Annotated in this window: 47 protein-coding genes and 1 pseudogene (1 of these 48 cut by a window edge); 20 read left to right on the top strand and 28 right to left on the bottom strand. The window is 44.4% G+C overall.

Going from position 1 to position 57,671, the window contains the following annotated elements; genetic code table 11:
• From HMPREF1535_RS17965 to HMPREF1535_RS17935, 6 genes are all read right to left on the bottom strand, one after another.
• On the bottom strand, window positions 1-120 hold the 5' end (the start) of the coding sequence (locus tag HMPREF1535_RS17965; protein WP_046147051.1) for a DUF4925 domain-containing protein. 906 nt of this gene lie to the left of the window's left edge; the window shows 120 of its 1,026 coding nt (coding positions 1-120); the start codon lies at window positions 118-120; the stop codon falls past the left edge of the window.
• A 274-nt stretch (window positions 121-394) separates the two neighbouring features.
• Window positions 395-1,510, bottom strand: coding sequence for a DUF4925 domain-containing protein (locus tag HMPREF1535_RS17960; protein ID WP_046147050.1), 1,116 nt, complete (start codon window positions 1,508-1,510; stop codon window positions 395-397).
• 634 nt (window positions 1,511-2,144) lie between these two features.
• Entirely contained in the window at window positions 2,145-2,669 is a 525-nt protein-coding gene (locus HMPREF1535_RS17950) for an acyl-CoA carboxylase biotin carboxyl carrier protein subunit (protein WP_007656521.1), read from the bottom strand.
• An 18-nt stretch (window positions 2,670-2,687) separates the two neighbouring features.
• A complete protein-coding gene (gene accC, locus HMPREF1535_RS17945) occupies window positions 2,688-4,199 on the bottom strand; it encodes an acetyl-CoA carboxylase biotin carboxylase subunit (protein ID WP_046147048.1) in 1,512 nt (503 codons plus the stop codon).
• A gap of 13 nt (window positions 4,200-4,212) precedes the next feature.
• The gene (locus HMPREF1535_RS17940) at window positions 4,213-5,757 is read right to left on the bottom strand and encodes an acyl-CoA carboxylase subunit beta (RefSeq protein WP_007656513.1); all 1,545 of its coding nucleotides are present in this window, start codon (window positions 5,755-5,757) and stop codon (window positions 4,213-4,215) included.
• Window positions 5,758-6,056: 299 nt separating this feature from the next.
• A complete protein-coding gene (locus HMPREF1535_RS17935) occupies window positions 6,057-7,349 on the bottom strand; it encodes an L-cysteine desulfidase family protein (RefSeq protein ID WP_007656511.1) in 1,293 nt (430 codons plus the stop codon).
• Between the two features lie 88 nt (window positions 7,350-7,437).
• Here HMPREF1535_RS17935 and HMPREF1535_RS17930 point away from each other — a divergent pair, with 88 nt between their 5' ends.
• Both HMPREF1535_RS17930 and HMPREF1535_RS17925 read left to right on the top strand, forming a co-directional pair.
• Window positions 7,438-8,283: a hypothetical protein gene (locus HMPREF1535_RS17930; protein WP_046147047.1), complete on the top strand. Its 846-nt coding sequence runs from the start codon at window positions 7,438-7,440 to the stop codon at window positions 8,281-8,283.
• Window positions 8,284-8,327: 44 nt separating this feature from the next.
• Window positions 8,328-9,686 carry an MATE family efflux transporter gene (locus HMPREF1535_RS17925; protein WP_046147046.1) on the top strand — a complete coding sequence of 453 codons (1,359 nt, stop codon included), beginning with the start codon at window positions 8,328-8,330 and terminating at the stop codon, window positions 9,684-9,686.
• 6 nt (window positions 9,687-9,692) lie between these two features.
• Here HMPREF1535_RS17925 and HMPREF1535_RS17920 read toward each other — a convergent pair whose 3' ends face one another.
• The gene (locus HMPREF1535_RS17920) at window positions 9,693-10,349 is read right to left on the bottom strand and encodes a hypothetical protein (RefSeq protein WP_046147613.1); all 657 of its coding nucleotides are present in this window, start codon (window positions 10,347-10,349) and stop codon (window positions 9,693-9,695) included.
• Window positions 10,350-10,450: 101 nt separating this feature from the next.
• On the opposite strand from HMPREF1535_RS17920, the gene HMPREF1535_RS17915 reads away from it, so the two are divergent.
• From HMPREF1535_RS17915 to HMPREF1535_RS17870, 11 genes and pseudogenes are all read left to right on the top strand, one after another.
• Window positions 10,451-12,394 carry an AAA domain-containing protein gene (locus HMPREF1535_RS17915; RefSeq protein WP_046147045.1) on the top strand — a complete coding sequence of 648 codons (1,944 nt, stop codon included), beginning with the start codon at window positions 10,451-10,453 and terminating at the stop codon, window positions 12,392-12,394.
• 7 nt (window positions 12,395-12,401) lie between these two features.
• On the top strand, window positions 12,402-13,244 hold the full coding sequence (locus tag HMPREF1535_RS17910) for a Cof-type HAD-IIB family hydrolase (RefSeq protein WP_046147044.1): 843 nt from the start codon (window positions 12,402-12,404) through the stop codon (window positions 13,242-13,244).
• A 96-nt stretch (window positions 13,245-13,340) separates the two neighbouring features.
• A complete protein-coding gene (locus tag HMPREF1535_RS17905; RefSeq protein WP_046147043.1) occupies window positions 13,341-14,573 on the top strand; it encodes a Cof-type HAD-IIB family hydrolase in 1,233 nt (410 codons plus the stop codon).
• Entirely contained in the window at window positions 14,570-15,634 is a 1,065-nt protein-coding gene (locus HMPREF1535_RS17900; RefSeq protein ID WP_007656347.1) for an isochorismate synthase, read from the top strand. The genes HMPREF1535_RS17905 and HMPREF1535_RS17900 overlap by 4 nt, the downstream gene beginning before the upstream one ends.
• Window positions 15,635-15,699: 65 nt before the next feature.
• Window positions 15,700-17,367: a 2-succinyl-5-enolpyruvyl-6-hydroxy-3-cyclohexene-1-carboxylic-acid synthase gene (menD, locus tag HMPREF1535_RS17895; protein ID WP_007656345.1), complete on the top strand. Its 1,668-nt coding sequence runs from the start codon at window positions 15,700-15,702 to the stop codon at window positions 17,365-17,367.
• Between the two features lie 26 nt (window positions 17,368-17,393).
• Entirely contained in the window at window positions 17,394-18,218 is an 825-nt protein-coding gene (gene menB / locus HMPREF1535_RS17890) for a 1,4-dihydroxy-2-naphthoyl-CoA synthase (RefSeq protein ID WP_007656343.1), read from the top strand.
• Between the two features lie 8 nt (window positions 18,219-18,226).
• Window positions 18,227-19,249, top strand: a pseudogene (locus HMPREF1535_RS26295) (o-succinylbenzoate synthase); the annotation flags it as partial.
• Between the two features lie 45 nt (window positions 19,250-19,294).
• Window positions 19,295-20,443, top strand: coding sequence for an AMP-binding protein (locus HMPREF1535_RS26290; RefSeq protein ID WP_235438394.1), 1,149 nt, complete (start codon window positions 19,295-19,297; stop codon window positions 20,441-20,443).
• 23 nt (window positions 20,444-20,466) lie between these two features.
• Entirely contained in the window at window positions 20,467-22,431 is a 1,965-nt protein-coding gene (locus tag HMPREF1535_RS17880) for a DUF3857 domain-containing protein (RefSeq protein ID WP_046147041.1), read from the top strand.
• Window positions 22,432-22,437: 6 nt separating this feature from the next.
• A complete protein-coding gene (locus tag HMPREF1535_RS17875) occupies window positions 22,438-24,195 on the top strand; it encodes a DUF3857 domain-containing protein (RefSeq protein ID WP_046147040.1) in 1,758 nt (585 codons plus the stop codon).
• A gap of 121 nt (window positions 24,196-24,316) precedes the next feature.
• Window positions 24,317-26,833, top strand: a complete 2,517-nt coding sequence (locus HMPREF1535_RS17870; protein WP_046147039.1) for a beta-N-acetylglucosaminidase domain-containing protein — start codon at window positions 24,317-24,319, stop codon at window positions 26,831-26,833.
• A 366-nt stretch (window positions 26,834-27,199) separates the two neighbouring features.
• On the opposite strand, the gene HMPREF1535_RS17865 is transcribed toward HMPREF1535_RS17870, so the two are convergent.
• The 11 genes from HMPREF1535_RS17865 to HMPREF1535_RS17815 form a co-directional block, all read right to left on the bottom strand.
• On the bottom strand, window positions 27,200-28,447 hold the full coding sequence (locus HMPREF1535_RS17865; RefSeq protein WP_052716744.1) for a 6-bladed beta-propeller: 1,248 nt from the start codon (window positions 28,445-28,447) through the stop codon (window positions 27,200-27,202).
• A 1-nt stretch (window position 28,448) separates the two neighbouring features.
• Entirely contained in the window at window positions 28,449-30,119 is a 1,671-nt protein-coding gene (locus HMPREF1535_RS17860; protein ID WP_046147038.1) for a M56 family metallopeptidase, read from the bottom strand.
• A gap of 5 nt (window positions 30,120-30,124) precedes the next feature.
• A complete protein-coding gene (locus tag HMPREF1535_RS17855) occupies window positions 30,125-30,490 on the bottom strand; it encodes a BlaI/MecI/CopY family transcriptional regulator (RefSeq protein ID WP_044246236.1) in 366 nt (121 codons plus the stop codon).
• A 252-nt stretch (window positions 30,491-30,742) separates the two neighbouring features.
• Window positions 30,743-33,184, bottom strand: a complete 2,442-nt coding sequence (locus HMPREF1535_RS17850; RefSeq protein WP_010803232.1) for a S9 family peptidase — start codon at window positions 33,182-33,184, stop codon at window positions 30,743-30,745.
• A 140-nt stretch (window positions 33,185-33,324) separates the two neighbouring features.
• Window positions 33,325-33,777: a hypothetical protein gene (locus tag HMPREF1535_RS17845; RefSeq protein ID WP_005644070.1), complete on the bottom strand. Its 453-nt coding sequence runs from the start codon at window positions 33,775-33,777 to the stop codon at window positions 33,325-33,327.
• A 54-nt stretch (window positions 33,778-33,831) separates the two neighbouring features.
• Window positions 33,832-35,652: a V-type ATP synthase subunit I gene (locus tag HMPREF1535_RS17840; protein WP_046147037.1), complete on the bottom strand. Its 1,821-nt coding sequence runs from the start codon at window positions 35,650-35,652 to the stop codon at window positions 33,832-33,834.
• A complete protein-coding gene (locus HMPREF1535_RS17835) occupies window positions 35,649-36,275 on the bottom strand; it encodes a V-type ATP synthase subunit D (protein WP_007656319.1) in 627 nt (208 codons plus the stop codon). Before HMPREF1535_RS17835 ends, HMPREF1535_RS17840 begins: the two co-directional genes overlap by 4 nt.
• Before the next feature lie 92 nt (window positions 36,276-36,367).
• Window positions 36,368-37,687: a V-type ATP synthase subunit B gene (locus HMPREF1535_RS17830; RefSeq protein ID WP_007656318.1), complete on the bottom strand. Its 1,320-nt coding sequence runs from the start codon at window positions 37,685-37,687 to the stop codon at window positions 36,368-36,370.
• A gap of 8 nt (window positions 37,688-37,695) precedes the next feature.
• Window positions 37,696-39,453, bottom strand: coding sequence for a V-type ATP synthase subunit A (locus HMPREF1535_RS17825; RefSeq protein WP_046147036.1), 1,758 nt, complete (start codon window positions 39,451-39,453; stop codon window positions 37,696-37,698).
• A 2-nt stretch (window positions 39,454-39,455) separates the two neighbouring features.
• Window positions 39,456-40,325 carry a DUF2764 domain-containing protein gene (locus HMPREF1535_RS17820; RefSeq protein ID WP_046147035.1) on the bottom strand — a complete coding sequence of 290 codons (870 nt, stop codon included), beginning with the start codon at window positions 40,323-40,325 and terminating at the stop codon, window positions 39,456-39,458.
• Between the two features lies 1 nt (window position 40,326).
• Window positions 40,327-40,917 (bottom strand): ATP synthase subunit E, encoded by a 591-nt coding sequence (locus HMPREF1535_RS17815; protein ID WP_046147034.1) that lies wholly within the window; start codon window positions 40,915-40,917, stop codon window positions 40,327-40,329.
• Between the two features lie 157 nt (window positions 40,918-41,074).
• Here HMPREF1535_RS17815 and HMPREF1535_RS17810 point away from each other — a divergent pair, with 157 nt between their 5' ends.
• The 3 genes from HMPREF1535_RS17810 to HMPREF1535_RS17800 all read left to right on the top strand — a co-directional run bounded on the left by HMPREF1535_RS17810 (window position 41,075) and on the right by HMPREF1535_RS17800 (window position 42,402).
• Window positions 41,075-41,578 carry a GNAT family N-acetyltransferase gene (locus tag HMPREF1535_RS17810; protein WP_046147033.1) on the top strand — a complete coding sequence of 168 codons (504 nt, stop codon included), beginning with the start codon at window positions 41,075-41,077 and terminating at the stop codon, window positions 41,576-41,578.
• Between the two features lie 105 nt (window positions 41,579-41,683).
• Window positions 41,684-41,902 carry a hypothetical protein gene (locus tag HMPREF1535_RS17805; RefSeq protein ID WP_129698162.1) on the top strand — a complete coding sequence of 73 codons (219 nt, stop codon included), beginning with the start codon at window positions 41,684-41,686 and terminating at the stop codon, window positions 41,900-41,902.
• On the top strand, window positions 41,899-42,402 hold the full coding sequence (locus HMPREF1535_RS17800) for a DUF6169 family protein (protein ID WP_046147031.1): 504 nt from the start codon (window positions 41,899-41,901) through the stop codon (window positions 42,400-42,402). Before HMPREF1535_RS17805 ends, HMPREF1535_RS17800 begins: the two co-directional genes overlap by 4 nt.
• A gap of 169 nt (window positions 42,403-42,571) precedes the next feature.
• Here the strand turns inward: HMPREF1535_RS17800 and HMPREF1535_RS17795 are convergent, their stop codons facing one another.
• Window positions 42,572-43,516: a hypothetical protein gene (locus HMPREF1535_RS17795; protein WP_235438413.1), complete on the bottom strand. Its 945-nt coding sequence runs from the start codon at window positions 43,514-43,516 to the stop codon at window positions 42,572-42,574.
• A gap of 350 nt (window positions 43,517-43,866) precedes the next feature.
• Between HMPREF1535_RS17795 and HMPREF1535_RS17790 the strand changes: the two genes are divergently transcribed.
• Entirely contained in the window at window positions 43,867-44,976 is a 1,110-nt protein-coding gene (locus HMPREF1535_RS17790) for a family 20 glycosylhydrolase (protein ID WP_046147030.1), read from the top strand.
• 77 nt (window positions 44,977-45,053) lie between these two features.
• Here HMPREF1535_RS17790 and HMPREF1535_RS17785 read toward each other — a convergent pair whose 3' ends face one another.
• Window positions 45,054-46,379, bottom strand: a complete 1,326-nt coding sequence (locus tag HMPREF1535_RS17785) for a PhoH family protein (protein ID WP_007656311.1) — start codon at window positions 46,377-46,379, stop codon at window positions 45,054-45,056.
• A gap of 566 nt (window positions 46,380-46,945) precedes the next feature.
• Between HMPREF1535_RS17785 and HMPREF1535_RS17780 the strand changes: the two genes are divergently transcribed.
• Window positions 46,946-48,586: a beta-N-acetylhexosaminidase gene (locus HMPREF1535_RS17780; protein WP_046147029.1), complete on the top strand. Its 1,641-nt coding sequence runs from the start codon at window positions 46,946-46,948 to the stop codon at window positions 48,584-48,586.
• Between the two features lie 65 nt (window positions 48,587-48,651).
• On the opposite strand, the gene HMPREF1535_RS17775 is transcribed toward HMPREF1535_RS17780, so the two are convergent.
• From HMPREF1535_RS17775 to HMPREF1535_RS17755, 4 genes are all read right to left on the bottom strand, one after another.
• Window positions 48,652-49,668, bottom strand: coding sequence for a M28 family peptidase (locus HMPREF1535_RS17775; protein WP_052716743.1), 1,017 nt, complete (start codon window positions 49,666-49,668; stop codon window positions 48,652-48,654).
• 60 nt (window positions 49,669-49,728) lie between these two features.
• Window positions 49,729-50,355 carry a LysO family transporter gene (locus HMPREF1535_RS17770; RefSeq protein WP_046147028.1) on the bottom strand — a complete coding sequence of 209 codons (627 nt, stop codon included), beginning with the start codon at window positions 50,353-50,355 and terminating at the stop codon, window positions 49,729-49,731.
• A complete protein-coding gene (locus tag HMPREF1535_RS17765) occupies window positions 50,345-50,629 on the bottom strand; it encodes a LysO family transporter (RefSeq protein WP_046147027.1) in 285 nt (94 codons plus the stop codon). Before HMPREF1535_RS17765 ends, HMPREF1535_RS17770 begins: the two co-directional genes overlap by 11 nt.
• Window positions 50,630-51,009: 380 nt before the next feature.
• Window positions 51,010-53,382, bottom strand: a complete 2,373-nt coding sequence (locus HMPREF1535_RS17755; RefSeq protein WP_046147025.1) for a TonB-dependent receptor domain-containing protein — start codon at window positions 53,380-53,382, stop codon at window positions 51,010-51,012.
• Window positions 53,383-53,636: 254 nt separating this feature from the next.
• Here HMPREF1535_RS17755 and HMPREF1535_RS17750 point away from each other — a divergent pair, with 254 nt between their 5' ends.
• Window positions 53,637-54,773: a GyrI-like domain-containing protein gene (locus HMPREF1535_RS17750; protein ID WP_046147609.1), complete on the top strand. Its 1,137-nt coding sequence runs from the start codon at window positions 53,637-53,639 to the stop codon at window positions 54,771-54,773.
• The gene (locus tag HMPREF1535_RS17745) at window positions 54,761-55,459 is read left to right on the top strand and encodes an epoxyqueuosine reductase (RefSeq protein WP_046147024.1); all 699 of its coding nucleotides are present in this window, start codon (window positions 54,761-54,763) and stop codon (window positions 55,457-55,459) included. The genes HMPREF1535_RS17750 and HMPREF1535_RS17745 overlap by 13 nt, the downstream gene beginning before the upstream one ends.
• A 57-nt stretch (window positions 55,460-55,516) precedes the next feature.
• On the opposite strand, the gene HMPREF1535_RS17740 is transcribed toward HMPREF1535_RS17745, so the two are convergent.
• From HMPREF1535_RS17740 to HMPREF1535_RS17725, 4 genes are all read right to left on the bottom strand, one after another.
• The gene (locus tag HMPREF1535_RS17740) at window positions 55,517-56,077 is read right to left on the bottom strand and encodes a flavin reductase family protein (RefSeq protein ID WP_028729150.1); all 561 of its coding nucleotides are present in this window, start codon (window positions 56,075-56,077) and stop codon (window positions 55,517-55,519) included.
• A 6-nt stretch (window positions 56,078-56,083) separates the two neighbouring features.
• Window positions 56,084-56,620 carry a flavodoxin gene (locus HMPREF1535_RS17735; protein WP_046147608.1) on the bottom strand — a complete coding sequence of 179 codons (537 nt, stop codon included), beginning with the start codon at window positions 56,618-56,620 and terminating at the stop codon, window positions 56,084-56,086.
• Window positions 56,621-56,778: 158 nt separating this feature from the next.
• Entirely contained in the window at window positions 56,779-57,264 is a 486-nt protein-coding gene (locus HMPREF1535_RS17730; protein WP_046147023.1) for a hypothetical protein, read from the bottom strand.
• A gap of 102 nt (window positions 57,265-57,366) precedes the next feature.
• Window positions 57,367-57,648 (bottom strand): HU family DNA-binding protein, encoded by a 282-nt coding sequence (locus tag HMPREF1535_RS17725; RefSeq protein ID WP_046147022.1) that lies wholly within the window; start codon window positions 57,646-57,648, stop codon window positions 57,367-57,369.
• Window positions 57,649-57,671: the final 23 nt, after the last annotated feature.

The raw sequence follows: 57,671 nt of genomic DNA, 5'->3' as shown, positions 1-57,671 counted from the left end.
AGAATATGTAGCAGAAACAGCTTTCCAACTGTCATCTGTTTTTTCATCATCATCACTACAAGCCGTAAACAGGCTCACAGAGCAGATCAGAGCAAACAAGTACAATAAATTTTTCTTCATTATTTTTTAAGTTTAATATTAATCGGGGGCAAAGATAGTTATTATTCCTTTTCAAAGTTAAGGTCTGTAATAATAATTATGCCGTTCATACTTAGGAAATCACTATTGATTTTTAACACTATGTCCCTGCGTAGGCAAGAAAGTGAAAGTCAAACTGACCAACAAACCTGCCATATATCTTGAAGAAGGTGGCTGCGATCGATCGGAGATTGAGTAAGAAAAGGCAGCTGGAATAAACCAACTGCCTTTTTTCATTCAAAAAATCGTAATGCTATCATTGCTTTTGCAGGATCAAGGTTACATTTACATCATCCGTCTTTTCGAGGATACCCGGAATTTGTGCCATAACAGCCTTGAAATTATCAGGTAATTTTCCCAAAATCAAACCGGACAAATCTTCATCGGTCAGCAAAGCAAACAGTTTTCCCAATACGTCATATCCGAGAGTGACTTGCGCCGTTCCGTTCGAAACGCTGTAACTCAAAGGAACACCGTCTGAAAGGTAAGGAGCGATCAACTTAATCGCCTCCAGGAATTTCAGGATTTCACTGCTACCTATATCCGCTTTAGACTTGTTAGCCTCCACTGTTGCCAGGATCTGGGCAATATTTAATTGCACATACAATTTATTATTTTTGATGTAATACTGTGCCAGGTTAAGCGGGGAAGACTGCCAGTCGGATGCTCCTTTTTTCATATAACGGGCAGTAATGTTTCCGTCTTCTCCGTATGAAATGCTTTCAAGTACTTGATGCAGCATAGGGCCTGCAAACAGTCCAATCATAGGTGCAGCCATCGATACAGGAATCGGGCCGGAGATTCCGGAAATACCTAAACCACTCAGGTCGATCGTTGCGTCGCCTGCCGACCAGACAAGGTTCAATGGCTGTGCCGCCAGGTTCCAGTTACCAGTCAGGTCATTCTTCGGCATGGTTACGTTCAGGGAGAGGACCAGCTTGTCTTTTTCCACGCTGCCGGTGTATTTTACTTCACGCCCGTTGCCTGAATCTGTTCCTTCAAACGTATATTTCTCTCCGGATAGAGTCAGGGGGACATTCGATATCGTCGTAGTAATTTCTCCCGGAATTACGCCGGGAACCAGATTAGGAATTAATGCGGATTTCGATCCGCCATTGATAAGTCCGCTAATGACACTCATGTCAAAAGTACCTTTCATCGTGAGTGTAGCCGTCTTACCGTCTTTTGTCTCAAAAGAAATTTCCTTGCCCAACAAAGCGACATCGCTATACTTCAAATCTAGATTTTCACCGGAGTAAGTGGCATTTACTTCCAAGCCATTCGGATCTTTCGAATCATCATCATCGCTACAAGCGGTAAACATATTTAACGTACAAAGCACGGTAAACAAATACAAAAAACTTTTCTTCATAACTCTCTTTTCTTTATTATAAGTTGCACAAAGATAAATGATTTGCTTGTTAGAAGAGGTGTGTTTGATTTAAAATTATCAATCATCTATGCCAATAGAAATAGCTGAACTATAATATTCTCCCCATAAGAGTGGGTGTTTTTCCCCATTGCAATGGGGATTATTCCCCACTATTAGGGGGAAAATTCCCCACATAAATAAAAAAGGTGGGGAATTTCTAAAGGAGAACTTGCCTCGGCTAATAACCTTCCTTTCATTTGTTCTAAAAAAGAAATGCAGAAGACTCAAATATTGTCAGAGTTGAACTATTTTCTTTAATGGGGTTTTACCCCATGCCGCAGGCTCTATTTTGCCGTCAGTTTCAACTGACGGATAGATAAATCTTCCGGTTTTACCGGATTCCTCTGCGGGTTTTAACCCCTTTTCCCTTTCCTGGGTGTTATTATAATGAAAGGGGATAAATCCCACAGAGGAAGAGGCTTTGCCTCCTGTATTTAGAACCGTTGGTTGAAACCAACGGCAAAAGAGAGCCTGCGGCACGAGGCGAGCCTCGTTTAATAAACCTTCTTAAAACCCAAAAAGCGCCGACAATAAATATTGCCAACGCTTTCCGAAAACTTAATCTATATACTAATTACTCTACCACCAACATCTTATCATTGACAGCCATCTTGTCGCCAGCCGTTATATAAACCTCTTTCACCACCCCGTCTATCGGGCTGCGTATCTCGTTTTCCATCTTCATGGCAACCAGGACGCAGAGAGGGGTTCCGGCTTTTACTTCGTCGCCGGGTTTTACATTTACTTTCAGGATTACTCCCGGCATCTGGGCCGTGATGACCTGGCGGCCGACAGCTACCGACTGGATACGCGACAGGCGCATCTTCTTCAGTTCGTCGATCACCTGTACCTGGAAGTAGTCGCCTTTGTTCTTTACTTCGTACATGTCGTCACGGATATTGGTGATCTGTACGCCATGCGATTTATGATTCAGGATAATGGAGTGGATACTGTCGCCACCTACATTATAATCGACATCATATATCTTTCCGTTTACGGAAACTTTCTTTACCGGGCCGTCTTCCAGTATCTCCACTTTAAATTCGGTGTCCGGCATATCATTTACTGTTGCAAAATAAGTTGCTAATGCTTTCGGCATAATCTTGTCCTCCCCTTTTTAATAGTTATTGGCAGTCATCTGCAATTTACCGTAATATTTCCATAAGGATTCACCGACCAGCGGAACTGTTGTCATACGGGCGGCAGCCTCTTTCTCCTGTTCAAAATGTTTGATCGCTGCGGCGATAACGGCAACCAGCGGGTCATTATTCTGACGACGTTTCAAATCTTCCTTATCAAACTTGGTGTCGATAAAGGTCGTATCGTAATTTCCTTTCAGGAACGTTTCGTTGTGCAACACACGCTGATGGAACGGGATAGTCGTTTTAATCCCCAGTATCTTGTATTCACGAAGGGCACGGGCCATATTGGAGATGGCCGATTCGCGATTACGTCCCCAGGTGCACAGCTTGGCGATCATCGGGTCGTAATGCAGGGAGACTTCAAATCCGGCATAGGCAGCACTGTCCAGGCGGACATTACGTCCTTCGGGAGCTTCGCGCACTTTGATGATGCCGGGGGAAGGCATGAAATTGTTTTCCGGGTCTTCGGCATAAATACGGCATTCGATGGCGGCACCGCGAAACTCTACATCTTCCTGTTTGTAGGGCAACGGATTTCCGGCGGCAACCAGTATCATATCACGTACCAGGTCGACACCCGTAACCTCTTCCGTCACCGGATGCTCCACTTGTAGGCGGGTGTTCATTTCCAGGAAATAGAAGTTCTGATCTTTATCCATCATAAACTCCAATGTCCCGGCACTGTAATAACCGATCTTTTTACAGGCTTCGACTGCCACGGTAAGCATCTTTCTGCGGGTTTCTTCCTTCACGAAAGGCGACGGAGATTCTTCGATCACTTTCTGATTTCGGCGTTGGATGGAACATTCGCGTTCATATAAATGAATCACATTTCCATACTTATCGCCTAAAACCTGTACTTCGATATGGTGCGGATTCTCAATATATTTCTCGATATAAATGGCATCGTTTCCGAACGAATTGCCGGCTTCGGAACGTGACAGGCGGAAGGCTTCTTCCAGCCCTTCTTCGTCACGAACCAGACGCATTCCCTTACCGCCTCCTCCGGCTAACGCCTTCAGCATAATCGGGTAGCCGACCTCTTTGGCGACCTTACGCACTTCGTCGATATTGTTAACCGGTTCTTCCGTCCCGGGAACAACCGGCACACCGGCTGCTTTCATGATCTTACGGGCTTCCGTCTTGATTCCCATTTTGGCTATCACATCGGCACTCGGACCGATAAAGATGATACCTTCTTCTTCGCAGCGACGGGCAAAATCGGCATTCTCCGAAAGGAAACCGTAACCCGGATGGATAGCTGCACCCGTTTTTTGGGCAATCGCCAGAATCGCATCGGGTTTGAGGTAAGAAGTATCTGATTCATCTTCAGAGATACAATAGGCTTCTTCGGCATACCGAACATGCAAGGCTCCCCGGTCTACATGGGTGTAAATCGCAACGGTGGGTATATTCATTACGCGGCAGGTACGAAAGATTCGCATCGCAATTTCGCCGCGGTTGGCTACTAGTACTTTCTTAATCATAATCGTTCGCGTATTAAAGTGGTAAATTGGAATGTTTCTTCGGCGGGTTGGACTGCCGTTTGTTGGCAAGCAACTCGAAGCTGCGGATCAGGCGGGCACGGGTTCCCGACGGTTCGATGATTTCGTCTACATACCCCAGTTCGGCTGCCCGGTATGGGTTGGCGAACTTTTCACGGTAATCGTCCTGTAGTTCCTTACGTTTCTTTTCCACATCTTCCGCTTTTTTCAGTTCTTTACGGAAAAGGATATTTACAGCGCCATCCGGTCCCATAACGGCAATCTCGGCAGTCGGGTAAGCGAAATTGATATCACCGCGGATATGTTTGGAACTCATCACATCATAGGCACCGCCATAGGCTTTACGGGTAATGACCGTTACTTTCGGCACTGTCGCTTCGCAATAAGCATAGAGCAATTTGGCCCCATGGCGGATAATGCCTTCATATTCCTGATTGACGCCCGGAAGGAATCCCGGAACATCCACAAAGGTCAGCAGCGGTATATTGAACGCATCACAGAAACGAACGAAACGGGCAGCTTTTACCGAAGCATTAATATCCAGTGTTCCTGCCAGAGCTGCCGGCTGGTTGGCTACCACACCGATCGTTTTTCCATTCAACCGGATATATCCGATCACAATATTTTTGGCATATTCTTCCTGCACTTCAAAGAAGTTATGATCGTCGGCCACCGATTCGATCAGTTCCTTCATATCATAGGGCTGATTCGGATTGGTCGGGATCAGATTATTGAGTTGTTCGTCAATGCGGTTGGCACTATCCGTCGTAGGAATGAAAGGCGGTTCCTCCATATTATTGCTGGGGAGGAATGACATGAGTTCACGTATCTTCAGGATACAATCCATATCATTATCGCCGGTGAAATGAGCCACGCCTGAACGGGTGCTATGTACTTCCGAACCTCCCAGGTCCTGCATGGAGACTTCCTCCTGGGTGACACTCTTTACCACTTCCGGCCCGGTAATAAACATATAACTGGAATCTTTCACCATAAAAATAAAATCGGTCAACGCCGGTGAATAGACTGCTCCTCCGGCACACGGTCCCATAATGGCACTGATCTGCGGGATTACCCCCGAAGCCATTGAATTGCGTAAAAAGATTTCGGCATATCCCGCCAACGAACGGACACCTTCCTGGATACGTGCTCCTCCGGAATCATTCAGTCCGATAACAGGCGCACCGAGTTGCATCGCCATATCCATGATTTTACAAATTTTCCGGGCATACGTCTCTGAAAGGGCGCCTCCGAAAACGGTAAAATCCTGGGCAAATACAAATACGGTACGTTTACCGATTAAACCATATCCCGTTACAACCCCATCTCCTAACGGGCGTTGTTTTTCGAGACCAAACTCTGTACACCGATGAGTTACAAACTTGTCGACTTCTACAAAGCTACCTTTCTCAAGGAGTAATTCGATTCGCTCGCGGGCTGTTAACTTGCCTGCTGCATGTTGTTTCGCGATACGGTCTTCGCCGCCTCCCAGCTCTGCCTGATGGTTCAGAGCCGCCAATTGTTCAATTTTCTCTTTCATGGCGATGTCGGTTTTTATTGATTGATGAACTTTAATTCACTTGCAAATCTGTCTTTTGCAAAAATAAGATGAACAGACGGCTTAAACTGTGTGATAAATTACACCGTGAAAACACTCCGTGTCTTAATTCCCTTACAATGTAAACATTTGAAACCACGAAACAGTTACGGAATTTGATCGAATTTATCAATGAAAGTATTGATGAAATTTATCCAAGCCGCTTTTAATGCATAAAAAAACTCCCAACGGCACCCTGTATGCCATTGGGAGGTCTGAAATAAAGTAAAACAACAATCTTTCTAACAGGATTTACCTGTCATAATATCTAATACCAATTTATCTGTTTCTTCCATTCCGCGGGAACCTATCGCCGTCAGGTTCGAGATCGACTTGTCCACATCTTCGTCGATAATACCTTCTACCGGAGTCACCACCTTATTCTCCATGGCCATCAAGGCTGAGATCATGGCAGTAGAGACACCGCTCGACACCTTCAATGCGCAACTCGGTTTTGCCCCGTCGCAGATCATTCCGGTAATATTTCCGATCATATTCTTGATTGCATACGATATTTGCATCTTGCTTCCTCCCATCAGGTAAGTGATGCCGCAACTGGAACCCGTGGCAGCCACAACGCATCCGCATAATGCAGAGAGACGTCCCAGGCTCTGCTTGATATAAATAACCATCAGATGGCTGAGCATCAGGGCACGTATCAACTGCTCTTCCGTACATTTAATATCTTCCGCAAACGAAAGGACCGGCAACGTCGCCGCAATTCCCTGGTTGCCGCTGCCGGAGTTACTCATAACCGGGATCATCGCCCCGTCCATACGGGCATCGCAGGCGGCAGCTGTCATCACCAACATGTGGGTATAGGCAGAGTCGCCCATATATTTCTTGCCGTATTCGCCGGAAACAGTTTTGCTGACGGTATGCCCATAGTGTCCCTGTATGGAAGCCTGGGCGGCTTTCTTATTCAGATCTGCCGTTTCAAGGATAAAACGGATATCATCCAGCGGCATTTCCATCGCAAACTCATATACGGTAGAGAAAGAGAGTTTCAATTCATCTCCGCCGCATGGCTTATCGTCCGTTGCATCCGACTGACGCAGATCGGTCAATACTTCCCCGTTTTTCTCTACATATATAATATGTGTATGTTCATGGCAAATAATAACCCGGGAAGTCTGGTCGCCTGCCGTGCAGATCACTTCGATATATAACTTGTCGACATTTTCCTTCAGGGCAATATGGATGATCTTTTCGTCTATCATGGCTTTTCCGGCCTGTAATGCTTCCGGCGTGATGTCACGCAGCACTTCCAGTTCGTACGAAGATTTACCGATCAGTGTTCCGAGAGCGATCGCGATAGGCAATCCCACCATCCCTGTTCCGGGTATCCCCACTCCCATTGCATTCTTCAGGATATTGGCACTAAGTAATACGTCTATCTTTTCCGGACGTTCGCCCAATACCTCGGCAGCTTTCGCGGCAGCCAAAGCCACAGCAACCGGTTCCGTACAGCCAATAGCGGGGATTACCTCCTGATGGATCAGTGATATGATTTGTGATTTTGTTATATTATCCATGACAGCGATGTTTTATGCGTTAGATTATTCATGTTTCCGGCAAAGGTAATGATTTCTAATTTATGTTATATGTTTTGCTAAATTAAGAATGAAAATAATATCTTCGCACCGCCTAACTCACAGGGTGATAAAGGCTACTAAAGGCTTCTTCAGCATAGAATATCCGGAATTATGGATTCCATTGGTTCTTTGCTTCACCTGCCTGCTTTGTCTGTTCACCGGACGAGTCTTGTACGTGGTCACCGGCAAGCTCCGGCAGAAATGGACAGGCCGGGATACCGACAAGCCGCAACCACTCCCGGTCCGGTGGGGAAACGGCAAATGGAAACAGGTGACGGATACGGCAGTCGGCCTATGTATGAGTTCGTTTATCATAACCGGATTGCTCTCCATGTCGCCTATCCCGAAATGGCTGGGCGATACTCATACGGCAGCAGAACAGGACCGGCTGCATCCGCCTCTCCTACTGGATAATTTTAGTATGGAACCTTACCTGCTTTTGCAACCGGATGCTTACGGGACATCTGCTAATGACGGGGAGAAGATCTGTATGCTAAAGTTGTGCTCCTATCTGAATAAACCGCTGGTAGAGATTATACGTCAAAAGGGGAATAATGCCGTGCAATCTGAATATATTTATGCTGCGAATAACGTTCCGCAACGTTTTATTGTCACACGCCCCGACATCGTGCATTCGCTGCAAAAATTATACGGGCCGAAAATACCGTTGTTACGCATATCGAAGCTGAAAGAATATGATGAATATTATCGGCCTGAGTCCGAATCGAAAACATTACCCTTGCCGGTATACAAAGTGGAGGTCGACAACAAAACGCAGGACCTTTATTATTTCCCGTCCTCTGCCCCGACTTATTATCACTATAATTCGAACACGAAACTGAGGAAAAAGATATCAGATTTTGCCACGTATTGAATTATAAGTAATTTTGGCTTCGTTTTCTAATCATAACACAAAGAATGAATCAGATATACGAAGAACGGCTGGGAACAGACCGTATGCTACCTCTTATCTTCCGGATGGCACTGCCTGCGATAGTTGCCCAAATGGTAAACCTGCTCTACAATATTGTAGACCGTATTTATATCGGGCATATTCCGGGAATAGGCACACCGGCACTTGCCGGCATCGGGGTAGCCGGTTCGATTATTATCCTGATTTCCGCATTTTCATCCATTGTTGCAGGCGGAGGTGCTCCGCTTGCAGCAATTGCCCTCGGACAGGGAAACCGGCAGCAGGCCGGAAAGATACTGGGGAACGGCTTTATACTATTGCTGATCTTTACCGTGCTGACTTCCACCCTCGCCTATATTTTCATGAAGCCGATCCTGCTGTTCACCGGAGCCTCGGAACAAACACTCGGATACGCCACCGATTATCTTTCTATCTATCTGATCAGTACGTTATTTGTCGAAATATCGGTAGGCTTGAATACCTTCATCAATACGCAAGGACGTCCGGGTATTGCCATGTGGTCGGTAATGATCGGCGCCTTCCTCAATATCATGCTCGACCCGCTTTTCATTTTTGGTTTCAACATGGGAGTAAAAGGAGCGGCATTAGCCACGATTATTTCACAGGCCGGCAGCGCCATCTGGGTGTTGTCTTTTCTGACTTCTTCCCGCGCCTCCCTTCGGCTCGAAAAGCAGTATATGAAACCGGACAGGAAAGTGATCGGGGCGACTCTGGCTTTAGGCATATCGCCTTTTATCATGGCCAGTACGGAAAGCCTGGTAGGTTTTGTGCTGAACGGTATGCTAAAGACATTCGGCGATATTTACGTGAGCGCGTTGACCGTTATGCAAAGTTCGATGCTTTTTGTCAGTGTCCCGTTGACAGGCTTCGCCCTGGGGTTCGTACCTATTGTCAGCTATAATTACGGGCATGGGAATAAAGAAAGGGTAAAAGAATGTTTCAGGATCGTAGTGACTTTCATGTTCCTGTTCAATTTTGTCCTGATGTTGCTGATGATTCTGTTTCCATCCGTCATCGCTTCGGCTTTCACTTCGGATGAAGAGCTAATACAAACTGTGAAGCAGGTTATGCCTGTATTCCTGGCTGGTATGACCATTTTCGGCTTGCAGCGTGCCTGCCAGAATATGTTCGTTGCCCTGGGCCAGGCTAAGATTTCCATCTTTATCGCATTACTCCGCAAAGTAATCCTGCTTGTTCCGTTAGCCTTGATCTTACCGCATTTTATGGGAATGATAGGCGTCTATGCGGCAGAAGGCATTTCCGATGCAGCGGCGGCTATCTGCTGTACGATCATTTTCTTTATACAATTTCCGAAGATACTGAACAGGATGACCGGTGTATGATAAATTTCACTCTTTACCCAACGTTTCAACGGTAAATGTTTCCGCCTCCGTGCCATTGCCGCGTCCCTCTTCCAGACGTACACTGAAAACGACTGTGCCTGTTTGTAATTCGGGAGAAGCATGTACTGTGACTTCATAAGTGATGGGAGTATCATGGGCAACCCGGGCAATCCGAACAGGTTCGGATAGTTCCAGGTTTTCTCCTTCTTCCAGTTTGACTACCGGAAGTACATTCAATGCATCCTGAAAACTGTTATTCACGATTACAAAAGAGATACGACAGGTTTCTCCCGCATCGATCTTTTGATTATAGGTGATGCTATCTTCATCCAGAAGAATATCCTCTATCTGCAAGTCCGGAAGAAGGACGTGAGACGACGGTGTATATTTTGGACTTCTCCTTACAATATGCGTTTCCTCTTCCGTACTGGCTGCAATCGAAGCACCGGCAACGCCACCCACAGCCGTTCCTATAAACGCACCTATTTCAGCACCATTCTCATCATTGATCGCCTCTCCGATCAATCCACCGAAAAGCCACCCGATAAAAGAGCCGACCTGTGCGCCAAAACCGACCCGGTCTTCACTACTCATATTCCTCATAGAGCCGCAACCCGGCAGAAGCAATAAAGAGAGCATTATGGATAGAATCACATTTCTCATATAAAAATCCTTCAGTTTGACTTTATGACATCGGAAAGAGCAAAAACCCCCATTCAATTCCATTTTTTTATGTAAGTTTGCGGCCAGTTAAACAAAGAATAATGATCAATCAATTCCAGACACCATCCGCAGATCTGCAACGCCAATATGATCTTCTCCAAATGGAGTATGAATATGAGAAAGAGACGTACAGGCAACAAGCCGAACGGGTGGGCATTCACAGGAAAATACAACAGGGACTTTGCTGGTATCCTGTGATTCCGGGAAAAAGTTATTATAATTCGCTCAATCAGCTCGTCATTGAAATAGAACGCAGGGACGATAAGGAGATCGAACATAATTTTGAGTACGGACGTCCGGTTTGTTTCTTTACGACAAACGGAACCGGCAGTCCGCGTTATCTGAATTTCTCCGGCATCATCAGCTATGTACAGGACGACCGGATGGTCGTCGTCCTTCCGACACCTTCCGCTTTATTCGACCTGCAAAACGTTAACAGTGAACTGGGTGTTCAACTCTACTTCGACGAGACAAGCTATAAAACGATGTTCAATGCACTATCCGGTGTAATGAAAGCAAAAAATAACCAGCTTGCCCATCTGCGTGATGTGTTGCTGGGGAAGACACCGACCAGCCGGAGAAACCTGTTCCCGATACGTTTCCCGTGGTTAAACACAACCCAGGAGGAGGCGGTCAACCATGTGCTGTCGGCTAAAGAAGTATCTATCGTACATGGCCCTCCCGGAACCGGGAAAACAACGACACTGGTCGAAGCGATCTACGAAACGCTGCACAGGGAAAACCAGGTAATGGTCTGCGCCCAAAGCAATACGGCTGTCGACTGGATATCGGAAAAACTGGTAGACCGGGGTATCAACGTGCTCCGTATCGGCAACCCGACACGGGTGAATGACAAAATGCTTTCATTTACGTATGAACGGCGCTTCGAGTCGCATCCCGACTACTCCGAACTTTGGGGAATCCGCAAAGCAATCCGGGAGATACAATCCTCTTTCCGTAAGAAAAGTCACAGCGAAAAGGACACGGCCCGTAACCGTCTTTCCCGCCTGCGCTTCCGTGCCACCGAACTGGAGGTGCAGATAGACGCCGACCTGTTCAGCGAAGCCCGCGTCATAGCATGTACGCTGGTGGGTTCTGCCAACCGGGTGCTGACCAACCATAATTTTACCACCCTCTTTATCGATGAGGCAGCACAGGCACTGGAAGCTGCCTGTTGGATTGCCATCAGCAAAGCGGACAGGGTGATTCTGGCAGGCGACCATCACCAACTTCCTCCTACTATTAAATGTATAGAAGCTACCCGCGGCGGACTGGACCGTACTTTGATGCAGAAAGTAGCAGCCGGCAAACCTGAGACTGTCTCCCTGCTTAAAGTACAATACCGGATGCATGAAGATATCATGCGTTTCTCGTCCCGCTGGTTTTACCAGGATGAGTTGCAGGCTGCGCCGGAAGTAAAGTACCGCGGTATCCTCGCCTACGACACACCTGTCGTGTGGTTCGATACGGCAGATTGTGATTTTGAGGAAGATCAATTATCCGAAAGCCAGAGCCGGATCAATAAAAAAGAGGCGGAACTGCTGGTGGAGCAACTGCAAGCCTATATCGAAAAGATCAGTAAAGAACGCGTACTGGACGAAAGCATCGACTTCGGACTGATCTCTCCCTACAAATCACAGGTGCAATATATTCGTGGCCTGATCAAACGGAATGCTTTTTTCAAGCCTTTCCGCAAACTGATTACCGTCCATACCGTAGACGGTTTCCAGGGCCAGGAGCGCGATGTGATCATGATCAGCCTGGTACGTGCCAATGACCAGGGAAATATCGGTTTCCTGAACGACCTGCGCCGCATGAACGTTGCCATCACCCGTGCCCGAATGAAACTGATCATACTGGGCGATGCCTCCACGTTGACAAAACATACTTTTTATCGGGAATTATACAAATACATCACAGCCAACGGCCATGTGATCCCATTAAAACCCGCAACAGAAACAGACGATTCTATTCACCGGAAATAAAATAAAGATGAACTATAAACTACTGGTCCTCGATCTGGACGGAACACTGACAAACAGTAAAAAAGAGATCACGCCTTTCACCCGGGAGGTATTAATAAAAGCCCAGCAACAAGGTCTCCATCTGGTTCTGGCCTCCGGACGCCCTACTTACGGTATCGTTCCACTGGCAGAAACGCTGGATATGAAAGAGTACGGAGGTTTCATCCTCTCTTTTAACGGAGGAAAAGTGATCGAAGTGAAAACCGGAAAGGTCTTTTACGAACAGGCCCTGCCACCAGACGTCATGCCCCTGATCTATCAACGTTCGTATGAAGCCGGACTGACAATCCTGTCTTACAACGGCAAATACATCCTGACCGAAAACGCAGCTGACAAATATGTTCAATATGAATCATTTCTTACCAAAATGAAGATAAAGGAAACCGACGACTTCCTGCACAATCTACGGCTCCCAGCCGACAAATGCCTGATAGTCGGAGAACCGGAAGACCTGGTTCCGCTGGAAGAAAAACTGCGTCAGGAACTGGGTCTTCGCCTCAATGTCTATCGTTCGGAACCGTTTTACCTGGAAGTCGTACCCAAAGGGATCGACAAAGCCGCTTCGCTGGAACGCCTATTGGAACGTGTGCAGATAAAAAGAGAGGAAGTTATCGCCATCGGTGACGGCTACAATGACCTTTCCATGATCAAATTTGCCGGACTCGGCGTTGCTATGGCAAATGCACAGCCTCCCGTAAAATCAAATGCAGATCGGATCACTGCATTTACGAATGATGAGGATGGCGTTGCACATTTCATTCATGACTTACTCAATAGTAATACCCACCAAAATATACATGAAATAGGTTAAAAAGATACTAACGAGATGGTCTTTATTTTTATTGGATGCGTTTATAAACCAGGATTTTTATGTAGATTTGTAATCTAAACAAAAAAACAGCAAGCCATGAAGTACAAATTATTGGTTTTAGACGTAGACGGGACATTGCTCAACAGTGAAAAAGCAATTACTGCCCGTACCCAGGCTGCTTTACTGAAAGTTCAGCAAATGGGAATACACATTGTATTGGCATCCGGCAGACCGACTAACGGGGTTATGCCGCTCGCAAAGGCTCTGGAACTGGATCATTACGGTGGTTTCATACTCTCATATAACGGTGGCCAGATCATCAACGTACAAACGGGTGAGCTGCTCTTCGAGAAACGTATCAACCCGGAGATGCTGCCTTATCTGGATAAGAAAGCGAAGAAGAACGACTTTGCCATTTTCACGTATCATAAAGACTATATCCTGACAGATAAACCCGACAACAAACATGTGCAGGAAGAAGCTGCGCTAAACAATATGCGTGTGATCGGTGTTGATAATTTTCCGGAGGCTGTCGACTTCAGTCCTTGCAAGTGTGTGCTGGCAAGCGACAATGAAGAAGAACTGGTCGGACTGGAAAATCACTGGAAGAAACGGCTGGACGGTGTATTGGACGTATTCCGTTCGGAAGATTTTTATCTGGAAGTGGTTCCCCAATTCATCAACAAAGGAAACACATTAGGCGTATTGATGGAAAAGCTGAAAATTACGACCGAAGAAGTCGTAGCGATCGGCGATGGTATTGCTGATGTCCCCATGTTACAGCTTGCCGGAACCAGCGTAGCGATGGGCAACGCCCGTGATTCGGTTAAGGTCTGTACGGATTTCACCACACTGACCAACGATCAGGATGGTGTGGCAATAGCCGTAGAAACCGCTATCCTTGCGGCCATCAAACCGACAGAAGTTCCTTTAGACCAGCTAAATATACGGGCTAAACATGCACTGATGGGTAACCTGGGTATTCAATATACTTATGCATCCGAAGACCGTGTGGAAGCGACAATGCCGGTCGACGAACGTACACGCCAGCCTTTCGGCATATTGCATGGCGGAGCGACTTTGGCATTGGCTGAAACAGTTGCGGGATTAGGCTCTATGATACTGGCTAAGCCGGACGAGATTGTAGTCGGAATGCAAGTGAGCGGCAGCCATATGTCGTCGGCCCATGAAGGCGATACGGTACGTGCCGTCGGGACAATTATTCACAAGGGACGTTCTTCACACGTATGGAATGTAGATGTGTTTACCTCTACTGATAAGTTGGTATCATCCATACGTGTCGTAAATAGTATATTAAAAAAGAAATGATAGACTCACTGATCAGGCAGGGCCGGAGTTTTGCAATCTATCGTATTCCGGGAGAAGAAGAACCCCGGTTCGTGATGCAAGCCTCCGGTTCTGCCCGTCTTTTATATAACATCGAGGACCTGAATGAACAACAGGGCTTCGTCATCGCTCCGTTCCGGGTCAGCCGGGAATGTCCCATCGTGCTGATTCGGCGCGATTATAGCGAATTGCCGGATAACAGTCAACCGGATTACATCCGAATGGATTTGGAGTTTCATCCGAATGGAACAGAAAACCCATCCGAACGGAAGACAAAAGACAACTATACACATTGTTTCGATTCCTTTATCAAGCCTTTGCAGGAGAGACAGCTGGACAAACTGGTACTTTCGCGCAGTCTGACACTCGACAGGGAATCCGGCTTTTCGCCTGCAAAGGCTTTTTATAAGGCCTGCAAACAGTATATCCGTTCTTATGTTTACCTCTGCCATACACCGGAAACGGGCATCTGGCTGGGAGGAACCCCAGAAATTATCCTCTCGGGAGAAAAGGGCGAATGGCATACGGTTGCGCTGGCAGGAACACAGCCTTTACAGAACGGCGAACTGCCGACTTATTGGGATGAGAAAAACAAAAGGGAACAACAACTAGTCTCCAATTATATCCACGACCAGCTAAGTTCACTGGGTATCGAATCGACGATGGAAGGTCCCTATTCGGCACGTGCCGGGGCTTTATGTCATCTGAAAAGTGATTTCAGGTTCCGGCTGGACAGTAACGATAAGCTGGGTAGTTTGTTGAAACTGCTACACCCTACCCCTGCCGTTTGTGGATTACCCAAAGATGACGCCTACCGTTTTATCCTGGAAAATGAAGGTTACGACCGCCGTTACTATTCCGGTTTTATAGGTTGGTTGAACCCGAAAGGCAGAACCGACCTGTATGTAAATCTGCGCTGCATGAATATCAATAAGAAGACACAGACACTCTATGCCGGAGGAGGATTGCTCTCCTCTTCAGAGTTAAGCGACGAATGGCAGGAAACGGAAGACAAACTGCAAACGATGCGGGCCTTATTATGATAGACAGGCGTTTTGCGTTAGATATTATATGTACTTTTGTAAGCAGAATAAGATAAATATAATATATGTATACCGATAAGAAAAACATTCTTCAGTTAGTGGCCTTGCTCAAGGAGCATAGTATAAGTAAAATCGTATTATGTCCGGGAAGCCGTAATTCGCCTATCGTACATACATTGGCGAATCATCCGTTCTTCACCTGCTATTCCGTCACCGACGAACGAAGTGCCGGATTCTTTGCCATGGGGCTGGCATTGCACGGAGGAAAACCGGCAGCCGTTTGCTGTACTTCGGGTACGGCTTTGCTGAATATCCATCCGGCTGTGGCGGAAGCCTACTACCAACATGTTCCTCTTATCGTCATATCGGCAGACCGTCCGGGAGCCTGGATAGGCCAAATGGACGGACAGACTTTACCACAACCGGGCGTATTCGGTTCCCTGGTTAAGAAATCGGTCAATCTGCCGGAAATTCATACGGATGAAGATGAATGGTATTGCAACCGCCTTGTCAACGAAGCATTGTTGGAGTTGAATCATCATGGAAAAGGACCGGTTCATATCAATGTGCCGATCTCCGAACCTTTGTTCCAGTTCACTACTCCCGAATTGCCGAAAGTGCGCGTTATCACTCGTTATCAGGGATTGAATGTGTACGACAGGGAATACAATACCCTGATCGAACGGTTGAACAGCTATAATAAACGAATGATCATTGTCGGCCAGATGAGCCTGATTTATCTTTTTGAAAAGAAGATATCCAAGCTACTTTATAAACATTTCGCCTGGCTGACCGAACATACAAGCAACAAGACCATTCCGGGCATCCCGGTCAAAAACTTCGATGCAGCCATTTATGCCCTGCCTGAAGAAACGCAGGAAAAGATGGTTCCCGAACTGGTTATTACCTACGGCGGACACATCGTATCCAAACGTTTAAAGAAATTCCTACGTAATAATCCGCCGAAAGAACATTGGCACGTATCGGCCGATGGTGAAGTGGCTGACTTATACGGTGTAATGACTACCGTAATAGAAATGGACCCGTTCGAGTTTCTTGAAAAGATTGCTTATCTGCTGGAAAATAAGCCGACAGAATTTCCACGTGTCTGGGAAAACAATACGAAGAGTCTGCCGGAACCGGAGTTTGCTTATTCGGAAATGGCAGCAATCGGTCGTTTGCTCAAGTCATTGCCGACTCCGTCTGCCTTACATTTAGGCAATAGTTCGACGGTACGATACGCTCAATTGTTTACGTTGCCCGAAGAAGTTGAAGTTTGCTGCAACCGGGGAACAAGCGGTATAGAAGGTTCATTATCCACGGCTATCGGCTATGCGGTAGCATCCGACAAATTGAATTTTGTGGTGATAGGCGATCTGAGCTTCTTTTATGATATGAACGCGCTTTGGAACAGCAACTTCGGCTGTAACCTGCGCATCCTGTTACTGAATAACGGTGGCGGCGAAATCTTCCAGGCACTGCCCGGTTTGTCGATGTCAGGAAAGACACACCGCTTTGTAACGGCTACACATAAGACTTCGGCCCAGGGCTGGGCTACCGAACGGGGATTCCTCTACCAGGGCGTACACGACACGGCAGAATTGGAAGAAGCCATGAAAGTGTTCACCGATCCGAATCCGATCAATCAACCCGTATTGATGGAGGTATTCACCGACAAAGATGAAGACGTCCGCCTGCTGAAAGAATACTACCATAGTTTAAAGACGTTATAATAAACAATACTCTAAATAAAGATTTTATGTCAACACAAAGAGAATGGAAACAGATAAAAGAATATGAAGAAATCTTGTTTGATTTCTACAATGGTATTGCCCGTATCACTATCAACCGCGAACGTTACCGTAATGCCTTCACTCCCACCACGACAACCGAAATGAGCGATGCGCTTTACATTTGCCGGGAGCGTCCGGATATTTGTGTCATCGTCTTGACCGGAGCTGGCGACACCGCTTTCTGTGCCGGTGGAGATATGAATGTGAAAGGTCATGGCGGGTATATCGGTAAGGACGGCGTTGCCCGTTTGAATGTACTCGACGTACAGAAACAGATTCGTTCCATGCCTAAGCCTGTCATCGCAGCCGTCAATGGTTTTGCTATCGGCGGAGGTCACGTTTTGCATGTCGTTTGCGACCTTACCATCGCTTCTGAAAATGCCATCTTCGGGCAGACGGGTCCTCGTGTGGGTAGCTTCGACGCTGGTTTCGGTTCGTCGTATCTCGCCCGTATTGTCGGCCAGAAAAAAGCACGCGAAATATGGTTTCTTTGCCGGAAATACAATGCGCAGGAAGCACTCGACATGGGACTGGTAAACAAAGTCGTTCCCCTGGATAAGCTGGAAGATGAATATGTGGAATGGTCTGAAACCATGATGATGCACAGTCCGCTTGCCTTGCGTATGATCAAAGCGGGACTGAATGCCGAACTGGACGGCCAGGCCGGTATCCAGGAGCTGGCAGGCGATGCCACCATGCTTTACTACATGACCGACGAAGCCCAGGAAGGCGGCAAAGCATTCCTCGAAAAACGCCGCCCGCGTTTTGAAGATTATCCCAAATTTCCGTAATCAGAATAATGAGAACAACGCATTATAGAATCCGGATAATTCCTAAAGTTTTACACTTCAAGCAACCGGCAGGGACTTCACGGGGGACTTATACGATTCGAAAGAGCTGGTATTTGGTTCTTACCACTGATGAAATGCCCGGACGATTCGGGATAGGTGAATGTGCTCCACTCCCTAAACTGAGTTGTGATGATCTGCCAGACTACGAAAAAAAACTGGCAACCATTTGTCACCAAACGGAACAGAACGGAATGCCCGATACCGAAGCTCTGCGTTCCTATCCCTCCATCTTATTCGGACTGGAAACGGCTTTCCGCCATTTCCAAACGGGTAATTTTGCACTTTGGGATACAGACTTTTCACGAGGTAAAGCCGGTATCCCAATCAATGGCCTGATCTGGATGGGTGACTATAAAAAGATGCTGGAACAGATCGAGGTCAAAATGCAATCAGGCTTTCGCTGTATTAAGTTGAAGATTGGGGCAATTAATTTTGAAGAGGAACTGGCTTTATTAAAACATATCCGTGCGCATTTTTCTGCTAAAGAAATAGAATTACGGGTAGATGCAAACGGAGCCTTCTCCCCTGACGATGCCCTGAACAAGTTACAACGGCTTGCCGAACTGAACCTGCATTCCATCGAACAGCCTATCCGCGCCGGGCAATGGGAGGAAATGGCACGACTCACTTCCGAAACACCTTTACCTATTGCTTTGGATGAAGAACTAATCGGCATCAATACAATAGAAAGGAAAAAGGAACTCATATCAGTTATCCGTCCGCAGTATATCATACTGAAACCGTCTTTACATGGCGGGATAAGTGGCGGACAGGAATGGATCGACGAAGCTGAACAACAAAAGATAGGCTGGTGGATTACTTCTGCATTGGAATCGAATATCGGACTGAATGCCATTGCACAATGGTGTGCAACATTCAATAATCCTTTACCGCAAGGACTGGGAACAGGGGCTTTATTTACGGACAATGTGGAGATGCCGCTCTCCATTCGCCAGGATTGTCTCTGGTACGATCCGAAGAGTAACTCATTCCCCTCGGGGGCAGGGGGTGTGTTAATGCCTGTTCCGGAACGAAATGATAACACACCCCTTATCCCCTCTCAAGAGGGGAAACAGTTACTTACAGATTGTAATAAACAACTGTTACAGTTAGAGGACGGAACGGTTTGTACAGCAGAAAATATACAGCAATTAATAACTAATCTACCTGCCGATGCACCAGAGATACGTCGGGATTTATACAAATTCCTGGCCGACTGGTTCAACGAATCTCCCTACATCACCGTTCATACATCCGGCTCTACCGGAACGCCTAAAGAGTTCACTGTCCGCAAAGAACAGATGATGCAAAGTGCCATCCTTACCTGCTCTTTCCTTCATCTGCAAAAAGGAGATAATGCATTGTTGTGTATGCCATTGCAATATATTGCCGGCAAGATGGTGGTCGTACGGGCCTTAGTTGCCGGATTGACTCTCATTCTGCGCACGCCTTCCGGCCATCCGTTGGCAGATGTAGAGACTCCGCTTCGCTTTGCTGCTATGATACCGTTACAGGTATATAACACGCTTCAAGTACCGGAGGAAAAAGAACGCCTATGCCGGACAGAGATATTAATCATAGGGGGAGGCGCCATAAATAAAGAACTGGAAGCAGAGGTCAGGACATTACCCAATATCGTCTACTCGACCTATGGCATGACGGAAACACTTTCTCATATCGCATTGCGCAGGCTGAACGGCCCCGAGGCTTCTTCAGCCTACACCCCTTTCCCTTCCGTACAATTGTCTTTATCGTCTGAGGATACACTCATTATCAACGCACCACTGGTTTGCGACGAGACATTAGTGACAAACGACATCGCACAGTTGCATCCGGACGGTACTTTCTCCATTCTGGGAAGGAAAGACAACATCATTAATACCGGAGGTATAAAAGTACAAATCGAATCAGTGGAAGAAACACTACGTTCAATAATTTCTGCTACCTTTGCGATAACGGCTATTCCACATCCCGGATTAGGAGAAGCCATTGTGCTACTGATGGAAAAGACGGCAGACATTGAAGGCCTTTCTGATAGAATAGCCTCTCTCCTGCCTAAATACCAACAGCCTAAATATATCCGGCAGGTCGATGCCATCCCACTCACCGGCAGTGGTAAAACAGACCGGACAGCCTGTCGTTTATTGGCGGCAAAGCTAATCTGATTATCATTTAAAACACTATACTTATGAGGTATTTTGCACTTACCGTATTATCATTCCTAACCCTTTCGCCCGCCTACGGACAGAGTGGGGAAAGTTGCCGGTTCGCACCGGACCCGACGCTTCAGAAGCCGGAAGTCTATGCCGGATATGATTGCGTCAATCTGTTGGACAGCACGTCCGTAACCGTACAACCGACCGGTTCCGGTTCATTTTCTGTCTGCAAGACTATCAAAATTCAGACTCCCCGGGGAGCAGTGAGTAACCGTATCATCAAATATGATTACGACCCGCTGACGGCTTTCGCACAATTCAAGAGAGCGACCGTCTACCGTGCCAACGGCGATGTAATCAACCTGGACGTTACACAAGCCTGCGACTATGCGGCTCCGGCCCGCGCCATCTATTGGGGCGCCCGCCAGATCATGCTTGAAGTAGGCCAGCTGAATCCGGGAGATATCATCGAATATGAAATCGACAAGAAAGGTTTCACCTACGCCCTGCTGGCCGACGGCAGCGATGACGAATCCCGCTTCATCCCTCCCATGCGCGGACAATTCTATGACATCGTTCCTTTCTGGGTGACGGAACCGACCGTACGTAAAGTATATAAAGTATCCATTCCGATGGAGAAAGAAATGCAGTTCCAGTTCTATCAAGGCGACTGCGCCTCTTCCATGCGCTATGAAGATGGTCGGAAAGCCTATACCTTCTCCACCAACAATGTGATGCCGACCAAACGTGAACCTAACATGGTCGACCTGTTCGATGCCGCTCCGAAACTGATGATGTCGTCCACTCCTAAATGGCAGGATAAATCATTATGGTTCAATAAGGTTAACGAAGATTACGGAAGTTTTGCTCCACTGCCGGAAGCACAGAAAAAGGTAGACGAGCTTATCAAAGGGAAGAAAACAGAAATGGAAAAGATAGCCGTCCTCACCCACTGGGTTGCCGACAATATCCGTTACTCCGGCATCTCGATGGGCAAAGGCGAAGGTTATACCCTTCACAATACCAAGATGAATTATACCGACCGTTGCGGTGTCTGTAAAGATATTGCCGGAACGCTGATATCCTTCCTCCGTATGGCAGGTTTCGAAGCCTATCCCGCTATGACAATGGCAGGCAGCCGTGTGGAAAGTATTCCGGCCGACCACTTCAACCATTGTGTAGCCGTCGTTAAATTATCCAGCGGTACATATATGCCGCTCGACCCGACCTGGGTTCCTTTCTGCCGCGAACTATGGAGCAGCGCCGAACAACAACAGAACTACCTGCCGGGAGTTCCCGAAGGTTCCGACCTTTGCCTGACTCCCGTTTCCGCTCCGGAAAACCATTATGTACGTATCAAAGCAAACAATAAACTGGATGCCAAAGGCACACTGACCGGACAATTCACCATCACGGCCGAAGGACAATCGGACAGCAATATCCGCGGCATGTTTACCCGTGGCTGGCAGTCACAATGGAAGAACATGCTTGAAAGCCAGTTGCTAAACGTATCCCCGAAAGCCCGTCTGCTTAGCGTGGATTATGGAAAAGATCCGAAAGACTATCAAGCGGCTCCCATCAAAATCACTTTCCGCTATGAAATACCGGAATATGCTATCCCAGGTAAAGAGGAACTGGTCTTCAAACCGATGGTAATGAACAACCTGTACAATCAGGTAAAGAGTTATCTGCGCATCAATACCGACCTGCCCGAACGCCAGTATGGTTTCAAGGATGGCTGTTCACGTCTGGTGGAACTGGACGAAACCATCCAGCTACCGAAAGGATACACTTTGTTAAATGAGGCAAAGAACGAAAGCAAGCAAAGCGATGCCGCCGACTTCGAAGGCTCATTGAGCCAGGACGGCGATAAAATAACGCTTCACCAGAAGCTGGCTCTAAAGAAACGTGTATATGAAGCAGCCGACTGGGACGGTTTCCGTTCTGCCGTTAATGCACACAAAAGTTTCGGTGATTATTTAATTATTAAAAAATAAAAGACAATGACTAATATACTACATAAACTGGCACTGCTTCTCTGCCTGCTGGCTATTACAGCATCCGCATTTGCCGGCCCGGAAGCTGAATATAAGAAGCTGTCGAAAGCATATACATTGAATGCAGACGGAAGCCAGGAGTTCCGCTACAACATGGAACTTACGCTTTTCACACATACGGCCATGAACGGTACTTACGGGGAAAGTTTCATCGTTTACAATCCGCAATACCAGGAACTAAAAATTAATTCCTCTTATACCAAACAGAAAGACGGCAACATTGTCAAAACGCCCGACAATGCTTTTGTGGAAGTACTTCCCCGGACAGCAGCCGATGCTCCGGCTTACAACCATCTGAAAGAAATGGTCGTTGTCCATACCGGTCTGGAACTGGGAGCAACCATCTATCTGGATTATACGCTGACTTCCAAACCGGGGTATCTGCCGGAGCTGGATATTTATAACGAGCTATTACAAACCTCTCCGGTAAAAGAATATACCATCAGTCTGTCTGCACCGGAAAGCAAACCGTTATCCTACACTTTGCAGTATAACAATGCCAAGCCGGCCGTCACAACAGCCAACGGCATGAAAACCGTTACCTGGAAATTACAGAACCTGCCGGCTTCTTCCCGCGACCCGTTCGTTTCGGCTGCCAATGGCGACGTTCCTTTCCTGACTGCAACCACTTATGCTTCGAACGGAGACGCATTGAAAGCATTGTATGCACAGTTCACTCCCGCCAGCGACGTCCAGTTGACTGCCATTGCCGAAAACCTGACAGAAGGTAAAAAGAACGATACGGAAAAACTACAGGCCATCCTGAAACACGTAACGGAAAACCTGGGTTACAGTCGCCTTTCGTTGCCGGATGCAGGATATAAAATCCGTTCGGCAAGCGATGTAATCTATTCCGCCTACGGAACCGAAGCTGAAAAGACAAACCTGCTGAACGGCCTGTTAAATGCAGCAGGCATCAAAGCCGAAACAGCAGCATCCTACAGTGTGAATGCCGAACCGGCCAGTTGCGGGTTGAGTGCCATAAAAGAACTGGTCGTTATTGCCAATGCAGACGGTAAACAGTATATCATGTCTCCATCATCCAATAAAATGGCAGCTGCGGGTTCGAATAACCTGACACCAGTCATCAGCCTGACCAAAGCAGGTACGCCTGTAACAATCAGCACACCGTCTACCGACCTCACTTATAAGGTTACCCTTTCCGTCTCTCCGGAAAAAGCAGATGCAAAAGTAGATGCAACTATCGGCAACGCTTACCTCCCCTATTACGGAGCTTATCTGTCTACCTATGCCGGTGCTGATAAGGAAGCAAAAGAATCGAAGACCGGCAACGGAACGACAATCTCCTATACTGCATCCCAACCTTTAAAAGCGAACAACGGATATGTTATGGTTTCACTGCCCGATGCCCCGGTCAGCCTGGCACATAGTTACTACTGCAATATGAACAGTAGCCGCAAGGAAAACCTGCTGTTGCCCTGCAAAGCAAACGAACGGTATACCTATACCGTTCAAGTACCGGAAGGGATGAAACTAGCTACTCCGGAAGCAGTTAAAACAATTGAAAACGCTGCCGGTAAGGTAGTCATCTCCGTTAAGCAAAACGGAAACAACGCAGAGGTAGAACGCTCTTTGCTACTGAACAAACAGCTCTATACTCCCGCTGAATTCGGCAACTTGCGCTCCCTGTTGACCGAATGGGGAAATCAGTCCGGCAAAACATTGTTATTGTCAATTAACTAAGCGAATACAATCAGTAATTTAAACAAGGATGAAACGAGATAATTCTACTGTTCCATCCTTGTTTTTTTGTTGAATAATAATAACTTTACAGTCAAATATTAATATCTTAAACCGTTGATCTATGCAAATACTAGCAAATCTACTCCTGACACTATTATTATGTTGTATTCCGGGATTTACTTACGCGCAAAGCTTATCTCTCGAGTTATATCCCCAACCACAACAAATTGTTATATCCAACCAGCAATATGTGCCGTCTCATGGATATACATTACAAGGTATCAGCAATCCGGACGCCGACGCAGTGAAAATACTGAAAGAAGCATTGCCTTTCGTCCAATCAGGCAAGTCATTACCGCTGGAAGTCAAAAAGCTGAAAGCCAGAACACCCGAAATGGAACGTTCAGGTGCTTATATCCTGGATATTTCAAAGAAGAAAATCACTATCGAAATTGTGGACGACCGTTCATTATTCTATGCCGCCCAAACACTCAAACAACTGGTCGGCTACAATGAAGCAGGCAAACGCACACTTCCGTTATGTACGATTACCGACTATCCTGACGTACTCCATCGGGGAACTGTCGAAGGCTTCTACGGTACTCCCTGGAGCCATGACGACCGTATCAGCCAACTTCGTTTCTACGGCCAGTTTAAGATGAATACTTACATCTATGGTCCGAAAGACGATCCTTTCCACAGTGCCAGCTGGCGTGAACCCTATCCTGCCGACCAGGCAAAGCAGATTAAAGAACTGACAACCGAAGCTGCCCGCAACAAGGTAGACTTCGTCTGGGCAATCCATCCGGGACAGGATATCAAATGGAATGCAACCGACAGTAACAACGTGATCACCAAGTTCGAACAAATGTACGACCTCGGTGTACGTGCTTTCGCTGTCTTCTTTGACGACATTTCCGGTGAAGGAACAAACGCAGCCAAACAAGCTGGCCTGATGAACTTCATCCAGAAAGAATTTATTGAAAAGAAAAGCGACATACAGCCATTAATCATGTGTCCGACCGAATACAACCGTTCATGGGCACGGACCGATTATCTCGATATCCTGGGCGAACAACTTCACCCGGCTATCCATATCATGTGGACCGGGAATCGTGTTGTAGACGATATTACCCTGGAAGGTCTTGAATGGGTCAACAAGCGTATCCGCCGTCCCGCCTATATCTGGTGGAACTTCCCGGTAAGCGATTACTGCCGTGACCACCTTTTGATGGGACCCGCTTATGGTCTGGACACTCAGGCTTCCAATGCGATGTCCGGTTTCGTTGCTAACCCGATGGAACGCGCTGAAGCCTCCAAAGTCGCCTTGTTCGGTGTTGCCATGTATAGCTGGAATATACACAGTTACGACCCGCAACTGGCTTGGGAAAAGGCTTGCGAATATTTAGTACCCAAAGCAGCCATCGCCTTCAAGACATTCTGTGAGAATAATAGCGATCCGGGACCTAACGGTCATTTATATCGCCGTGAGGAATCTACCCGCTACCAGGCACAGGCCGACAAATTCCTTACCGGTTACCGCAACGGACAGTTCGGCGAAAGAGATGCAAACCAACTGGGTGCCTTATTCGCACAGATACAGGCTGCTCCCGAGTTGATATACAATCAGGGAGACAATAAAGCACTGATTAAAGAAATCAATCCCTGGCTTATGCAGTTCGAGTTACTCGGAAGATGCGGTTCCAATGCTCTGCGTATGGCTCACGCCTGGTATGAAAAAGACCGCCAGAACACCTGGCAACGTTTCCTCGAAGTATCTGCCGTTATGGACAGTATGAAACTGGTTAACCGTACTTTCAACCAGAATCCGTATCAGAAAGGTGTAAAAGTAGGTTCAAGAGTCCTGATGCCGCTTATTGAAGGTTTATACAGACAGACCAGCCGCAACCTACTTTCGACAGCCGATACACCTTCCAACGAAATCAGAGTTAGCACAGCTTCTACCATTACTAATATAGATCAGCTGAAGAATCAACCCTGGTCGGAAGACGAGAATCTGATAGCCTATGTCCCCATGCTTGAAGTGGTAAAAGTCGAACCTAACCAGTATCTCGGCCTCGGATGGGAAATACAAAAGGACGCCGAATCTTTCACGTTCAACTTACCTCAAAGTAATGTGGACGGACGTGTATTCGAATGGTCGGAAGACGGTAAGACATGGACTATCCTTTCTGATATTCCTGCCGACCGGACAAAGTTCACCGTTACTACAATTCCTCTGAACGCTCATTTTGTCCGGATGCGCAACAATTCCGGCAAACAGATGGAACTGAAGGTTGCCGCTTTTTCCGTAAAGACAAAGGAAGCACCAGAAATCAACGAAGAATTGATGATGTACGATCTCAATCTGAGTACTTATAAAACGTTGAAACCGGGCGAAAAGGTTGAAGTGAAATGTAACGGTGTAGACAAGTATATCGAATTCTTCTTGTCCGGCAATAACGATAGTATGGTTTCCATCTCCGGTGTCAACAATGACGGCGAAAACAATATGCTATATTGTGGCTACGTCGGCTATGTGAAGCTGAACAAAATTTCATTTGATGATATGCAAACGCTGATAATCACCCCGGCAGGTAAAACTCCGGTACAAATTCACCAGATTGTCAGGGAGTAAATCATAAATTTCTTCCGGAAATAGCGTCGCTTCGTTATTCCTTCATTTAACCGACAACATATTAACACATTACAGGTGACGCAGATATAGCAATCGGCGTCACCTGTTTCATTTGAGAACATTTATATCTTGTCCTAAAGAATACAAACCGGACATTTTGGCTGGTAATAACAGAGACCACAGACCTTAAATAGCATGAAAGAAAAAAAGGATAACTGGCTAATTTCCAGTCCATCGCAGTTTCCTATTTTTTTTAATAAGGAAACGCCAGTTCCCCTATAAGGAAACTGGCTCCAGACAATATGTCATAAATCTTTCGTATTCATTCCTCTTCGGTATTTCATGCAGGTGTTGTACATTCACATTTTACTCCATAATAATCACGACCGGATTATCTTCTTCGCCTACTTTTCTTAAAGCTGTGACTTCCTCCGGTAAATCATTTTTATCTCCATTCTCTTCAAACCATGAAACGACCTGATCTGCCGAAATGATCTGAGCAAACTCGCCATCGGGAGAAACTGATTCAGGTTGTAAAGAAAGGAAACCGTCCAGATCGTTTTCAAAAGCGGTGTCATATTTAGCGACTTTGACTATTCCACTTTTCTTATCGAACATAGCATTATAAATAAGCTTATCCTTATACAGATCCACAATGAAACGTAAAAGAAAAACATCTTTCCCTTCCAACATTTCTGTCGGATAAGCTACATGAGTCTTTTCCTTATTGAAACGTTCCTTTGGATTCCAATAATAAGATGCCATATCCAAACGACGGACAGGTAATAAAGCATCTGCCGTTACCTGATAAATTGTATCATTGAATTGTTCCATAAAGAACAAATCTTTCCCCTGGTGCCAGAAGAAACGGTCACTTACCGGATAAGCAGCCATTTTTCCATCCTTATAACTTATAATAATCATACCACCGCCAAAACCTTTACTATGAGTGACACTGAGTGATTCTATATCATCTGGATTCACCTTCAATGACATCGTATCTTTGCCGGATGGTAAAAACTGATTAATGATCATTGTATCACGGAATACAATCACCCGGTCGGGATCACCGTTACCTGCCGTAGAATGAGCGACAAGTGTCTGATTATCTAAATAATTAAAGACTGTAAAGGCAGGAAATACAGAAGTATTAACCGGAGTTTTCTTTTCTCCGTAATAAGAACCATCAGCATTATAAATAATAAGTTTCTCATTCCAACCGCTAAAATAAATCCGGTTATTCGGATAGTCCAGCCAACACCCTCTCACATCGCTATATCCTTCCGGATCATTGCCAACATGCCCCACAGAGGTTAAGAAGCGACCGGTTGCCCTGTCAAACAGAAAACATTGTTTTTGAGCAGTTGTCACCAACAATTTGTCATGTAGGATCTTCACGGATGGATTCTGCCCTACCAGACAACTGTCATTCGTTTCCAACGCCACATAAGATACTTGTTTGAAATAGTCGGAAGCTTTCAATCCGGAAGGAGCGTCGAGAGCGGCTCCTACAGGGATTACGGTTATTTCTCCATCCGTTGTCTTACTTTCATTGCAGGCGGTAAGAAAAAGACAGGCGGCAAAAGCTGCCTGATATAAATAGGTCTTCATCATTTCACTTCTTCTTTGTGGATGCATTTTTCGTTGTTATCAGAATAACACCGTCTTTTCCTCTCTCTCCATATAATTTTACTGAAGATTCATCCTTCAACACAGATATAGATTCAATAATATTAGGATTCAACTTATCTATAGCATCATCCTTTATTTGTTCTACTCCGTCAATAATTATGAGAGGCTTCTCTTTTCCGATCTGTCCGTCCCTGATACGGATTTTTACGTCCCCAGGCAGACGATCAGACAAACGACCATAACCGACCACCTTTACATCGTCCTCTTTTATTTTGCCGGAAGCAATAGCACCCTTAGTAACGACCGAGATCACACCTTGCTTGTCCGAAGCATTATATTTAGCCAGAATTTCTTCACTTTTATCTTTTGGACTCATACTAAAACTATGAATGTTCTCCGGACTCACTTTATCCAGCTCCTCATAAGTAGCTACTTCATTATCGATCAGGATCAGGTTACGAGACATCTCTACTCTCTGTTTGATATTTCTCATCCGATCTTCGGCGTCTTTCGAGAAATTATCCAGTTGTTGTTGCATAACCTCTAGCGGATTTTCCGTTTTCTCTTTTTCCTGTGTAACAGAGTCCTTATTTGCCCTCGCTTCCGTCTTTATTACTTTTACCACTTGAGGGGCAGATGCCACCACCTCTTTTATGGCAGGTTTCTCTACAGGGGCAGGGACAACCTCGACTACCGGTTCAGCTTTTTTAGGCTCGATAACTTCCTTAACCGGAACAATTTCGCTAATTTTGGCACTTGAAATCTTTCCCAGTTCACGAGAGATTTCGGGACGGGCAAAAGCTACAACCGCTACAGCTGTCAGCGGAAGTACATAGAGATACTTTAATCTCGCCCACGGATTCGATTTTCGTTTTAACATCATAGTAATTCGTTTTTTTAGTTTACTGTGATTAAAGCTGTTGGCCATAGAAGTGAAGCGCTGTGAACCAACAGCTTTTTTTATTAATAATAATTGATATTGCTTCGCATCGACGCCGTGATTGATCACACTTTCATCAGCCTCGTATTCATGAATATTCTCCAATTCCTGTTTTAGTAACCAGACAGCAGGATTGAACCATTGAAGAATGACGCAAAAACTACAGATCAGCATATCGACAGAGTGACGGGCACGGATATGCGCCATCTCATGCGTCAGTATCTCTTCACCGCTTTCTTCCATATCTTTTTGCGAAATGACGATGTATCCCATCCAACTGAACGGACATACAGTCTCATCCGTAACCACCAGTTTGCTACCATCGGGAAGCACCTGCTTCTCTCCCATCCCGATCATCCGGCATATGCGGATTGTCGAATAAAGGAAGCGGGCAAAAAAGAAAACACAGCCTACCAGATAAACTACAAACAGTAACGGAAGCCAGAATGACTGAGAGGTCTGTACCTGTATCTCAGTCTGCATTTGCGCCATCTGTAAGAGATATTCCAGATTCTGCAAGGGGCGCTGTATGGCAACCGGTTCATCGGTCATAATACGGATAAATGGAATGGCAACGGAAAGAATGATTACCCCTAACAAGGCAATCCGGTTAAAGCGGTGAAACGTTTCACGGCTTAACAACAGTCTGTAGAACAGATAAAAAGCTGCCAGACATACAGACGATTTAAGGATATAAACAAAGAAGTCTCCCATAATTGTCAGTTTTTATTTCCTTGTTCCACTTCGTCCAACAACTTCCGAAGTTCATCCACAGAGATATCTTCCTCCTTAATCAGGGAAGAAACAACGCCCAGATAAGAGTTATTGAAATATTTGGCAATAACATTCTTCAATGTACCTTTGCTGTACTCTGTCTCACTAACGGCGGCATAATACTGATAAGTATTGCCGAAAGTGTTATGTGAAAGGAATCCTTTATCCTCCAATCCCCGGACAATCGTCGATAATGTATTGAAATGAGGTTTAGGTTCCTCATAATATTCCAGCAGTTGTTTTACAAAAAGAGGACCTTTCTCCCAGAAATAGCCCATGATCTCTTCTTCTTTTGCAGTCAGTCGTTTCATAATTCCTGTTGTTTCGGGCAAAGTAACTAAATGTTTTAGTTTGGAAACTAAATTACTTAGTTAATAAACTAAAAGAGGTCGTTTTTCTTCCTCTTCTTCCTTTTTATTGGATTATTTTTCTCTATCTATGTTCCATTTTTGTGGTCGGAGACCTGTACCCCCTTCTGTTATTTCATCCGCGAGGAACCAAATAACAATGTCTATTTATGTAAAAAGAGGCTCCTGCATTCTATACAGGAGCCTCTTGGTTTTTTATCGTTTCGGAATGTCCACCGACTTATCCGATTTTCCCAGCAAATGTTCTGAGAAGTAATCGACCATACGCCAATAGAAGTATTCATCCATATCACCGAAACCATGACGCTGTTGCGGCAACAGCAACATATCGAAACGTTTATTGGCACGGATCAGTCCGTCTACCACACGCATCGTGTTACCCGGATGCACGTTGTTGTCGATATCTCCGTGAACCAGCAGCAGATGCCCTTTCAACTGCTTGGCCAGTTCGGGATTGCTCTTGATACTGTATGTAAATGTCGTATCGCCTTTTTCTGATACCACTTCTTTTACGCCATGATGCGTTTCACTCCACCAACGGTTATAAATCTTATTATCATGATTACCAGCACAAGATACGGCCACCTTGAAGAAATCAGGATATTGCAGGATAGCTGCAGTCGACATAAAACCACCACCCGAGTGTCCGTGAATACCGACACGGTGGATATCAATGTACTTATGTTTATCCGCCAACTGGATAATAGCAGCTTTCTGATCAGCCAGCCCATAATCACGCAGATTTCCGTATCCGAAGTTATGATACCATTTCGAACGGCTCGGATGGCCGCCGCGGTTGCCGACTGATACGACAATAAAGCCAGCCTGTGCCAGACGGTCGGTACGGACGCTCATACGGGTAAACGGATAGCGTGTCGCTTCAACCTGCGGACCTGGATAAACGTAGTCGATAATAGGATATACTGCTGTCGAATCGAAATTGAAAGGCTTATACATGACACCGTAAAGATCCGTTACGCCATCGGCAGCTTTTACCTTGAACGGTTCCGGGAACTGGTAACCGGCAGCAAACAGTTGCGAGAAATCGCTTTCTTCCAGTTCCATCACTTTACGACCGGTGTTATCCAACAGATCCGATTTCGGAACAGTGTTGATACGAGAATAATTATGGACGATGAATTGGGCGTTATCATCTACACGGACATCATGGAAATAATCGCCGGCAGAAACCATCTGCAAACCGCTTCCGTCGAGGTTAGCCCGGTAAAGATGTTCATAATAAGGATTCTCCCCTTTTTCTCTTCCGTTGGCAAGGAAATAGACAACGCGTTTGGCTTCGTCAACCTTCACGATCTGGTCTACATGCCAGGGGCCTGATGTGATGCGGTTCTTCAGATTACCTTTGTCGTCATAAAGATACAGATGCGCCCAACCGTCGCGTTCGCTCCAATGGATCAGTTCTTTTCCGTTATTAACGGCGGCCAGCGGGCGGAGTTCGATATACGTATTCATACGTTCTTCGATAATCGGACGGATAGAGTCTTCACCGATCGTATAAGTACAGACGTCGATGCGATGCAGGTCACGACTGGAACGGGTAACGAAGAAACGGTTATTATCACCCAACCAAATACTGGGCAGTTCTTTCATATCACGCTGTTTATGCAGGCGGGGCCGATAAGCCATACGTATTGTCTGGTCTTTGAATGCTTGCGTATTGATCTCTTTATAAGAGTCGTTACTCATGTCAAACAGATACAGATGACTGACAGGAGCTTCCTTTTCACCCGGCATCTGGTATTTATAAGTCTCTAATGTCGGTCGCGGAGTGGCCATAGCATTGATCACCCACAGGTCTTTCACCTTGCGGTTATCTGAAATAGAGATTACAAAATGACGGGAATCGGGCGACCATAACAGATAACCCGGGTTCTTCCTTTTACCGTTACATAAGGTATCTGTATTCAGAAGACTGTAAGGCTGACCGAAACCGAAGTCTTTTACACCGGTTGTCGTCAGTTGTATCTCTGTGACCGTACTGTCTTTATCATCTTTCTTCAGTTTCTCATAATCTTCACGCGACATACGATACAGATTCAGGTCTTTGGCATAGACTACCGTTTTACCGTCCGGTGAGATAGAGGCCCAGTTTGGATATTCCGTATCCTTCTTTTTGTCTGCCAGATAGGTCAATTTACGTGTCGGATAATCATAGGAGAAATAGAATACCTCCTTTTTCGTCTTTTTGTCTTTATCCGTGCTGTCCTTTTTGGCGTCTTGTGAAGAGGTAATTTGGAAAGTAAAAGTACGTCCGTCCTCTCCCGTCTCCAACTTCTGGATAGGCAACTGTTGAGCCGTATACGGATCCTTAACGATCTCAGTCAATTCGGCAGCCAGCTTATCCTGATCGAACAAAGGACGTTTCGTCTTTGCGGAAGGATCAACCACATACCAGACATTGCCGTTTCCTGTTTTATATTCATACCAGAAGCAGTTCCCTGCCTTAAACCAATGCGGGTCCACCGAAGTGGAAAACAACATAGTCGATAATTTATTACCCGCAAAACGTTCAGCCTGCGTATAACCCGGTAGCGGATCGTCTGCCGAAGTTGTTTGCGCACTTGCGCCAAAAGAAAGAAGAAGTCCTGACGCGACTAAAAGTAGATGTTTTTTCATATTTTACAAATTGTGTTATATTGTTTGCTTGCTTTCATGCAAAAGTATATAAATATTTTGTTTCTCAAATGAAAGAATAAAAAAATCCCCTACTCTATCGACCGATAAAGCAGGGGATTAAGATATTGTTAACTACTCTATTATACCGGAAGAGTGCCGCCGATCAGGATAACAACCAGCAAAGCCAAGATTGCATACAACTCAGGGAATACGGCCATAACCATTGTTGCACCGAATACGTTGTGACCTGCACCTACACCGGCGATACCGTTTGCACAAACTTCTGCCTGACGGATAGAAGAGAACAAACCTGCAAAACCTAATACCAAGCCTGCGCCGAAGATAGCTGTTGCATTCAACATTGTAATGCTGTCAACCAGGAATTTCTGCATCATGAAATAACCCACGAATCCGTACAAACCCTGTGAAGAAGGCAACGCACTTAATGCGATGTAAGTACCCAGTGCATCCGGGTTCTTCTTCATTGCTCCTACTACTGCGTTACCGCAGATTGTTACACCATAACTACTGCCGATAAAGGTTAAACCTGTCATCAACGCAATACCCAGATAAGCTAATAAAATTGGTTCCATAATGAAATTTGTTTGTTTAATTATTCTTTTGTTATTATTTAAATCACGTTTTGTTTATGCTTTCTTAAAAGGTTCGTACGCCTTACCGCCGCCTTCGAACTCTGCATTCTTATAATACTCCACGAAGATCAGACGAAGCGGGTGAACCAGCGAACTGATAGTACACAGACCGATGTTGATCGCATGGCCGACCAAAAGGATCAGCAACATGCAGATCACACGCAATACGATGTTCATTCCTTCTGTCATATCCACAGCCAGCGAATTGAATACGCCACCCAGGATCGCACCGGTCAGACCGATCGCAAACAGACGGATATAAGACAAAGTATCACCCAACAACCCGGAAGCCATATTGTAGGTATTCCAAAGACCTGTACCGAAGTTCAGGAAGATATTCTTGCCCGGCGTATTGTAAAGGAAAGCGACCAGCAATCCAAGCCCGGCTATTACCAGGAATACATTTTTCACCATTTCGGGCAACTGTACATTCAGCATCGGCAAGCCGAATACCAGACACAATGCCAGGATAATGAATACCCATGCCAACGGTGCAATACCATATTTCTTCCCTTTCTGAGACATGATCTTCAGCGCAGCAATTGTCTTTCCGAACAAGATCTGCACCAATCCGATTATGATAGAGAACGTCATCAGGTTATCGCTCGATACAAAGTAGTCTTTTACCGAAGCAAAAGCAGGTATGTCGACCAAAGCGATACCGAAGAACGAACCTGTACATGTACCGACGATCAGCGCCGCCAATCCGAGATACTGGAACAGACTCAGGAACGGTTTGAAGTCCGGATTGACTTTCCGTTTCAGGATCGTACAGGCTATCATTACCAGTAACCCGTATCCGCCGTCACCGAAACAAAGTCCGAAGAACAGCATAAAGAATGGGGCAAAGAATGGTGTCGGGTCGAACTCGCCATAGTTAGGCAAAGAGAACATCCGGGTGATCGGTTCGTATAGCTTGGCAAACTTACCGTTCTTCAACAGGATAGGTACCTTGTCACCTTCTTCTATCTCCTGTGCCTGATAGAAGTAATTATCCTTTTCCAGCGCTTCTTCCATTGCCCGGGCTTTCTCGGTCGGAACCCAGCCTTCCAGCAACATCAGCTTCTCTCCCGCCTGACGGTCTGTCTGCACCAATACATTCGACAGATTGAACTCGTTTTGCAGGTTCTTATCGAACAGGTCGAGGGTATTATAATCGGATGCAGCCAGTTTTTTCATTTCGGCATCCAATGCTTTCATTTCCTGCTGTAACAGATCGAGACGAGCATTCAGTTTTTGCAAACCTCTGTCCGGCATCTTCGGACGCTCCGCATCTATATCGATATGTGTACCTTCCTTTGTTATTGTAACAAAATAAGTTACCGACTGGAAGTTATTGATCAACACAGCATTATACTCATCTCCCCATTTCGGTTCATACTTAGCGGTCGGACAAGTCCAGAACGTGATATCATATCCGGCCTTCTTCAAACGATTGAAGTTAGCCCAACTGAAATCACCCCAGATCTCCATATAGGCAATATCCTTTTCAAGAGATGCCTTAACAGACTGGAGCTGCACTTTCTTATCCTGCAATCCTTCTATTTTCTGTACCAACTTCATTCCGGCTTTCTTGTCCAGTTCACGGGCAGGTGCCAACTGAACATCTTTCGACTGACTATTTAGGTTCTTGAAGAAACGCATTAACAGATTGACACGCTTCCGTATAGCCAGAATATCCTGAAGTTCCGCATTATCGAGAATAGACTTGTTTTCCTTCACGTGCACAACGCCCAGTTCGCGCAGTTGTGCCAGAAACGTATCATATTCCCTATGATATACCATAAAGGCATATTTGCTCATCTTTACTATCATACGCCAGCCTCCTCTTTATGTTCTTCTTTCGCTTTACGCTTCTCCTGGTTAGCCCGCATGATCTTCTGTGACGACTTGGAGAGGCTCTCTTCGTCCTCCATAAACCGTTTCACTTTCCGGATCGCATCTTTATAGCCGGGGATCTGTACCTTCTCAAAAAGGTTCACCTTTTGAGTAGTCTTCTTCCTGGCATGCTCCAACAACTCCAGCTTCATTCCCGAAAACTCTGCTTCTATTCCGGTACGCGCCAACTGCTTCAACAGTTCGACACCATCGGTAAACCAGGCAGGGGAATTAAAGAGACTGTAATGTCCGATCTCGAACTGTATCTCGTTGAGGACAGGAACGATCACCCCGGCGATTTTCTTCGTCGTGAGCGTCACATCCTTTACAGCGATCAGTTCGGGAGAGAACTCATTCCACAAAGCCACCATATTTTCGTAGCTCTGTATCTCCTGTTCCAGCTGAAGTTCCAATTTAGTCACTTCATCCTTGGTCCGCTTCACTTCGATACGCAACGCACTTTCCTTGCTCTTGATCGTAGGCAGGGAACGCTCGCGCATCTTCAGTTGCTTTTCCAGTTGCTGAAGAGAGGTTTTATTATATTGAAACTTTATTGCCATATTATATCGTTTTATATTCCATTCGGACGGAACTTTATTTTCTCTCGAAAGAAATTATATTTTCATCCGAATGGGACGGTCATAAGACCTCCTTATTTCTTCCAGTATTTGTCTACCAACTCTTGCTTGATATTCACTTCAGCCGGCTTGAAGTATTCGCCGAACAAGCCCCATGCCACGTCGAGCATTTCAGTTGTGTCGAGGTTTACATCGATAGCCAGCAGTTTTTCTGAATAATCCTTTGCAAAAGAAAGCGTACGGTTGTCGTAGTCTGTCAAGTCGAAACCGTTCTCCATCTTTGTCTTTGCGTTGGCAGCATCGGCATACAGACGGACGGCGGCATTCATCACCTGCGGGTGATCTTCGCGTGTCTTCTTTCCTGTTACCAGCTGTTTCAAACGTGACAAGCTTCTGAACGGGTCGACGATTACTTTACCGACATCACTATCACGACGCAGGTATAACTGACCTTCGGTGATATAACCGGTATTATCAGGCACAGCGTGCGTAATATCGCCACCCGACAGGGTTGTTACCGCAATAATGGTGATAGAACCACCGGCAGGGAACTGTACTGCTTTTTCGTAGATCTTTGCCAAATCGGAATACAACGAACCCGGCATAGAGTCCTTCGAAGGAATCTGATCCATACGGTTCGATACGATTGCCAGAGCATCCGCATAGTTGGTCATGTCGGTCAACAGTACCAATACCTTTTCGTTCTTCTGTACAGCGAAGTATTCAGCCGCACAAAGTGCCATATCCGGAATAAGGATACGTTCCACGGACGGGTCTTCGGTTGTATTGATAAAGCTCACGATACGGTCGAGTGCGCCGGCGTTGCTAAATGTATTTTTAAAGAACAGGTAGTCGTCGTTGGTCATACCCATACCACCGAGGATGATCTTATCCGATTGGGCACGCAGGGCTACCATTGCCATTACCTGGTTGAAAGGCTGATCAGGGTCAGCGAAGAACGGTATCTTCTGTCCGGTTACCAACGTGTTGTTCAGGTCAATACCGGCGATACCTGTAGCGATCAGTTCAGACGGCTGTTTACGACGCACCGGGTTTACCGACGGACCGCCGATCTCCACTTCCGTTCCTTCAGGGATAGGGCCACCGTCGATCGGATCACCATACGCGTTAAAGAAACGTCCGGCCAACTGGTCGCCTACTTTCAGCGTAGGCGCCTTGCCCATGAATACTACTTCGGCATTCGTACGGATACCTTCCGTACCGGAGAACACCTGCAACGTAACCTCGTCGCCGATGATCTTCACCACCTGTGCCAACTTACCGTCTACGGAAGCCAGCTCGTCATACCCAACTCCCGTTGCTTTCAGCGAACAGGTAGCTTTCGTGATCTGGGTAATCTTCGTATATATTTTTTGAAATGCTTTTGTTGCCATACGTTCTGTTATTTTTCCATGCGCTCTGCGAGCAGGGCGTCAAGTTGATCGTTGAACTTCTTAAACTGGTCGCTTTCGTATTCGGAATAGTTCATCTGCTTGAAGACGTTGATCATCTGTTTGAAATATTCCATTACTTCAAGGAAGGTGTCGAAACGGAATTCCGCATGACAGATCTTCACCACCTTATCCAGCATAAATTCCTGACGAGCCAGCGGTGTCACAGCATCGATCGCATCGAAAGCATCCTGTTGCAGGATCACGAAGTCGATCAATTCTGACTTCCAGAAAGTAACATGGTATTCCACCGGTACACCGTCATCACCCAGGATGTTGATCTGTTCGGCGATTTCCTTACCACGCAACATACGGGTCTTGATCTCGTTTACCTTGTCGATCCATTCCGGAGAGATATGTTTGGCGATATATTCCTGGAATTCAGGATATTCCAGATATTTCGAATAACTGTCGATCGGGTTCACAGCCGGATAACGTTTGCGGTCGGCACGCTCCTGCTCCAAAGCGTAGAAACAGCGGGCTACCTTCTTCGTATTTTCTGTTACCGGTTCCTTCAGGTTACCACCGGCCGGCGATACCGTACCAATAAAGGTTACCGAACCTGTCTTTCCATTGTTCAATTCAACGAAACCTGCACGGGCATAGAAGTTAGCCACGATAGCAGATAAGTCCATCGGGAACGCATCTGGTCCGGGAAGTTCTTCCAGACGGTTGGACATCTCACGCAATGCCTGTGCCCAACGGGAAGTGGAGTCGGCCATCAGCAACACTTTCAATCCCATGCTACGATAATATTCAGCCAGTGTCATGGCGGTATATACAGATGCTTCACGGGCAGCCACAGGCATGTTTGAAGTATTAGCGATAATGATGGTACGTTCCATCAGCTTACGTCCTGTATGCGGGTCGATCAGTTCGGGGAACTCGGTAAAGATTTCCACAACCTCATTCGCACGTTCACCGCAGGCAGCGATAATAACGATATCGGCTTCGGCCTGTTTGGAGATAGCGTGCTGAAGCACGGTCTTACCCGTACCGAACGGACCGGGGATAAATCCCGTACCGCCTTCTACGATCGGGTTTACCGTATCGATCGTACGGACACCTGTTTCCAACAGTTTGTAAGGACGCGGTTTTTCTTTGTAACAGGTAACAGCCCTTTTCACAGGCCAACGCTGTATCATATTCACATCAATATCCTTACCTTCTTCGTCAGTCAGAACGGCGATCGTCTGATTGATGGTATATTGTCCGGCTTCCGCCAGGCTCTTTACGGTATAAGTTCCTTTAAATGTGAAAGGCACCATGATCTTGTGCGGCTGGAAGTTTTCATCCACTTCGCCCAACCAGTCACCTGCGGCCACCTGATCACCCACTTTCGCCAGCGGTTTGAAGTCCCACAGTTTATCGTTATCCAGTGCAAATGTATATTCACCACGTTTCAGGAACACGCCGTCCATTTTATCCAGGTCATTCTGCAAACCGTCGTAGTTACGCGACAGCATACCCGGACCCAATGTTACTTCAAGCATGTGCCCTTCAAACTCGGCTTCGTCACCTACACGCATCCCACGTGTACTTTCAAATACCTGAACAAAGGCATCCTTCCCTATTACTTTAATAACCTCCGCCATCAGCTTCACGCCTCCTACGGAAATGTAACAGATTTCATTTTGAGAAACCGGCCCATCCACCTCTACGGTCACCAGGTTGGATACGATTCCTTTTACAATTCCTTTCGTAGCCATAATTATTTATTATTGTTTCTTTTAAATTCTTCCAACGCATTCTCACTACCATGCTTCATTGCTCCTACTATTTCGCGGAAGGTCTTCTCGCCCGTCACCTTATCCAGAGTAACCCAGCGTTCGATCATTTCCAGCTTCAGCAAGTAGGCGAACACACTTTCTATGTCGAAAGTTTTGAAGAACGTATTATCGTCCAGCCATTTCCATTTCAGCAAATCCACTTTCTTTTCACGGGCCATCAGGTCCGGTTCTTCGGCGATGCGTTGCAGGTCGGGCAGATAGTCCACCGTATCTCCCAGTCCGAAGTCACGGGCATTGGAAGTACGGATAGCTTCGGCTACCTCGTTGTGTCCCACTATATAGTCTGCTTTATCAAATCCATACTTACGGCAAGTAATAGCGGTCAGCATGTTATTGATATTGAGGTTCAGTTCAAACCAGTTACGGATAAAACCGTTGCTACATTTCATTGCATAGTCGTAATAAAGGGCTGCCAGGCGGTCTTCCCAGGAGATCGTCTGTTTTTCCTCTTTTTTCAGGCTATCCAGATACAGTTTGAAGAACTCGATGAAATAAGGAGGGATCCGTTTGTTCTTCGGCGGCTTTTCACCATCCTTCAAAGCATCAAACAGACTTTTGTACTCGTCGTATGTAATACTTCCCTTCTCGTCCGGGTCAAAGTCCGGATATTTAGAGAAAGCCAGTAGGTTCTTATTATCGAATTTGAGGAAAAACAAGTCTACCAGCTTCTTATCACGGGACGTAAGAATACCGTCCAGTTCCTTTCTGAATTCAGAAACGGAATAGGTCAGTTTACTATCATCCAATGATATATTAGGGAGTCCGGCTATCAGACAGTAGTATTTACTCATATCAGAACAACATTTCTACCAGTCCGGGACGCAGGAATTCTTTGAAGAATGCAACAAATTCGTCTTCCCCGAAGCTTACTTTATAGGAACCGTCGGCAGGAACAATAGTAAAGCCGGCATTCTTTCCGCTTACTTTCTCGATCTTCACGCCGCCGTCCAGCAATGATTTGGCATTTGCCTCGAAATATTTGGTTAATGCGTCCGCATCGGCAGTCTGGATCGTGATCGCTTCTTTCTTAGCCCATTCTTTGGCCATTTCCAGAATAACTTTCTGCATGAAAGCGGTGTCAGAAACGATCGCTTTTACATTCGAGGAAGTAATCTTTCCGGTTATGAGGTTCACAATTTCGCTCTTCAGCGCTTCTACGGCCTGGGTAGCGAACAGCTTCAATTCGGCTTCTGTATTTTTCTTCAGCTCGGCAGCCTGTTTTTGTGCCGCTGCAACAATACGTTTTGCTTCTGCTTCCGCTTCGCTGACAATCGCTTGTTTCTGAGCATTTGCATCGGCAATGATCCGTCCGGCTTCTTCGTTCCCCTTCTCTACTCCTTCTTTGTAGATCTTGTCGGTCAGTTCCTGAATCTTTGTATCCATTTTAAATATATTTATTAAGTTGTATTTCTCTCAGATATTAAACGCCCACAAAGTTATTATTTTTCGTGAATAAATGCTGAAATAAATGCAAAATCAATCTAAAAAATGAAACACTATAAATTAATTTCTAATTTTGTTGGTCTAAAAATCGCATTATATGTTCTCAATTAGAAAAGCTACTACAGACGACTGTCTGCTAATCAGAAACTTGGCATCCCAAATATGGGAGCCGACTTATGGTTCTATCCTCTCCCGTGAGCAACTCGACTATATGTTTGAGATGATGTATGCCCCGGAAAGTATTCTTAACCAGATGAATGAACTTCATCATGAGTTCTTTATCATTTACAAGGACGGAGAACCTTCCGGATACCTGTCTATCGAAACAGTTGAGAAAGACTTGTATGAGTTCCAAAAAATCTATTCGCTTCCTTCTTTACATGGTTCTGGTATCGGACGTTTTATCATCGAACAGGGGGTTGCTTACTTGAAGACAATCCATCCGGGACCGTTTACCGTCGAACTAAATGTGAACCGCGAGAACCCGGCTATCGGTTTCTATAAACATATGGGATTCCATGAACATGCGACACGCGATTTTCATATTGGGAACGGTTATTATATGAATGATTATATTATGCGGATGGAAGTGGCAAATTAAAAAAGTCAGAGGAGATGCCAGCTCTACTGAGAATTAAGGATGACTGACAGTTATCAACCACTAAAATGACAAAATAAAAAACAAAGGCATTCTTTGACAAAAGAAATGAATAAAGATTTGTTTTATAAGTCTTTATTTCTTACTTTTGCTAAAAGTAAAGTATTCATCATGACAACAAAAAAACAAACAAGAGAAGAAGTTCTTGCGAAGTTCCATGCTGCAAAAAACAAGAAGCAGGAATGCCTTGCCGAACTTGAAATGACAATGAAAGAAACTTATGAGAAGCGCACCGGTAAAAAAGCTGATAATTTTTTTGCTTTATGAAGCCTCTTTCATTGGAACATGTCAATACGGTATCGCCATATTTTGTAGAATCGACTAACAACATCGGGTTTTATCAATTTTTCACTGAAACAGGCGTACACTATTCTGTTGGCTTTATGAAAGATGATCTTTTGCTTACAAAAGATTCATATCAGCTGATCATTGCAAATGTAAATAATCATAAGTCACCACGCGATAGAAAAGTACGCGATACAATAGTCGCAATTATTGATGAGTTCTTTAATCAAAACAACTCTACTTTACTTTATATTTGCGATACAGGAGACAATAAGCAACACATGCGTAGTCGCTTATTTGAATATTGGTTTTCTACTTATCAGTATAAGGCTTTCTTTACAATGATATCATCATCTGTTATGGATATGGATGGCATTATTAATTTTGCGACACTCATTTTACGAAATGACAATCCATTCCTTTCCGAAATTGTAACAGAATTCACAGAATCCATCCAGTTACTCAATCAAAAACCTGAATGACGACAGAAAGGAAGGGGCAAACTAAAGAAAAACCTACTTAATAAGTACCCTTCAACCTACTCGATAAGTAAACCCTAAGGTTACTTACTAAGTAGACGGAAGCTTACTCGATAAGTAGATCGGAACTTACTTAGTAAGTAAACTTTCACATGCTTTACGAAGAATCATTTTATTGTTTTAAAGTCTGATGTAATTTTTCAACCCATTGGTACAGTTCCATACGGATACTCTCTATTTTATCAGGATATTTTTTACTGTCCGCTATCAATTGATATAATTTAAACAATGTCTGCACCGTCATCGCACAGTACGAATATTCCTGATAAGTATAGTTGAGTTCCAATTCCTTAAATTTATCTTGTAAAAATCTGATCAGCACCCGGGTATCTATTTCCTTTAACTCCATTACGGCTTCCACACCTTTCCGGCAAGCCAATATAGTATGAACGACACACAGCTTATCTCCCAGATGTTTAATCCGTTCAGGTTCACCAATATGATCATCATATACCTTCTGACATAAAGCCAAAGTATTTTCAATATCCTTCGTCTCATTCGTTTTCAATGCTCTATGAAGTTCATCGATCAGTCTGTTAGCCCTGCTGATAACTAAATCATCGTCTTCAACATCAAATATTCCCAAATGAACATTCACCTTCATGTCGTATCTTACATACCGTTCTATAATATTGATCTGCCTATTGGTAGGTTTTCCTTTATTCTTGAATGTTTCAATCAGATTTTTCACACAACGAAGCAACCTGCCACACGCCTCATAATCACCTTCTTTCATCACTTTTTTTACTTCGTCAAGTATATCTTCCACATTTTGTTCCGTAGTGGGCAGAATTAGTTTCACAGCACTACAGTTCTTATAATTTTCAATGACTGTATCGATATCTTCTATTCTCGATTCGTCAAAGTTCTGGTGATGCGTCACATGCCACCCTGCACAAAACGGGCAATAATAACTCCGGCATGGGGCATAACGATTGTTTTCTTCAATTTCAGATTTGTTGAACTCAATAAAGTTGTCAGCCTTCTTCTGGCTCTCAAACAACATTTTGGGGCGTTTACATTGTGGGCAGAATATACGGTTCCTGGTAGGTTTCATGGAATTATCTTTTTGTATACTAGTGAATAGAATGCGACCGATGCGCATGCGTTAATGATTAACAGACAAAAGTAGGTAAAAAAAGATAAATTTTCATCCTTATCTGTTATGTTTTTACACTTCAAAAGCATTGGAAAATGAAAAAATAACTTCCTGAAAAAAAGCATAGGACTTTACAAATGTTAAAACAGGACCTTTAACTTTAAAATAAGGGACTTTTAAAATCAAAAGTCCTATCTTTTTTCAAGAAGAATAATTGTGTGTTAAATTCAAAATAGTTATCTTTGGAATATGCTAAATTATAATTAGTTACAAACCATATTTACATTACAATTTAATACTTGAATTCCATGAAACACTTCATCACGATCGCATGCCTTTTGATTTGTATAACAACTAACGGCATTTTTGCACAAACAAATGTAAACATGCTGGACAGTATCCTTCCTGTCAGAGGATTGGCAATAGCAGCCCCGTCTGTGCAGAAAATGGATGTTTTCCTGAAGTTTATCGAAGAAGAACTTGCTCCCGGACATTTCAACCTGCTCATTCTCCGGGTTGACTGGAATTATGCTTACGAGTCTCATCCGGAACTGCGTGATCCCAATCCGCTTACCCTTCAGGATGTAAAACGAATCGTCGCCACCTGCCGGAAACATAACATACGGATAGCACCGCAGATAAACCTGCTCGGTCATCAGTCATGGGCAGAAACAACTTATGCCCTGCTCCGCGAATATCCGGAATTTGATGAAACACCGCATGTAGATACGAAAAACTATACCGGATGGCCTAACCCGGACGGTTTATATTGCAAAAGTTACTGCCCTCTTCACCCCGATGTGCATAAAGTTGTATTCGCTTTAGTCGACGAACTGACGGACGCATTTGAAACCGATCTGTTTCATGCCGGCATGGATGAAGTTTTCTATATCGGAGATGATAAATGTCCTCGTTGCAGCGGACGCGATAAAGCAGAATTATATGCCGGAGAGGTAACCAAAATACAAAATCACTTAGCTCAACAGGGAAAACGGTTAATGATATGGGGCGATCGCCTGATAGATGGCAAAACAACCGGTATCGGTGCCTGGGAAGCTAGTATGAACAATACGTATCGTGCCATCGACCTTATCCCGAAAGAAGTTTTCATTTGCGACTGGCATTACGAACGTCCGGAACAAACGGCTGTCTATTTTGCAATGAAAGGATTTGACGTCGCCACTTGTCCCTGGCGAAAACCGGAAGTTGCCCTCAAACAATTGGATGATATGAAACGTTTCCGCCAGCAATCCGGCTCTCAAATGAGCAACCGTTTCCAGGGTATTATTGAGACAGTATGGTCAGGTGCCGACGGTTTTCTGGAAAACTATTACAAACCGGAAAGTGAGCAGCAGGAGGTATCGGATGTGGTCACTATCAAAAAACTGATTAGCGCCTATAAGTCGATGAGCAAATAAAAGAAATTCTCTTAGAAAATAAATATCCGTGTACTGAGCATTCTCACATACACGGATATTTTTATTTTATAATACTCTTATAACAGATCCGAAGCCAACTCAGACAACTGGCTACGTTCACCCTTGATCAGGTTGATATGGGCAAACAACTCCTGCCCTTTCATCTTGTCGACCATATAGGCCAGACCATTACTTTGGGCATCCAGATAAGGCGAGTCGATCTGCTGGATATCACCTGTAAATACCATCTTTGTTCCTTCTCCGGCACGGGTGATGATCGTCTTGATCTCATGCGGAGTCAGATTCTGGGCTTCATCAATGATACAGAAAGTTTCCGATAAACTACGTCCGCGAATAAAGGCCAACGCCTCGATGACCAACTGATTATTCTTTTGTAAATCATCTATTTTACGGACATCCTGGCTTCCGGGAGCGAACTGGTTCTTTATCACGTTCAGATTATCGAACAGAGGCTGCATATAAGGAGCTACTTTCTGTTTTTCGTCTCCCGGCAGGAATCCGATATCCTTATTTGCCAACGCCACAATCGGACGTGCCAGCAGGATTTGCTTATAAAGTCCGGCTTGTTTAAGTGCGGCAGCCAGTGCCAGCAAGGTCTTACCTGTCCCGGCTTTACCCGTCAGTCCAACCAGTTTCACGTCCGGATCATTCAAAATTTCAAAAGCAAAACTTTGTTCCGCATTACGGGGTTGAATACCATAATTAGAACTCTTTTCCACCTTCTTTATCTTTCCTGTAAACGGATTATAACGAGCTAAAACAGAAGCCCGTATACTCTTCAATATAAAGCATTCGTTCGGTTCGAGTTTAGATTTGAATTCGAACAAATCCGCATCCAGTCCGTCAGGGGTTGAATAGATCTTATCGATCAGATCAGGATCTATATTTTCGTAGGTATCCTGAGCACGTTCAAAGATATCGACATTGATTACCTTATCCGTGATGTAGTCTTCCACCTGAATACCCAATGCACGGGCTTTCATACGCAGGTTGACATCCTTCGTAACCAGGATAGTCTGCATCTTAGGTGTCTTTTCTGCAACGGAAAGCGTGCAGGATAAGATACGGTGGTCAGGCGTCCTGTCCGGGAAAGACAAAGCTATCTTTTCCTGGTATTTGTCACCTGTTACGACATGTAATGTTCCCAAACCCGGTCCCAACGAGGCACCTTTCAAAAAGAGATCGTTACTGGTCATCAGATCCAGCTCGCGCACAAATTCACGGGCATTATAATTAATCTGGTCGCTCCCCTTTTTAAATTTATCCAACTCTTCCAACACGACGATAGGAAGATAGATATCATTCTCCTGAAAATTTTCGATACACTTGTAGTCATGCAAGATAACGTTGGTATCCAATACAAAATTCTTCTTTGCTCCCATGATCTTTCGATTTAAAGATTATCGCTTCTAAGTTAAAAACATTTTTGGAACTTGTTTGGTTTAAAACGGAAAATAAATGCGCCGGACCAATTTATTCTAGTTTTGTGCGAATTTCATAATCGGTTAAAAATCAGGAGTTAAACAAAATGCCTGAAGGCTGTCACGTCTTACACACTCATATTCAACACTTTACACCACCTCCTGCCTGAAGGCTGTCAATTCCCTACATTATATATAAGAATAAATAAAAAGGATTTTATTTTTTTGCATCCTTCCGGCTCTGAAAAAACAATTGTATTCAAACACAAAAACAATTGTATTTGCATTCAAAAACAGTTGTATTTGTAACTGAAAACAATTGTTTTTTTGAATAAAAGAAAAAAGTGCCTGTATGTGCCCGTTGAGTCCCGTTGGGAGCCATTGAGTTCTTTTATAAAATAGGCTTACCTATCTTTGCATCGTATTCATTGATAACGAAAAGTTCATAAGATACCAGGATAATTAATCTCGTTATGTATCTTTGTACCGAAGATCTGATTTTTTAATAACAAAATAACCTAAGATGTATGATTTTTAATACTAAGAAACTCAAAATTACGTCATTACTGCTATTAGCGGCAACACTTTCTTTCGGACAGAGCAATACTTCGGCTTTATTGCCTCTGCCTAATCGAATCGAACAGATGACAGGTAAAAAGAATTTCGTCCTTACTCCCCGGACAACCGTTAAAACCAATCTGCCCAAACAAGCATTTTGTTTATTTGAACTACAGCGTATTCTGGGCGAACGAACCGGACAGGTTGCCGATATCGGTGCTCCTTCCACATCCGGTAATTCTGTTATCGAGATAGAACTCGACCCTTCAATAAAAGGGAAAGAACACTACATGCTGGATATTTCAGAAAAGAAACTATCGATCAAAGGAAGCAGCCATGCCGCCCTCTTCTACGGACTGAAAACACTGGATCAGATATTGCTGGGAGATGTATGTAACACTGCGAACAATCAAATCGCTCCTATCCGTATCGACGACGAACCCCGCTATGGTTACCGGGCATTGATGCTTGACCCTGCCCGCCACTTTCTTCCTGTAGAAGATGTAAAATTCTATATCAACCAGATGGCAAAATACAAATACAATGTTTTGCAGTTACATCTGACTGACGATCAGGGATGGCGTGTTGAAATCAAAAAACACCCCAAACTAACAGAGATCGGGGCATTCCGCAATCCGAAAACCGGCTCCAACGGACCCGACAATGGTTTCTATACACAGGAACAACTGAAAGACCTCATCAAATACGCAGCCGACAGAAACGTTGAAATCATTCCCGAACTGGATATCCCCGGTCACACGGTGGCAGTTTTGGCTACTTATCCGGAACTGGGATGTACACACACCGATACGATTCAGAAAATAATGGGGCAAACAGTCGATCTGATGCTTTGTGCCAATAATGACAAAGTGTATACCGTTTATGACGATATCATCAAAGAAATAGCCGATATATTCCCTTCCTCCAAAATCCATTTAGGAGGAGACGAAGCTGTTATCGAAAAGAACTGGACCAAATGTACCCACTGCCAGAATTTAATGAAACAACTTGGTTACACCAAAGAATCGCAGTTAATGAATTATTTCTTCGATAAAATACTGGCCTCTGTCCGCAAATACGGAAAAGAACCGATGTTATGGTGCGAGCTGGATAATGTCCGTATGCCGGCCAATGAATACCTGTTCGATTATCCCAAAGACGCCACACTGATCACCTGGCGTGCCGGATTAACTCCCAAATGTATCGAACTAACTGCAAAACATGGTAATCCGTTAATCATGGCTCCGGGTGAATATACTTATCTGGACTATCCGCAACTAAAAGGCGACCTTCCGGAGTTTAAGAACTGGGGAATGCCTGTCACCACGCTGGAAACCAGTTACCGCTTCGACCCCGGATACGGACTTCCTGCCTCACAACAGGCGCATATTTTAGGCATCACCGGCACATTATGGGGAGAAGCGATGCAGGATATTAACCGTGTGACTTATATGACCTATCCACGCGGCCTTGCTTTGGCCGAAGCCGGATGGACACAGATGGAACACCGGAGCTGGGATTCCTTTAAGGAACGAATGTATCCGAATCTGATGAATTTGATGAAACATGGTGTATTTGTCAGGGTTCCGTTCGAGATCGTTCCGAGATAGAACAAAAAGCATAGGCCGGTTATTGATTTCGGCCTATGCTTTTTATTTTTCAAATCTGTATTTCCTTAAATATTATTTTCCACCCCTTTATAAATCACTTCCAGAACAGTTTGACCAACAGCTTTCAAGGTCGTCTGGTCTATGTTATCCAAATTATCATCATGTGTATGCCAGTAAGTACCAAAGCGGTGTGAACTTTCCGGGTCATAGTTTATAATATCGATACAGGGTATATTCCGTCCTCTGATAATAAAGGTATGGTCGTCAAGCACACCGCCTCCCGGTTCATTAAAGAAGAACTTGCCATAGCCGAGATTGCGCGCAGCCTCCCAAACCTTCTCCACAACCTGAGAAGCATATTCCATGGAAGTGGCTTCCTTGAAGAAGGTTGCATTACGACTCCCCACCATATCAAGTAATATCCCATAATCCGCCCGATAATTAGTCACATGGGGATTGGCAGACCAATACTGTGAACCAAGACACCAACTCTCTTCCGGACTGTTTTCAGTTATAAAACGGGGAGTACCATAATCTTCTGCATCGAAAAATATAACATCGATACCGATATTCGGATTCTGACCGCCTAACTGACGACATATTTCCAGCAGGACACCTACTCCACTGGCCCCATCATCCGCACCGTCAATGGGAACACGCCATTTGTCAGGATTTGGGTCATGGTCGGCATAGGGACGCGTATCCCAATGCGCAAAAAGCAGAATCCGCCGGGGATTATCCGGATTATATGACCCGATAATATTACGAGCATTCAAACGGTCACCGTTATAAGCAGTAAGCATTGCTTCCTGTACCTGCACCGCTGCCCCAAAACGTTTCAGACCTGCAATCAGATAATCACTGCAATGACGATGTGCCTCCGTATTCGGTACACGTGGTCCGAAAGCAATTTGTTCGACAATATAGGAATAAGCACTATCTGCATTGAAATCGGGAACAGAGACCGCCAATCCGGGCTTTTCCTCTCCCTCTGAAACATTTCCAGTATTCTTATTTTTACATGAGAACCCACCGATAATAATGAGCAGAAAGAGAGAGGCCGCTAAGCTGTTTATTCGCATAATTTTAAGGTATTAAGCTTGTTTGTCCACAAAGCTATAAATTATATCCCAAAATCAAAATCATAACTTACAAAACAACGATATCAATAGCGGAACGCTAATCTCCAGGATGATTCCATGAATAATAGCAATGGGGACAATCCCTTTTCCCGAATACCTGCTGATAACGGGCAGACAGACATCCATCGAGTTGATGCCGGCAACAGATACCGGAGCAAACTTCCCGAATAAAGAGGCATAAACCGGCGCACCGAATAAAGCCATCATCTCCCGGATAATATTAGCCAGTAAAGCAATAGTTCCCAACTGTGTGGCAATCTCTATTCCGGCAGAAGCCTCCTTGAACTGTACAATCAGCAACGACGATAAAGAATAGTAAGCAAATCCACTTCCAACCGCCATACAATCATATACATTCCAGGTCTTCAGCAGCACACTTGCTATCGCTGAGAAAAGCAATGTGCCTAATATCGTAAACAATGGCAGTAAAAGACTGGACAACCGTACGCTCCGCAGCATGGCTCCCATCTCTCCGTTAGAACCTATATTCAATCCGACCTGGATAATAAGCGCATACAATAACCATGTCGGTAATTTTGTACAATAGGCAGCCAGTTCCTCCCCCCCGAACATTCCACAAAGTATCCCTGCAAAAAAGCAACATATAACAATCAGATTACTTTTCATCACCGTCTCCTTTCTCTGATAAAAATTTATATGCAATATAAGAGGCCAACAGGCTTCCCAGTACACCGCAACCAGCCAGCAACGCTGCCTGCAAACCAAAATCACCAATATTATCCACTAAGGTTTTGTTTGCCCCGATAGTAATGCCGAAAACAAATAACATGGCGAATATGGTATAAGAGATTGTATTTTCCAATTTCCTTAAACTATGAGCACGACGGAACAGATAGCCCGCACCTGTCCCTATGCATAACAGGCATAAAACTATAAACATATGTATAATCAATTTAACACGGACGAATAAGGATTCTCCCGCGATACGTTACTAATAAAAATGAATGGTGTTATAAAAACTCCGGAAAGCTGATGCCGGAGAAGAAAGGAAATATTATTTAGATAAAACCACTGAACCAATGGACATGCACAACAGGAATACCACACGTCACGAGGGCATTCTGTTTCTTTATATCATTTATTGTATAAATTTTATTCATATTCAAATGCTTTGTCCAATTCGGACGCAAAGATAAAAACAAAATTTCAATATACCAAATTGATACCCATAGCAGGCCTGCAAGGCAGAATCTCACCCATCCGGCTATCAAAATGACAGACCGGACACATGAAATTTCAGAATGAACAGGACTACCGATACTATTTTCCAAACCTGGAAGTATCTACCTTATCATGCTCTTTACTCTTATACCCCCCGAATTTCCAGATGAAGGAAACAGTCAGGCAACGAGTATCGTCAATCTTAGTCAGGCGGCTGTATTGGTTTGCCTGATTAATTTCGATTTTATTAGGAAGATTGCTCCGGAAAATATTGTCACATTTCAGAAGAACCGTTGCCTTGTCATTGGCAAACTGCCATTTCAAACCGGCTGAAACATTATAGACAGAACCCAAATCGTAGATTCCCTGCACGGCTCCGGTGATATAATAACCGTTCAAATCCAGTTTCAGATTCGGACGTGATTTTGATAAAGTAAATGTATTATTCAGGAAGAACTGCCCCAGGTATTTACTATTATCAAAAGAAATATCATTAAAATGATCCAGCTTCTGTTGCATCCGGATGCCCTGTGCCGTAAACTGGCTGTTCATAAATTCACCGATGCGGAACGGGATAACAGCTCCTACTCCTGCAACCAGGTTATAATCCATATTCTCGTAACGGAACACATTCTTCAGTTCCGTTGAACTCTGATAAGGTAACTGGGCAAAATAATCCGGTTCATACTGGGCAAAAACCATGAAAGTATATTTTTGTTTCAGGATATAAAGCAACTGTCCCTGATAGGAACGGTAAGGCTTCAAAGCCGGATTACCCATTACTACGGAATAAGAGTTTATGGGTGTAGCCTGCGGTGTAATCTCCCAATAAGACGGATATGTTTTATTGCTGTTCACGTTCAGCTGCAAAATATGCTGCGGTGTAAACAGATAACTCAACGAGGCATTCGGGAAGAAGGTCCAATCATTCCAAAGTGTCGATTTCTTGCCGTTGGAAGTATAATCCGATTTAAAATATTCTCCTTTCAAAGAAGCTGTTGCCGAGAAATGTTCTCCGAAATTTTTGGATACTTCGGCAAAGACATTGGCTGTATATTCTTTCTGCAAATTGTTCTCCAGTAAATCCGGATCCGGTTCGTAACCATCCCCTTTATTATACAGATAATCGATATAGGTCTTTGAGGAAGTGTAACCACCGTGGACACCGTAATTCAGTGTCCACCCGGTGGCAAAAGTGTGTGTATGGTTGGCAAATAACGCCCATTGTGAAATATCCTGTTTGGAATTGTTCTGCATATCAGTCAGCGTTTCCTCACCACGATTCTCCAGGAAATTCTGGAAAGAAGGCGAATGGTAGTTGGTAAAATCCATTCCGGCTGTAACACCGCTATGACCGTCATACTGCAAGCGGATATTGTGCAGAGTAATCTTATCTTCTCCGGTAGTCCGACTGAAACGCTCTTCTTCCGAAACAGATTTTTCGGGTGTAGAAAAGGAGGTATTGGCTGTCCGGTTCTTTTTCACCCTATTGCCTCCTAAGGAATAGGCTGCCGACAACTTATCTTCATTTTTGAATTTATAGTCCAGTCCCAATCGGATATCTCCGCTGTTTATATGACCGTTTCCTCGTCCGAATTGATGGATTTCCGTCACTCCTGTTTCCAGGGTATGCCTTGCCATAATATCTTCCCCCTCGAAATAACGTCCTTTATTACCATTCACCAGAAAGTCTACGGTCAGGTCAGGAGTCGAATACAACAAATTGGCATGTGCCTTGCCCGAAGCATAATGTTTTTGGAGATAATCGACGCCTACTTCTCCCTGTAAGGCTGTGCTGTCAGTTGTCCCCTTGTCCAGAATCACATTGATTACCGCGCCTCTGATATTATATTTAGCGGGAGCGTTGTACATCACTTCTACATTTTTCACCCGTGAAGAAGGGATACTTTTCAGCATGGTTATCAACTGGTCTACCGACATAGTTGTCAACTGCCCGTTCAGAATGATTTGCGGGGAACCGGCTCCCAATAACTGTATCTCATCCGAGCCGCCGATAATACCCGGCAATTGTTTTACAACTTCAAAGGCATTACTGACCGATTTATCTTTCATCAATTGAGGAACATCATATTTCAAAGCCCCGTTCTCTACTTTCACTTGCGGACGCTCCGCCTTAACAACCACGCCATCCAGCTCATAGTTTTTAGAAGTCAGCCGGACAGTTCCGACATCTTCCCCGGATATCTCCAACTGGAATGGTTCATATAATAGATGTTGGAATAAAAGCCGGCATGTCTGTTCCGCCACATGGTCCAGATTAAAACTACCCAGACTGTCCGTTACCACCGCATCCACATAAACCGAATCCAATGTCTGGAGAACAACGGCTACGCCGTCAACCGGATTATTTTCCATATCCGTCACTCTCCCATGGATCAAACCATTCTGAGCCATCATCATCCCGTTACCACCAATCAGGATAAGTATCACATAGTAAAATATTCTTTTCATATCCGTTTGCTTTATCAGTTCCTATACTGCAAAGAAAAGAGGTTATGTCAAGAAACTATGTTATCGTTGGCTTATGAAGTGTTATTTAGTCTTATCGCCCGCTATCCTAACAAAGAAGAATCAGATAATAACACAGGTAACAGACTAATCTATGATTATTAAGGTATTCCCTGTTTTCTTTTAAAAGAAGGCTATTTATGGTAACCTTTAGTACAATCTATTGGTTAACTTTGTACCTGAATAATAAGATATTTATGAAAATCAATGCTGAAACAAAATATTGCCAAACATGTGGAATACCTTTAGATATAGATTATACAAATCTTGAGGCAAACCAAAATGTGGAATATTGCGACTATTGTTTGCATAACGGGGTTAAACTCTATGATTTCTCAATGGATTATCTCATTTATCTTTGGGGGCTGTTCCCCGAAGAATATTATAAAGAAACAGGAGTTAATCTCACGTCGGAAGAGTTGAGAGCGGAAATGTCCAAACGACTTCCGAATATTAAGAGGTGGAAACAAAAAATCAATACGGCTCATGTGCAATATAATTTGATTATAAGAGTTCAGGAGTATATCAACCGTCATTTGTTTGATGACCTTGATTCCGACAAACTATCCCATGTTGCAGGTATCTCCAAATATTATTTTCGCAGGCTTTTCAAGGCTGTTTGTGGCGAAAATATTGGAATGTACATTCAACGACTGAGATTAGAGTACATTGCATTTAAGCTAATAACAACTGACGTAAGTGTCCCGAAGCTTCTCGATCAAATCAATTATCAGAACAAGCACACATTTTCGAGGGCATTCAAGAGTTATTTTAATTGTTCCATTCCAGAATTTCGTAAAAAGCATTCAAACGTCAATCCCGAGAGGAAGAATCCGATACGAATTGAACCAAGTATTGAAAAAATATCTGGTATTCGAATCGCATACTTGAAATTGGAAAGAACAAATAATGTCATCCATAGTTTCTCTGTTTTGTGGAAGCAGTTGCTACAATTTTCCGAAAAATATGAATTATCTTCAAAAGGATGTAAATACGTGAGTTTGACTCTCGATTATCCGTATATCACGCCAGAAGAACAAAACCGTTTTATGATTGGGGTAACATTGCCGCAATCATTTGAAGCTCCGAAAGGCTTTGGCGTTTATGAAATTCATACGGGAGAATATGCAATCTTTCGTTTCAAAGGGTTTTATCATGAATTAAATAAGGTATACCGCCATATTTACCTTGACTGGTTGCCGACAAGCGATTATACCCTGCGGGAACAATTCACCTTTGAGACTTACATCAACACTCCCGAAAAAACTCCGGCTTCGGAGCTTATAACAGATATTTATATCCCTATTACAAAAAAAGAGACATGCAATACTTAAACCAAGAGATAGAAAACAAATTAAAAAATCAAGGAGCAACACTGATACGCTTTGTCAATATATCGCATTTAGACGAAAAGCAAAACAGGCAACTCCCGACCGCCATTGTTTTTGCGCTCCCGCTAACCGCAGAATATGCTAAAATGGTATTTAATATTCCCGACTACGTACAAGCACGAATAGCGGATAATTACAATTTCGACGATGATGAATATTCGCAAACCGAACATAAAGCCGGAGAAATAGCAGACGAATTGGCCAAGTTCATCACCGGGAAGGGCTATAAAGCCATTTCGCAATCCGATACGGGATTATTAGCCGACGGCGTATTCGATTATGAAACAAAAGAATCAGTATTGCCCCATAAAACCGTTGCACTACTTGGCGGATTAGGATGGATTGGGAAAAACAATCTGCTAATTACTCCTGAATATGGCGCAGCACAATGTCTCGGTACCGTTTTAACTGATGCTCCACTGAAAACAGAATTGCATGAACCTCTATCTCCCAAATGCGGTAATTGCATTACCTGCGTCAATATCTGCGAGAGAAAAGTCCTTAAAGGTAAAGTTTGGAGTAGATCGGTTTCAAGAGATGAAATCGTTAACATACATGGATGTAGTACCTGTTTGAAATGCCTTGTGCATTGTCCCAGAACACAAACATATATAAAGAGGAATATTTAAACCCTGTCCTCTCCTACAGCACAATTCTCACCGATTGTAACCTCCGAAAGTTGCTCCTTATTTCAATCTCTTACCATCCGAAAAGGCATTACCAACCTTTTTACCCACTTCCAGGTAATCGTTATTGAACGGGTCGAATATAATAGGAGACACTTTAGATACATCTACTTTTCCGTTTTCGTCGAGAACACGTTCATCCACGCTTACATTTATTATTTCACCTCGCAAAATACAGGTTTCAGGATTATAATCTTTCAATTTACATTCCAACACTACGGATAATTCGTCAATCAACGGTGCATCCACAAACTCCGAACGAGTCGCATGGAAACCTGCACGAGCAAATTTATCCGAAACCTTATTACCGGAAACAATACCCACATAATCACAGGCTATCACCTGTCCGACCTCTGCCATACTCACGGTAAAAGCCTTACGTTTCAGTATATTGGCTGTCGTTTTATGTCCCTCACTAATACAAATACTAATTTCATGCATCTCGCTGATACCGCCCCAAGCCGCATTCATAGCATTGGGAGTACCGTTTTCATCATAAGCAGCGATAATAAACACCGGCTGCGGATAAGTAAAGGGCTTTGCCCCAAAATTCTTTCTCATGATAATTTATTTTTTAGTCCATTTCTTAATATTTTCCTTCGTCGCACCGTTCAGAAGTCGGCCCTTCTGCCACTTCATATCAGGATAGGTTTCCTGTAGCTCTTTTTCTGCATTAGAAATACTGCTGCTCCCCGATGTTGCAAACGGAATAATCATTTTACCTGCAAAATCACCGCTTTCAATAAAAGTATTGATGATTCTCGGAGCTGAATTCCACCAAATAGGGAAACCTATATAAATGATATCGTAATCTGCAAGATTCTCCGGTTTAGATTTTAACGCAGGACGTGATTTAGCATTTGACATCTCCACACTGCTACGTGAAGACTTGTCATGCCAATCCAAATCAGCAGTGACGTATTCTTTTTCAGGTTGTATTTCGTAGAGCGTTCCACCTGTAACTTCTACAATCAACTTTGCTGCTTTCTCCGTTGTACCTGTTGCCGAAAAATAAGCAACCAATGTCTTATCACTTTGCGTCTGTGCATTTATGGGGATACATAACATCATGATCACTACCATAATCATACCTATAACTTTCATTGTTGTCATATGTAATTCTTATTTTTATTGTTATGACACAAAATTACAGAATAGTATCCAATATAAAAGTATATAAATCACTGATTATCTAACCCAAATTACTGATCGTAAACCGCCAGCATATACGATTGTATTATTATTTATTTTTCAATAGCTCCTCACCCTCCGCAAAACTCCACCACCGTCATCTTCCCAGCCAACACCAGCACCTCTTCATAGGCAATCTCCCCTTTGCCGATATGCCCGGCCAGCGTACTGATCTTTCCGCAAATCTGAAAACAAATCAGAACAGACATTGCGATATGATTTATAGAGGTTTGCGCAGTCCGTTCAACAACTTCGGTCAAATGCAGCATCCGAATAAACAAAACAGGAAAACGAAGCGGACAACGCAGACAGGCCATTACCGTTCTTTGTTGTATAAAGTCAACATAGGACTGACGATCATGGACGATAACTTCTTCGATGAACTTCTGATGTTTTTTAGGTAAAGTTGACCATACAGTAAATGCAATTTTGTAAATCTTTTCACGTAAATGGTTACGGCCTTCTTTTGACATTTCGTCAAGGCTACGGTTAAAATCCTTCGCTTCCGGCACTTTTCCGTTGGGGAATAAGGCCTCTAATTTGTTTTGTTTCTTCATGATATATCTAATAGGCGTTAATAAATAATTGAGGGAAATCAAAAAAACAGAAGCAAGTGGAGACACATAATAGCTAAAAACATCTGTGTCTCCACCTGCTCTCTATTTGGATGGGTTTAAATCTCTAAGCAAAAACTTCCCGGGTTTAAACTTGACACTCGTACGTGCCGGTATTGCACAAGAGATACCGGTATGGGGATTACGGCCGATACGCTCTTTTTGCGACCACGGAGTAAAAGTACCGAAACCCTGAAGCATAACAGGACTATCCTGTTTCATTGCTTCTGTTAACACTACCTGAAAGGCTTTCACAAATTGACGTGATTGCTGTTGCGAAATATTCATCTCCACAGCCAGTTTGCTGACAAAATCTGCTTTGTTCATAATTACATCTATTTTTTATGGAT

This window comes from Parabacteroides goldsteinii DSM 19448 = WAL 12034, assembly GCF_000969835.1.
Lineage (GTDB): Bacteria > Bacteroidota > Bacteroidia > Bacteroidales > Tannerellaceae > Parabacteroides > Parabacteroides goldsteinii.
This window is presented reverse-complemented; position numbering and strand designations above follow the sequence as displayed.

Bases quoted from the DNA above. Each gene is read 5' to 3' on its own strand.
- HMPREF1535_RS17960 (WP_046147050.1), bottom strand. From the start codon at position 1,510: ATGAAGAAAAGTTTTTTGTATTTGTTTACCGTGCTTTGTACGTTAAAT.
- HMPREF1535_RS17950 (WP_007656521.1), bottom strand. From the start codon at position 2,669: ATGCCGAAAGCATTAGCAACTTATTTTGCAACAGTAAATGATATGCCG.
- accC (WP_046147048.1), bottom strand. From the start codon at position 4,199: ATGATTAAGAAAGTACTAGTAGCCAACCGCGGCGAAATTGCGATGCGA.
- HMPREF1535_RS17940 (WP_007656513.1), bottom strand. From the start codon at position 5,757: ATGAAAGAGAAAATTGAACAATTGGCGGCTCTGAACCATCAGGCAGAG.
- HMPREF1535_RS17935 (WP_007656511.1), bottom strand. From the start codon at position 7,349: ATGGATAATATAACAAAATCACAAATCATATCACTGATCCATCAGGAG.
- HMPREF1535_RS17930 (WP_046147047.1), top strand. From the start codon at position 7,438: ATGAAAATAATATCTTCGCACCGCCTAACTCACAGGGTGATAAAGGCT.
- HMPREF1535_RS17925 (WP_046147046.1), top strand. From the start codon at position 8,328: ATGAATCAGATATACGAAGAACGGCTGGGAACAGACCGTATGCTACCT.
- HMPREF1535_RS17920 (WP_046147613.1), bottom strand. From the start codon at position 10,349: ATGAGAAATGTGATTCTATCCATAATGCTCTCTTTATTGCTTCTGCCG.
- HMPREF1535_RS17915 (WP_046147045.1), top strand. From the start codon at position 10,451: ATGATCAATCAATTCCAGACACCATCCGCAGATCTGCAACGCCAATAT.
- HMPREF1535_RS17910 (WP_046147044.1), top strand. From the start codon at position 12,402: ATGAACTATAAACTACTGGTCCTCGATCTGGACGGAACACTGACAAAC.
- HMPREF1535_RS17905 (WP_046147043.1), top strand. From the start codon at position 13,341: ATGAAGTACAAATTATTGGTTTTAGACGTAGACGGGACATTGCTCAAC.
- HMPREF1535_RS17900 (WP_007656347.1), top strand. From the start codon at position 14,570: ATGATAGACTCACTGATCAGGCAGGGCCGGAGTTTTGCAATCTATCGT.
- menD (WP_007656345.1), top strand. From the start codon at position 15,700: ATGTATACCGATAAGAAAAACATTCTTCAGTTAGTGGCCTTGCTCAAG.
- menB (WP_007656343.1), top strand. From the start codon at position 17,394: ATGTCAACACAAAGAGAATGGAAACAGATAAAAGAATATGAAGAAATC.
- HMPREF1535_RS26290 (WP_235438394.1), top strand. From the start codon at position 19,295: ATGCCTGTTCCGGAACGAAATGATAACACACCCCTTATCCCCTCTCAA.
- HMPREF1535_RS17880 (WP_046147041.1), top strand. From the start codon at position 20,467: ATGAGGTATTTTGCACTTACCGTATTATCATTCCTAACCCTTTCGCCC.
- HMPREF1535_RS17875 (WP_046147040.1), top strand. From the start codon at position 22,438: ATGACTAATATACTACATAAACTGGCACTGCTTCTCTGCCTGCTGGCT.
- HMPREF1535_RS17870 (WP_046147039.1), top strand. From the start codon at position 24,317: ATGCAAATACTAGCAAATCTACTCCTGACACTATTATTATGTTGTATT.
- HMPREF1535_RS17865 (WP_052716744.1), bottom strand. From the start codon at position 28,447: ATGATGAAGACCTATTTATATCAGGCAGCTTTTGCCGCCTGTCTTTTT.
- HMPREF1535_RS17860 (WP_046147038.1), bottom strand. From the start codon at position 30,119: ATGGGAGACTTCTTTGTTTATATCCTTAAATCGTCTGTATGTCTGGCA.
- HMPREF1535_RS17855 (WP_044246236.1), bottom strand. From the start codon at position 30,490: ATGAAACGACTGACTGCAAAAGAAGAAGAGATCATGGGCTATTTCTGG.
- HMPREF1535_RS17850 (WP_010803232.1), bottom strand. From the start codon at position 33,184: ATGAAAAAACATCTACTTTTAGTCGCGTCAGGACTTCTTCTTTCTTTT.
- HMPREF1535_RS17845 (WP_005644070.1), bottom strand. From the start codon at position 33,777: ATGGAACCAATTTTATTAGCTTATCTGGGTATTGCGTTGATGACAGGT.
- HMPREF1535_RS17840 (WP_046147037.1), bottom strand. From the start codon at position 35,652: ATGATAGTAAAGATGAGCAAATATGCCTTTATGGTATATCATAGGGAA.
- HMPREF1535_RS17835 (WP_007656319.1), bottom strand. From the start codon at position 36,275: ATGGCAATAAAGTTTCAATATAATAAAACCTCTCTTCAGCAACTGGAA.
- HMPREF1535_RS17830 (WP_007656318.1), bottom strand. From the start codon at position 37,687: ATGGCAACAAAAGCATTTCAAAAAATATATACGAAGATTACCCAGATC.
- HMPREF1535_RS17825 (WP_046147036.1), bottom strand. From the start codon at position 39,453: ATGGCTACGAAAGGAATTGTAAAAGGAATCGTATCCAACCTGGTGACC.
- HMPREF1535_RS17820 (WP_046147035.1), bottom strand. From the start codon at position 40,325: ATGAGTAAATACTACTGTCTGATAGCCGGACTCCCTAATATATCATTG.
- HMPREF1535_RS17815 (WP_046147034.1), bottom strand. From the start codon at position 40,917: ATGGATACAAAGATTCAGGAACTGACCGACAAGATCTACAAAGAAGGA.
- HMPREF1535_RS17810 (WP_046147033.1), top strand. From the start codon at position 41,075: ATGTTCTCAATTAGAAAAGCTACTACAGACGACTGTCTGCTAATCAGA.
- HMPREF1535_RS17805 (WP_129698162.1), top strand. From the start codon at position 41,684: ATGAATAAAGATTTGTTTTATAAGTCTTTATTTCTTACTTTTGCTAAA.
- HMPREF1535_RS17800 (WP_046147031.1), top strand. From the start codon at position 41,899: ATGAAGCCTCTTTCATTGGAACATGTCAATACGGTATCGCCATATTTT.
- HMPREF1535_RS17795 (WP_235438413.1), bottom strand. From the start codon at position 43,516: ATGAAACCTACCAGGAACCGTATATTCTGCCCACAATGTAAACGCCCC.
- HMPREF1535_RS17790 (WP_046147030.1), top strand. From the start codon at position 43,867: ATGAAACACTTCATCACGATCGCATGCCTTTTGATTTGTATAACAACT.
- HMPREF1535_RS17785 (WP_007656311.1), bottom strand. From the start codon at position 46,379: ATGGGAGCAAAGAAGAATTTTGTATTGGATACCAACGTTATCTTGCAT.
- HMPREF1535_RS17780 (WP_046147029.1), top strand. From the start codon at position 46,946: ATGATTTTTAATACTAAGAAACTCAAAATTACGTCATTACTGCTATTA.
- HMPREF1535_RS17775 (WP_052716743.1), bottom strand. From the start codon at position 49,668: ATGCGAATAAACAGCTTAGCGGCCTCTCTCTTTCTGCTCATTATTATC.
- HMPREF1535_RS17770 (WP_046147028.1), bottom strand. From the start codon at position 50,355: ATGAAAAGTAATCTGATTGTTATATGTTGCTTTTTTGCAGGGATACTT.
- HMPREF1535_RS17765 (WP_046147027.1), bottom strand. From the start codon at position 50,629: ATGTTTATAGTTTTATGCCTGTTATGCATAGGGACAGGTGCGGGCTAT.
- HMPREF1535_RS17755 (WP_046147025.1), bottom strand. From the start codon at position 53,382: ATGAAAAGAATATTTTACTATGTGATACTTATCCTGATTGGTGGTAAC.
- HMPREF1535_RS17750 (WP_046147609.1), top strand. From the start codon at position 53,637: ATGAAAATCAATGCTGAAACAAAATATTGCCAAACATGTGGAATACCT.
- HMPREF1535_RS17745 (WP_046147024.1), top strand. From the start codon at position 54,761: ATGCAATACTTAAACCAAGAGATAGAAAACAAATTAAAAAATCAAGGA.
- HMPREF1535_RS17740 (WP_028729150.1), bottom strand. From the start codon at position 56,077: ATGAGAAAGAATTTTGGGGCAAAGCCCTTTACTTATCCGCAGCCGGTG.
- HMPREF1535_RS17735 (WP_046147608.1), bottom strand. From the start codon at position 56,620: ATGAAAGTTATAGGTATGATTATGGTAGTGATCATGATGTTATGTATC.
- HMPREF1535_RS17730 (WP_046147023.1), bottom strand. From the start codon at position 57,264: ATGAAGAAACAAAACAAATTAGAGGCCTTATTCCCCAACGGAAAAGTG.
- HMPREF1535_RS17725 (WP_046147022.1), bottom strand. From the start codon at position 57,648: ATGAACAAAGCAGATTTTGTCAGCAAACTGGCTGTGGAGATGAATATT.